General features: G+C 45.9%; 50 protein-coding genes and 1 other RNA gene (1 of these 51 cut by a window edge). 45 read left to right on the top strand and 6 right to left on the bottom strand.

The genetic code is table 11. The annotated features are described in order from the left end of the window. Positions 1 to 95: 95 nt before the first annotated feature. From glyQ to rnpB, 8 genes are all read left to right on the top strand, one after another. Entirely contained in the window at positions 96 to 983 is an 888-nt protein-coding gene (glyQ, locus tag MKY66_RS21020) for a glycine--tRNA ligase subunit alpha (protein ID WP_017687252.1), read from the top strand. Then, entirely contained in the window at positions 976 to 3051 is a 2076-nt protein-coding gene (gene glyS, locus MKY66_RS21015; protein WP_076211612.1) for a glycine--tRNA ligase subunit beta, read from the top strand. Before glyQ ends, glyS begins: the two co-directional genes overlap by 8 nt. Positions 3052 to 3259: 208 nt before the next feature. Next, the gene (locus MKY66_RS21010; protein WP_047843776.1) at positions 3260 to 3748 is read left to right on the top strand and encodes a YaiI/YqxD family protein; all 489 of its coding nucleotides are present in this window, start codon (positions 3260 to 3262) and stop codon (positions 3746 to 3748) included. Positions 3749 to 3795: 47 nt separating this feature from the next. Next, positions 3796 to 5616, top strand: coding sequence for a DNA primase (gene dnaG, locus MKY66_RS21005; protein ID WP_076211609.1), 1821 nt, complete (start codon positions 3796 to 3798; stop codon positions 5614 to 5616). A 43-nt stretch (positions 5617 to 5659) separates the two neighbouring features. After that, a complete protein-coding gene (rpoD, locus tag MKY66_RS21000; RefSeq protein WP_062835490.1) occupies positions 5660 to 6799 on the top strand; it encodes an RNA polymerase sigma factor RpoD in 1140 nt (379 codons plus the stop codon). Positions 6800 to 6983: 184 nt separating this feature from the next. Further along, complete coding sequence (locus MKY66_RS20995; RefSeq protein ID WP_076211607.1) at positions 6984 to 7742, top strand: tRNA (adenine(22)-N(1))-methyltransferase TrmK; 759 nt, start codon at positions 6984 to 6986, stop codon at positions 7740 to 7742. Next, positions 7718 to 8833: a Nif3-like dinuclear metal center hexameric protein gene (locus tag MKY66_RS20990; RefSeq protein WP_076211605.1), complete on the top strand. Its 1116-nt coding sequence runs from the start codon at positions 7718 to 7720 to the stop codon at positions 8831 to 8833. Before MKY66_RS20995 ends, MKY66_RS20990 begins: the two co-directional genes overlap by 25 nt. Positions 8834 to 8915: 82 nt before the next feature. After that, positions 8916 to 9325: RNase P RNA component class A (rnpB, locus tag MKY66_RS20985), an RNA gene on the top strand. A 255-nt stretch (positions 9326 to 9580) separates the two neighbouring features. Here rnpB and MKY66_RS20980 read toward each other — a convergent pair. After that, positions 9581 to 10810 (bottom strand): PLP-dependent aminotransferase family protein, encoded by a 1230-nt coding sequence (locus tag MKY66_RS20980; protein ID WP_036615022.1) that lies wholly within the window; start codon positions 10808 to 10810, stop codon positions 9581 to 9583. Between the two features lie 107 nt (positions 10811 to 10917). Between MKY66_RS20980 and MKY66_RS20975 the strand changes: the two genes are divergently transcribed. After that, entirely contained in the window at positions 10918 to 12438 is a 1521-nt protein-coding gene (locus MKY66_RS20975; protein WP_076211603.1) for a PLP-dependent aminotransferase family protein, read from the top strand. An 86-nt stretch (positions 12439 to 12524) separates the two neighbouring features. Next, a complete protein-coding gene (locus MKY66_RS20970; RefSeq protein ID WP_076211601.1) occupies positions 12525 to 12782 on the top strand; it encodes a hypothetical protein in 258 nt (85 codons plus the stop codon). Positions 12783 to 12882: 100 nt separating this feature from the next. Here MKY66_RS20970 and MKY66_RS20965 read toward each other — a convergent pair whose 3' ends face one another. Beyond that, on the bottom strand, positions 12883 to 14757 hold the full coding sequence (locus MKY66_RS20965) for a S8 family peptidase (protein ID WP_076211599.1): 1875 nt from the start codon (positions 14755 to 14757) through the stop codon (positions 12883 to 12885). A 283-nt stretch (positions 14758 to 15040) separates the two neighbouring features. On the opposite strand from MKY66_RS20965, the gene MKY66_RS20960 reads away from it, so the two are divergent. From MKY66_RS20960 to thiI, 6 genes are all read left to right on the top strand, one after another. Continuing rightward, positions 15041 to 15547, top strand: coding sequence for a YpuI family protein (locus MKY66_RS20960; protein ID WP_062835484.1), 507 nt, complete (start codon positions 15041 to 15043; stop codon positions 15545 to 15547). A gap of 166 nt (positions 15548 to 15713) precedes the next feature. After that, positions 15714 to 15932 (top strand): DUF1540 domain-containing protein, encoded by a 219-nt coding sequence (locus MKY66_RS20955; RefSeq protein WP_076211597.1) that lies wholly within the window; start codon positions 15714 to 15716, stop codon positions 15930 to 15932. 108 nt (positions 15933 to 16040) lie between these two features. After that, positions 16041 to 16382, top strand: a complete 342-nt coding sequence (locus MKY66_RS20950) for a hypothetical protein (protein ID WP_237175704.1) — start codon at positions 16041 to 16043, stop codon at positions 16380 to 16382. A gap of 189 nt (positions 16383 to 16571) precedes the next feature. Continuing rightward, positions 16572 to 17324: a lytic transglycosylase domain-containing protein gene (locus tag MKY66_RS20945; protein WP_076211593.1), complete on the top strand. Its 753-nt coding sequence runs from the start codon at positions 16572 to 16574 to the stop codon at positions 17322 to 17324. A gap of 172 nt (positions 17325 to 17496) precedes the next feature. Continuing rightward, a complete protein-coding gene (locus MKY66_RS20940) occupies positions 17497 to 18645 on the top strand; it encodes a cysteine desulfurase family protein (protein ID WP_076211591.1) in 1149 nt (382 codons plus the stop codon). Between the two features lie 5 nt (positions 18646 to 18650). Beyond that, positions 18651 to 19892, top strand: a complete 1242-nt coding sequence (thiI, locus tag MKY66_RS20935; protein WP_076211725.1) for a tRNA uracil 4-sulfurtransferase ThiI — start codon at positions 18651 to 18653, stop codon at positions 19890 to 19892. Between the two features lie 123 nt (positions 19893 to 20015). Here the strand turns inward: thiI and MKY66_RS20930 are convergent, their stop codons facing one another. After that, on the bottom strand, positions 20016 to 20726 hold the full coding sequence (locus MKY66_RS20930) for a TerC family protein (RefSeq protein WP_076211589.1): 711 nt from the start codon (positions 20724 to 20726) through the stop codon (positions 20016 to 20018). Between the two features lie 87 nt (positions 20727 to 20813). Between MKY66_RS20930 and MKY66_RS20925 the strand changes: the two genes are divergently transcribed. The 6 genes from MKY66_RS20925 (at position 20814) to MKY66_RS20900 (ending at position 26589) form a co-directional block, all read left to right on the top strand. Next, a complete protein-coding gene (locus tag MKY66_RS20925) occupies positions 20814 to 21473 on the top strand; it encodes a TerC family protein (RefSeq protein WP_076211587.1) in 660 nt (219 codons plus the stop codon). 295 nt (positions 21474 to 21768) lie between these two features. Beyond that, complete coding sequence (locus MKY66_RS20920; protein ID WP_076211585.1) at positions 21769 to 22263, top strand: hypothetical protein; 495 nt, start codon at positions 21769 to 21771, stop codon at positions 22261 to 22263. Positions 22264 to 22440: 177 nt separating this feature from the next. Then, a complete protein-coding gene (gene typA / locus MKY66_RS20915) occupies positions 22441 to 24285 on the top strand; it encodes a translational GTPase TypA (protein WP_036614992.1) in 1845 nt (614 codons plus the stop codon). 304 nt (positions 24286 to 24589) lie between these two features. Further along, positions 24590 to 24886 carry a YlaH-like family protein gene (locus MKY66_RS20910; protein ID WP_036614990.1) on the top strand — a complete coding sequence of 99 codons (297 nt, stop codon included), beginning with the start codon at positions 24590 to 24592 and terminating at the stop codon, positions 24884 to 24886. Positions 24887 to 24976: 90 nt separating this feature from the next. Further along, entirely contained in the window at positions 24977 to 26038 is a 1062-nt protein-coding gene (locus tag MKY66_RS20905; RefSeq protein WP_036614987.1) for an LCP family protein, read from the top strand. Between the two features lie 98 nt (positions 26039 to 26136). Then, positions 26137 to 26589: a pyridoxamine 5'-phosphate oxidase family protein gene (locus tag MKY66_RS20900; protein ID WP_076211583.1), complete on the top strand. Its 453-nt coding sequence runs from the start codon at positions 26137 to 26139 to the stop codon at positions 26587 to 26589. 7 nt (positions 26590 to 26596) lie between these two features. On the opposite strand, the gene MKY66_RS20895 is transcribed toward MKY66_RS20900, so the two are convergent. Further along, on the bottom strand, positions 26597 to 27295 hold the full coding sequence (locus MKY66_RS20895; RefSeq protein ID WP_076211581.1) for a YhcN/YlaJ family sporulation lipoprotein: 699 nt from the start codon (positions 27293 to 27295) through the stop codon (positions 26597 to 26599). 152 nt (positions 27296 to 27447) lie between these two features. Here MKY66_RS20895 and MKY66_RS20890 point away from each other — a divergent pair, with 152 nt between their 5' ends. Then, complete coding sequence (locus MKY66_RS20890) at positions 27448 to 28782, top strand: PhoH family protein (protein ID WP_024628438.1); 1335 nt, start codon at positions 27448 to 27450, stop codon at positions 28780 to 28782. Between the two features lie 220 nt (positions 28783 to 29002). Beyond that, positions 29003 to 30274, top strand: coding sequence for an extracellular solute-binding protein (locus MKY66_RS20885; RefSeq protein WP_076211580.1), 1272 nt, complete (start codon positions 29003 to 29005; stop codon positions 30272 to 30274). Positions 30275 to 30297: 23 nt separating this feature from the next. On the opposite strand, the gene MKY66_RS20880 is transcribed toward MKY66_RS20885, so the two are convergent. Beyond that, positions 30298 to 31377: a hypothetical protein gene (locus MKY66_RS20880; RefSeq protein WP_076211577.1), complete on the bottom strand. Its 1080-nt coding sequence runs from the start codon at positions 31375 to 31377 to the stop codon at positions 30298 to 30300. Between the two features lie 184 nt (positions 31378 to 31561). After that, a complete protein-coding gene (locus MKY66_RS20875; RefSeq protein WP_017687281.1) occupies positions 31562 to 31798 on the bottom strand; it encodes a DUF2626 domain-containing protein in 237 nt (78 codons plus the stop codon). Between the two features lie 315 nt (positions 31799 to 32113). On the opposite strand from MKY66_RS20875, the gene MKY66_RS20870 reads away from it, so the two are divergent. From MKY66_RS20870 to murB, 21 genes are all read left to right on the top strand, one after another. After that, a complete protein-coding gene (locus MKY66_RS20870) occupies positions 32114 to 32764 on the top strand; it encodes an RsfA family transcriptional regulator (protein ID WP_076211575.1) in 651 nt (216 codons plus the stop codon). A gap of 150 nt (positions 32765 to 32914) precedes the next feature. Then, entirely contained in the window at positions 32915 to 33874 is a 960-nt protein-coding gene (locus tag MKY66_RS20865; protein WP_076211572.1) for a 2-dehydropantoate 2-reductase, read from the top strand. Continuing rightward, positions 33874 to 34248, top strand: coding sequence for a DUF3397 domain-containing protein (locus tag MKY66_RS20860; RefSeq protein ID WP_036614898.1), 375 nt, complete (start codon positions 33874 to 33876; stop codon positions 34246 to 34248). Before MKY66_RS20865 ends, MKY66_RS20860 begins: the two co-directional genes overlap by 1 nt. A 153-nt stretch (positions 34249 to 34401) precedes the next feature. Continuing rightward, a complete protein-coding gene (locus tag MKY66_RS20855) occupies positions 34402 to 36099 on the top strand; it encodes a peptide ABC transporter substrate-binding protein (protein ID WP_076211569.1) in 1698 nt (565 codons plus the stop codon). A 189-nt stretch (positions 36100 to 36288) separates the two neighbouring features. Then, the gene (locus MKY66_RS20850) at positions 36289 to 37221 is read left to right on the top strand and encodes an ABC transporter permease (RefSeq protein WP_076211567.1); all 933 of its coding nucleotides are present in this window, start codon (positions 36289 to 36291) and stop codon (positions 37219 to 37221) included. Positions 37222 to 37223: 2 nt separating this feature from the next. Continuing rightward, the gene (locus MKY66_RS20845; RefSeq protein WP_083657091.1) at positions 37224 to 38150 is read left to right on the top strand and encodes an ABC transporter permease; all 927 of its coding nucleotides are present in this window, start codon (positions 37224 to 37226) and stop codon (positions 38148 to 38150) included. Between the two features lie 17 nt (positions 38151 to 38167). Next, positions 38168 to 39937: an ABC transporter ATP-binding protein gene (locus MKY66_RS20840; protein ID WP_076211563.1), complete on the top strand. Its 1770-nt coding sequence runs from the start codon at positions 38168 to 38170 to the stop codon at positions 39935 to 39937. 157 nt (positions 39938 to 40094) lie between these two features. After that, on the top strand, positions 40095 to 41726 hold the full coding sequence (bshC, locus tag MKY66_RS20835; RefSeq protein WP_076211562.1) for a bacillithiol biosynthesis cysteine-adding enzyme BshC: 1632 nt from the start codon (positions 40095 to 40097) through the stop codon (positions 41724 to 41726). A 44-nt stretch (positions 41727 to 41770) separates the two neighbouring features. Continuing rightward, on the top strand, positions 41771 to 43036 hold the full coding sequence (locus MKY66_RS20830) for an adenosylhomocysteinase (RefSeq protein ID WP_047843755.1): 1266 nt from the start codon (positions 41771 to 41773) through the stop codon (positions 43034 to 43036). Positions 43037 to 43309: 273 nt separating this feature from the next. After that, entirely contained in the window at positions 43310 to 43747 is a 438-nt protein-coding gene (mraZ, locus tag MKY66_RS20825; RefSeq protein ID WP_017687291.1) for a division/cell wall cluster transcriptional repressor MraZ, read from the top strand. 18 nt (positions 43748 to 43765) lie between these two features. After that, positions 43766 to 44716, top strand: coding sequence for a 16S rRNA (cytosine(1402)-N(4))-methyltransferase RsmH (rsmH, locus tag MKY66_RS20820; protein WP_076211551.1), 951 nt, complete (start codon positions 43766 to 43768; stop codon positions 44714 to 44716). A 27-nt stretch (positions 44717 to 44743) separates the two neighbouring features. Next, positions 44744 to 45172 (top strand): hypothetical protein, encoded by a 429-nt coding sequence (locus MKY66_RS20815; protein WP_076211549.1) that lies wholly within the window; start codon positions 44744 to 44746, stop codon positions 45170 to 45172. A gap of 12 nt (positions 45173 to 45184) precedes the next feature. Further along, entirely contained in the window at positions 45185 to 47527 is a 2343-nt protein-coding gene (locus MKY66_RS20810) for a penicillin-binding transpeptidase domain-containing protein (RefSeq protein ID WP_076211547.1), read from the top strand. A gap of 94 nt (positions 47528 to 47621) precedes the next feature. Continuing rightward, on the top strand, positions 47622 to 49574 hold the full coding sequence (locus tag MKY66_RS20805; protein WP_076211545.1) for a stage V sporulation protein D: 1953 nt from the start codon (positions 47622 to 47624) through the stop codon (positions 49572 to 49574). Between the two features lie 140 nt (positions 49575 to 49714). Then, positions 49715 to 51202 (top strand): UDP-N-acetylmuramoyl-L-alanyl-D-glutamate--2,6-diaminopimelate ligase, encoded by a 1488-nt coding sequence (locus tag MKY66_RS20800; protein ID WP_076211722.1) that lies wholly within the window; start codon positions 49715 to 49717, stop codon positions 51200 to 51202. After that, positions 51202 to 52614, top strand: coding sequence for a UDP-N-acetylmuramoyl-tripeptide--D-alanyl-D-alanine ligase (gene murF / locus MKY66_RS20795; protein ID WP_076211723.1), 1413 nt, complete (start codon positions 51202 to 51204; stop codon positions 52612 to 52614). The genes MKY66_RS20800 and murF overlap by 1 nt, the downstream gene beginning before the upstream one ends. A gap of 12 nt (positions 52615 to 52626) precedes the next feature. Further along, entirely contained in the window at positions 52627 to 53595 is a 969-nt protein-coding gene (mraY, locus tag MKY66_RS20790) for a phospho-N-acetylmuramoyl-pentapeptide-transferase (protein WP_076211543.1), read from the top strand. Between the two features lie 3 nt (positions 53596 to 53598). After that, positions 53599 to 55020: a UDP-N-acetylmuramoyl-L-alanine--D-glutamate ligase gene (murD, locus tag MKY66_RS20785; protein ID WP_076211541.1), complete on the top strand. Its 1422-nt coding sequence runs from the start codon at positions 53599 to 53601 to the stop codon at positions 55018 to 55020. A gap of 48 nt (positions 55021 to 55068) precedes the next feature. Then, entirely contained in the window at positions 55069 to 56166 is a 1098-nt protein-coding gene (gene spoVE, locus MKY66_RS20780) for a stage V sporulation protein E (protein ID WP_017687300.1), read from the top strand. Positions 56167 to 56173: 7 nt separating this feature from the next. Beyond that, positions 56174 to 57283 (top strand): undecaprenyldiphospho-muramoylpentapeptide beta-N-acetylglucosaminyltransferase, encoded by a 1110-nt coding sequence (gene murG / locus MKY66_RS20775; RefSeq protein WP_076211539.1) that lies wholly within the window; start codon positions 56174 to 56176, stop codon positions 57281 to 57283. Positions 57284 to 57432: 149 nt separating this feature from the next. Next, positions 57433 to 57671: the 5' portion of a UDP-N-acetylmuramate dehydrogenase gene (murB, locus tag MKY66_RS20770; protein WP_076211537.1), read on the top strand. It continues 667 nt past the right edge of the window; the window shows 239 of its 906 coding nt (coding positions 1-239); the start codon lies at positions 57433 to 57435; its stop codon lies off the right edge, out of view.

The raw sequence follows: 57671 nt of genomic DNA, 5'->3' as shown, positions 1-57671 counted from the left end.
CCCTACGTCTGTACAACAGGCGTAGGACGGGGGCTATTTATTGTTGTCTTCACCGTCCTAAGCTTGCTAACAAACCATTGAAAAGGAGCATGATTATGAATTTTCAGCAGATGATTCTAACGCTGCAACAATTCTGGGCCGAGCATAACTGTATTATTGTCCAGCCATACGATACGGAAAAAGGGGCAGGTACGATGAACCCGATGACCTTTTTGCGTTCGCTTGGACCCGAACCTTGGAAAGTGGCCTATGTGGAGCCTTCCCGTCGTCCTTCGGACGGACGTTATGGTGAGAACCCTAACCGGCTGTACCAGCATCATCAGTTCCAGGTAATCATCAAGCCTTCACCGGACAATATTCAGGAAATTTATCTGGAAAGTCTGAAACGTCTGGGCATTGATCCGCTCAAACATGATATTCGGTTTGTTGAAGATAACTGGGAGAATCCTTCCCTTGGTTGTGCAGGTCTTGGTTGGGAAGTATGGTTGGACGGAATGGAAATTACACAATTTACGTATTTCCAACAGGTTGGTGGAATCGAGACAAATCCGGTAGCTGTTGAAATTACGTATGGTATGGAGCGTTTGGCTTCTTACATTCAGGATAAAGAGAATGTGTTTGATCTGGAATGGGTGGAAGGTATCACTTATGGTGATGTATTCCGTCAGCCAGAATTCGAACACTCCAAATATACGTTTGAAGTATCTGATGTCAAAATGCTGTTTACACTCTTCAACATGCATGAAGAAGAAGCAAACAAAGCCATGGCGCAGCATCTGGTATTCCCGGCATATGACTATGTGCTGAAATGTTCCCACACGTTCAACCTGTTGGATGCACGTGGGGCCATCAGTGTAACGGAACGTACGGGTTACATCACACGTGTCCGTAATCTGGCTCGCCAAGTCGCTGCAACATATATGGAAGAGCGTGAGAAGCTAGGCTTCCCGCTGATCAAGAAAGGGGGAGCCGAGCATGTCTAAGGATCTGTTGTTTGAAATCGGGCTGGAAGAAGTACCTGCACGCTTTATGCGCGCAGCAATCGCACAGCTGCAAGAGCGTGTCGTGAAATGGCTTGACGCATCCCGCATTGCTTATGGTGAAGTGAATGCGTATGCCACACCGCGCCGTCTGGCTGTTTTGATTCAAAATGTGGCTGAAAAACAGGAAGATATCGAGGAAGAAGTGAAAGGTCCTTCACGCAAAATTGCCCTGGACGACAGTGGCAATTGGAGCAAGGCTGCACTCGGATTCGCCCGCAGTCAAGGTGTTGAACCGGACCAGTTCACGTTCAAGGAACTGAACGGTGTTGAATATATCTATGCAACAAAGAGCAGCAAAGGTGTGGAGACAGCTTCCGTGGTTGGCGAAGGATTACTTTCTGTATTACATGCCATGACGTTCCCGAAATTCATGCGTTGGGCTTCCTATGATTTCAAATTTGTACGTCCAATCCGCTGGATTGTAGCTTTGTTTGGCAGTGAAGTTATCGAGCTTGAAGTGACAGGTGTTAAATCGGGTAATGTAACTCGCGGACATCGTTTCCTCGGTAAGGAGGCCGTGATCTCCACTCCGTCTTCATACGTGGAAGTGTTGCGTGCAGAACATGTCATTGTTGATATCCAGGAACGTGAACAGATGATTGTATCCCAGATTCAGGCACTGGCTGCTGAGAAAAAATGGGATATCGCGATTAAGGAAGACTTGCTGGAGGAAGTCCTGTTCCTGGTGGAAACACCTACCGTATTGTTCGGGACATTTGACTCCTCATTCTTGAATATTCCACAAGAAGTATTGATTACTTCCATGCGTGAGCATCAGCGTTATTTCCCTGTGCTGGACAATGAAGGACAATTGTTGCCATTCTTCGTGACGGTACGTAACGGTGGAAGTGATTCACTGGACGTTATTGCCAAAGGGAATGAAAAAGTTTTGCGTGCACGTCTGTCTGATGCCAAGTTCTTCTATGAGGAAGATCAGAAGCTACAGATTAAGGATGCATTGTCGAAGCTGGAAAGTATCGTCTTCCAGGAAGAGCTGGGAACGGTTGGAGATAAAGTACGCCGTATTCGCAAGATTGCCGATGGACTTGCTGCCAAACTGCAAGTATCCGGTGATGTTGCTGAATCCGTTAGCCGCTCAGCAGATATCTGCAAATTCGATCTGGTGACACTGATGGTGGGTGAATTCCCGGAACTGCAAGGTGTGATGGGTGAGGATTACGCTCGTAAAGCTGGCGAAAAAGAAGAAGTGGCCAAAGCGGTATTCGAACACTATCAGCCACGTTTCGCTGGAGATCAATCTCCTGCTTCTCTTGTTGGTGCCATTGTGAGTGCTGCGGACAAAATGGATACAATCGTGGGTTGTTTCTCCATCAACATTATTCCAACGGGTTCCCAAGATCCGTACGCGCTGCGCCGTCAGGCTGCAGGGATTGTACAGATTTTGCTGGATCACAAGCTTCCGCTGACATTGTCAGACGTGTTCGGAGTAGCACTTCAAGTGCATGCACAGATGAACCTGTTGAAACGTGCAGATGAAGAGGTTCGTAAAGATCTGCAAGACTTCTTTGGTCTTCGTGTGAAAAAATTGTTGTCCGAAACTGTTCGCTACGACGTAGTGGATGCCGTAATTTCTTCGGGATTCGATGATATCAGCGCTGTGGTACCAAAAGGTGAAGCGTTGATGGCGGCTGTTCTGACAGGAGACGCATTCAAAACAACGGTTGAATCGTTCAACCGTGTAGGTAATCTGGCTGCCAAAGCATCCAATGCTTCCGTACATCCAGAACTGTTCACAGAAGATGGAGAACGTCAGCTACATGAGGCATGGAGCAAAACGAATGCAGAATATCGTCAGGCGTTGACTCAGCATGATGCTGCTGAAGCGCTGGCTATTGCATCTGCCTGGAAGGATGGTATTACCTCATTCTTCGATTCGGTCATGGTTATGGCCGAAGATGAAGCTGTTCGGGCAAATCGACTTGCCTTGCTCGCGGCTATTGATCGTGACTTGAAAGGATTTGCTGATTTTTCCAAGTTGGTTTGGTAATTGGGTGTATTTCATGAGTCCTTTTCCACGAACTTGGCGCAAAGCTAAAATTCAGTATTAAAGAAGGATATATGAGGGTATAAATATACGGAACGGGTTGTGAAATGTATTTTTTACAACCGCTCCGTATTTTAGCCTTTGATTTCCCTTGTTGTGCCAGAAGGATTTTGCCTGGCCGGGGTCGTATATAACAATATGCAGCTATTTTATGAAACCGGGTGGTCTGGGTTTGAGTGAGTTAAATATACGTCACATTGTTGTGGATGGTGATGCTTGCCCGGTCAAAACTGAGATTGCGCAAACCGCTCGCCTTTTCAACATCCCCGTATTGTTAGTCTCTTCATTTGATCATTTGCTTCAAGGAGGAGAAGGGGTACGAACCGTGCAAGTGGATCGCAGTGATCAGAGCGCAGACCTGTATATTGCTAATCATATTAAGCCATATGATGTGGTTATCACTCAGGACTATGGACTTGCGGCACTTGCGCTCGGCAAACGTTGTTATGTTTTGTCCTTTCGTGGTCGTGAATTCAACGATCGTGACATTGATTTCATGTTGGATTCTCGTCATACTGCGGCCAAAGCACGAAAAAGAGGCCATTACGGAAAAGGTCCAAAGCCTTTCACAGAGCAGGATCGAGAAATGTTTCAACATAAACTGACAAAACTTTTAAAAGATTTGCAGGAGAATGTGTAAGTTTATCGAATTATATTTACGTGTTGAAGAGATGAAGGTGGCCAGAGATGAGTACCGGACAAGGCGGTATACCCGAAAGTATTATTGAATCGGTGTTACAGCAGAATGATATTGTCGATACGGTGAGCCGATTTGTGCATCTGACCAAACAGGGGAAGTATATGAAAGGCCTCTGTCCTTTTCATTCCGAGAAGACGCCTTCGTTCACCGTTACACCTGAGAAACAAATTTTCTACTGCTACGGTTGCGGCACGGGTGGAAATGCCATCAAATTCAGGATGGAAATCGAAGGGTTATCCTTTCCCGAGGCTGTCAAGACGATGGCGGAAGAAAGTCACATCTCTATGGGGGACTGGCAAGGGCGTGAATCTGCTCATGTGAATCCGGAGACTGAACGTCTATTGGAGGCTTATGAGCTTACCGCGAAGCTGTATCATTTTTTGTTGAAAAATACAGAGCATGGCAAGTCAGCCATGGAGTATTTACGCTCAAGAGGTTTTGGCGACAAATTGATCGACCAGTTCCAGATTGGTTTCGCACCAAATCGTTGGGACACACTGGTACAATTTCTTGAGAAACGTAACTATCCGCTCGAAGAGATGGAAAAGGGTGGGCTTCTGTCACCGCGAAATGAAGGTCAGGGATATGTGGATCGATTCCGAGACCGGATTATGTTCCCGATTAATGGCAGGAGCGGTAAGCCAATTGCATTTGCAGGACGCATATTGGGAGATGGGCAACCGAAGTATCTAAATTCACCGGAAACCCGGTTATTTAACAAAAGCCGTGTTCTCTATAATCTGCATCATGCCAAAAATGCAATTCGCAAACAAAGACAAGCCATTTTGTTTGAGGGATATGGTGATGTCATCTCCGCATGGGATCAGGATATCCAGAATGGTGTAGCGGCAATGGGTACTGCGTTAACCGAGAATCAGGCCCTGATGCTCAAAGGCATGTGCGACGAAGTCATCATATGTTATGACGGCGACAGAGCAGGACAGGCTGCTGCACTCAAAAATTCCCCCATTCTTGAGGAAGCTGGATTGCAGGTCAAAGTGGCTCTCATACCCGAGGGACTTGACCCGGATGATTTTATCCGGAAGCATGGTGGTGAACGGTTCCGAAACCAGATTGTGGATGGTGCCGTGACAACTACAAAATTTAAACTTATAAACTTAAAAAAAAGCCATATACTGCTAGAGGGTGGCGGACAAATCGCCTATTCGAAAGAAGCAGTAAAATTGATTGCACCCTTACCTTCTCCAACAGAGAGGGAAGTGTATCTTCGTGAACTGGCTGCAGAAGTGGACGTATCCTTCGAAACATTGAAGCAGGAGTGTAATGAAGAACGGGAGGCAATGAAAAATAACCTCCAGTACGGGGATAATAACCCGAAAAGGTGGAATAATGGTAGGCAACAAAATAGGCAGGTGCCTACACCGAATCTGTTGCCGGCTTATCACGCTGCCGAACGCAAACTGATTGCCTGGATGTTGCAGGATGATGAGGCTGCCCAGTACGTGAATGAGCATCTTGGTGAAGCTTTTAACTTGGATGATCATGCAGCTATTGCTGCTTATCTATATGCCTACTATGCGCAAGGCAAACCGTCGGATACAAGCCGTTTTATGTCTTCACTGCATGACGATCGCTTGGAAAAAACGGTCAGTTCAATCTCGATGATGGATGGTCCAGGTGAATGGAGTATTCAAATGCTCGATGATTGCATCAGGGAAGTGCTGAAGTATCCGCGTAAAAAAGAGTACGATTTGAAAAAAGAAGAAATGATTGCTGCAGAGCGGGCAGGTGATTCTGTACGCGCGGCACAGATTGCAATTGAAATGATTGCCCTAGAGAGACAGTGAACGTCTGATGATTAGATGTTTCTAGGGAGGAGGGAGTCGAGTTATGGCGAATGATCAGCATACTGAACTAGAAACAGAATTGACACTGGATCAGGTTAAAGATCAATTGATTGAATCAGGTAAAAAAAGAGCTTCGCTGAATTACAAGGAAATTATAGAGAAACTCTCTCCTTTTGAGCAGGATGCAGAGCAAATGGATGAGTTCTATGAGCAACTGAGCGATCTGGGTATCGATGTAGTGAATGAAAATGATGAAGAGGTTACACTTCGTCCTAGTGAAGATTCCGAGAACAACACCAGAGAGGGAGAGGACGAATTCCACTTTGATGATGATCTGAGCTTGCCGCCAGGTATCAAAATCAATGACCCTGTCCGTATGTACCTCAAGGAAATTGGTCGTGTGCCACTGTTGTCGGCAGATGATGAAGTACAACTGGCTAAACGGATTGAGAACGGGGATGAAGAAGCCAAGCGTCGTCTGGCTGAAGCGAACCTTCGACTTGTAGTCAGTATCGCCAAGCGTTACGTTGGACGTGGAATGTTGTTCCTTGATTTGATTCAGGAAGGTAATATGGGTCTGATCAAAGCGGTTGAGAAGTTCGACCACAAAAAAGGATACAAGTTCAGTACGTATGCTACATGGTGGATTCGCCAAGCGATCACTCGTGCTATTGCTGACCAGGCGCGTACAATTCGTATCCCTGTGCACATGGTGGAGACGATTAATAAGCTGATCCGGGTATCCCGTCAGCTGTTGCAGGAACTTGGGCGTGAACCGACACCAGAAGAAATCGCTGCTGAGATGGATCTGAGTGTAGAGAAAGTTCGTGAAATTACGAAGATTGCCCAGGAACCGGTTTCTCTGGAAACCCCGATTGGTGAGGAAGATGATTCCCATCTGGGTGACTTCATTGAGGATCAGGAAGCACTTGCTCCGGCGGATGCTGCTGCGTATGAGTTGCTGAAAGAACAGCTCGAAGATGTATTGGATACACTGACTGAACGTGAAGAGAACGTGCTTCGTCTACGTTTTGGTCTGGACGATGGACGGACGAGAACGCTGGAGGAAGTCGGCAAGGTATTTGGTGTTACGCGTGAGCGTATTCGTCAGATCGAAGCCAAGGCTCTTCGTAAATTGCGTCACCCGAGTCGTAGTAAACGACTCAAGGATTTCCTCGAATAATCGAACTATGGGAGACTTTCCGCAAGACGCTTTAGCGGCGGCGGGGTCTCCTTTATTTTTAATTTAAACGTCTTGATTTCTTGGTTTTGGAAATTCATCCTTGAAATGTTTTATTGGATTTTATTTTATCGCTTTTCCTTGTTCAATGCAAATCAATAAATTAAATGAATGGTGTAGGTGCTTCATGAAACTTTCGAATCGATTACAGCGAATACATGATCAAATTCCCGATGGCAGCCGCATGGCTGATATCGGTTCAGACCACGCGTTGCTGCCAGTAGCCGCAATCCGCAGTGGGAAAGCTGCAAGTGCAGTAGCCGGGGAAGTCAATCCTGGCCCTTATGATGCTGCATGCAAACAAGTCAGCGATGCTGGCCTAAAAGAAAAAATAACGGTACGCCGTGGAGACGGATTGGATGTAATCTCTGCAGGAGAAGTGGATGTCATCACCATTGCAGGCATGGGTGGTGCCCTGATTGCCTCTATTTTGGACCGAGGTTTATCCAAACTGGAAGGAGTCCAGTTACTTATTTTGCAACCAAATGTGGGAGAAGATATACTCAGACGCTGGCTGCTGGAGCATCAGTGGGTGGTTGTAGCAGAACAGTTGCTCGAAGAAGATGGCAAGATCTATGAGATTATAACGGCGATGCCACAATCCGTAAGCCCGATTGCCAATGTAGAGGTGTATCGTGCACGTCCGCTTCAAGGCGGGGCAGAATTAACGAAAGATTTGTTGCTGCGGATGGGACCTTATTTGGTGGATCGTCCATCGGATGTATTTTTTTCCAAATGGGAAAGTGAGATCATCAAGCTGCAAGGGGTTGTAAACTCGATCTCCAAATCCGATCAGGATTCTTCCCGGGACAAGGCGGCTGAGGTAGAGCGTCTTATCGCAAACTTGAAGGAGGTTTTGGCATGTTTGCCAAAGGTCAAACTGTAATTCAACTGATGGAGCAACTCGCTCCCAAACATCTGGCTGTACCGGATGACCGCATTGGTCTGCAGCTCGGCAGTTTGCAAAAAGAAATCAGTCACGTATTAGTAGCTTTGGATGTGACGGATGAAGTGGTGGACGAAGCGATTCGTATTGGTGCCAACCTGATTATCGCTCATCACGCGATCATTTTCCGTCCGGTTAAGTCACTGAGTACAGATACACCTATGGGTAAATTGTATGAAAAGCTGATTAAGCATGATATTGCTGTTTATATCAGTCATACGAACCTGGATGTGGCCGAGGGTGGTATGAATGACTGGATGGCCGAGGCACTTGGCATCGAGAGTAAAGAATCGCTGGAAGATGTCCACACAGATCATCTGTACAAGCTGGCTGTGTTTGTGCCTCGTACCCATCATGAACAGGTTCTTCAGGCCATTCTGGAAGCCGGAGCGGGGAGTATCGGTCAATATAACAAGTGCAGCTTCAACACGGAAGGTACAGGAACGTTTGTACCTGGTGAAGGGACTCAACCGTTTATCGGTACTCAAGGGCAGATGGAACGTGTGGAAGAAATGCGGATTGAGACCATCGTACCCCAAAGTCTGCGCAGTAAGGTCGTTCAGGCGATGCTAAAGGCTCATCCGTATGAGGAAGTGGCCTACGACCTCTATGCAATGGATTTAAAGGGCCGTACGCTTGGTCTGGGACGCTTGGGACCCCTTAGGGAGCCTAAGACATTAGGTGAGCTCGTGGAGGTCGTGAAGACCCAATTCAATGTGCCTCATGTGCGTGTAGTAGGAGATCTGAACAAGCAGATCAAAAAAGCAGCGGTTCTTGGCGGCTCTGGCAGCCGTTACACGCTGACTGCCCGCTTCAAAGGTGCGGATGTTATTGTGACCGGAGATATTGATTATCACACGGCTCATGATGCGTTAATGGCAGGTATGTGTATCATCGACCCGGGACATAATTCCGAGAAGATTATGAAACCAAAAACAGCAGATTGGCTTCGTTCCCGTTTGGAAGAAAAACGATATGATACGCAAGTTACAGCTTCAGAGGTAAATACGGAAGTATTCCAATTTATCTAAAAAGACCTTTGCTATGTGGTTTCCAGTAATATTAAGCTTGTCTGGGAACCTAAATGCCTGTATACTATGTAATGTTGTTCGGAAAGCTTGACAGACAATCGCTGGTGGCCTTTGTTGCCACGAGAGGAAAGTCCGGGCTCCACAGGGCAGGATGCTGGATAACGTCCAGTCAGCGCGAGTTGAAGGATAGTGCCACAGAAATGGACCGCCGATGGCCGGATTTTCCGGCACAGGCAAGGATGGAACCGAGGTGTAAGAGACCCCGAGGAACGCTGGTGACTTCGTTCCTGGTAAACCCCATCTGGAGCAAGACCTAATGGGACACAGCCGCCTTTTCGGAGGAGGCAACCTTAGCCCGAGGTGTGTCTAGGTTGGTCGCTTGAGCTGTGCAGCAATGTATGGCCTAGATAGATGATTGTCGCTTCTGGTGGGAGGGTAGTTCCCGTATGAACCACGAAGAGCACAGAACCCGGCTTACGGTAAGCTTTCCTAACTACAACAACACTATTGCAACACAATGTAGTCCACCTATCAGTCAAGGACAAACTCGTATGAATCATCCGATGGCCTGACTGATCAGAAGGACCCATGAACATCTGAAAAAACATAACTCCTGTTTATAACAGGTTCTATAAAAATAAGGCGGCAGTTCCGAGATTCTCGGGTCTGCCGCCTTATTTTTATTTCTCATATCAAATTATTAACCTTCATACGTTAATGGAATAGCGAAGCGTTTATGACAGTTCATTACAGTGTAACAACACTGTCCGATGTTAAGGAAGCATGCCAACGTTGGATGGCGCGATCCATTCTTTCCACGGCTTCCGGAAGAAGCTCAGGGTCCGTATGAGTAAAGTTGATTCGCATGCGGTTTAACTCTGGTGTACCTGCATAAAAGGAATCACCCGGGACAATGCACACTTTCTCCTGGATACCATAAGTGAACAGATTGCTTGCCAGCATGCCTTCAGGTAGTTGCAGCCACAAGAACATGCCACCTTGTGGTGAATTCCACGAGATACCTTCCCAGGCTTTGGCTGCCATGAGAGTCGTCAGTGTTTTCATGCGTTGTTCGTAATCCTCTGAAATATGGCGGATATGCGCATCCAGATCGAAAGATTCAAGCAGTGCATGAAGCGCTCTTTGGTCAATACTGCTGGAGTGCAAGTCGGCACCTTGTTTGGCTCGTGCTGCCATTTTGACAATATCGGGAGCAGCCAGTATCCAGCCCGTACGAAGGCCAGGTGCTACCGTTTTGGAGAATGTACTGGTGTAGATAACGTTGGAAGGGCCGTCATAGGATACTGCATCCAGTTCTGCGAGTGCAGGGACATCCAATTGCTCCGGATTGAACCGAATTTCACCATAGGGATCATCTTCCAGAATGAGTACACCATACTTGCGGCACAGATCCACAGCCTGCTGTCTTCTTTCTCGCGACCACACTTTTCCCGTAGGATTGGAGAATGTTGGATTAATATAGACAAGTTTTGGACGATGCAACTGGAGCTGTTCCTCCAGAGATTCAGGTAACATACCGTGATCATCACAGGCTACGCCGTGAGATTCAGCCTGATAGGAATGAATGACTTGCAGAGCAGCGAGGTAGGTTGGTGATTCAACCAATACACGGTCACCCGGGTCAAGAAGGATGCGGCAAACCAAGTCAATGGATTGCTGTGAACCCGTAGTGAGAAGCATGTGATCGGGTGAAGCGGGAATGCCCTTGGATTCAAGACGTTCGGCAATTTTGGCGCGAAGAGGACGGTAACCCTCAGTCTCCGCATATTGAAGAGCGGCTGCTCCGCTCATAAATACTTTTTCATATGCAACGCGGATGGCTTCCAGCGGGAATGAAGTCTGGGCTGGTAATCCACCGGCTAGTGAGATCATTCCAGGTGCCTGAGCGGCCTGGAGCATGTCGCGAACGACAGAGGACGGGGTGTTTTGTGCCATTTTGGACCAAGGGATACTCATGTTATTCTCATCTCCTGTTATTCACTGTTATACTGATATTATAAACTATAATAGACGGACTACACTATAACAGTAAAATGAAGATCATAACAGTTGGGGGAGCACATATGCATATTGAATTAAAGCGGGGAAGCAGTACCAAATTGTACGTGCAGATTGCGCTAACGATTGCCGATCGCATTAGATCAGGACTCATTGAACCCGGAACCCGGCTTCCTTCTGTTCGTAAAATGACTGCGGATTTGGGTGTCAGCCTGGTCACTGTATCCAAAGCGTATGCTGAACTTGAAGCGATTCAATTGATCACCTGCTCCCAGGGGAAAGGTTGTTATGTGAGAGGTGCATTGAAGGTGGATCAGATGGAGGATGTGGACCGAACGCAGCGAAACCATGCCAACAGTGAATCCAGTACGTCATGGAATTGGCAGATGGCACTGGTGGATTATTTACCGCGAGCCCAGCTCTGGAGACATTTTGATACGTCACCTCAAGTACGGTATGAACTTCATATGTCAGCGATTCAGCCTGAACTGTTGCCTACACGCGAGATTATCGATAGCGCCTACCGACTCTCCTCTGATCATACAGAGCGTATGGCAGCTTACGGATCTTTTCAGGGAGATCGAGAGCTTAGACAGATCTTTGCCGAACATTTTGCCGAGCGTGGACTACAGGCTACACCTGAACGCATGTTAATTACAAGTGGTGCTCAGCAGGGGATCGATCTTGTGGCACGGACTTTTGTCGGACCTGGGGATGTAGTATACATGGAGGCACCAAGCTATACCGGAGCCATTGATGTATTTACGAGTAGAGGCGCGAAGATCATTACGGTCCCGATGGATGACGAAGGCATGCGTATTGATCTGTTGACCCGATTATGTGATACCTATCCACCCAAGCTGATCTATACGATCCCGACCTATCACAATCCAACAGGGATCACGATGAGTGCAAGAAGACGGGCACAGCTTCTTAATCTCGCGCAAAGCTACCACTGCCTCATTCTGGAGGATGATCCTTTTGCAGATCTTTATTTTCGTGAGCCTCCTCCGGCGTCCATTAAATCGATGGATGGGACAGGTCATGTCGTATATATCAAAAGCTTCAGCAAGGTGCTCTCTCCCGGTTGCCGTATAGCCTGCGCCATCGCAGACGGAAGTGTATTGACCCGGCTTGTGGCCGCGAAATCTACGGCGGATTTAGGGAGTCCGCTGCTTACACAAAAGGCGCTGCAATCTTTCATTCAGAATCAGTATGGTGCCTATGTATCCCGATTGAGGGATGAATTGTATTCTCGCTTGTGCGCAGCATCCGAAGTGCTGGAACAGCATGCTACTCCGGGTATGCAATGGCGATTGCCAGAGGGAGGACTCAATCTGTGGCTCCAACTTCCGAGTAACCTGGATATGCGTGAGTTGCATCATCAGTCACTTGCTGCAGGGGTTTCTTTCCTCCCCGGTTCCGCCTGTTATGTAGGGGAGATGGATACACCAAGTCTGCGTATCTGTTTCACGGTAACAAACGTTGAGCTTTTGTGTGAAGGACTTCGTGTACTGTGCCAAGTCATTGACAGAGTAACACCTGGGCAGGGTGGGACAGTGGCGGACAGGCTACCGCTCATATAATTTTTCGGACTATGGACATACATCCAATCCACTTTCGATCTGCTGCAATAGGTTATAGTATCACCAGAAAGGGAGTTGGTTTTGAAATGAACCATTACTGTCCACCGCTTTGCCCGATTGTCTGTGACCCGATCCAGGTTGTTGAGGATTATTACATCCCACAAATCGTGCCTGTAATCCACCCGATTGAAGTGATCAAAAAACATCACTGTGTTCCGATTCATCACCACATGTATCCTGTTGTTGTCAAAGAAGAAGACCCTTGTTATGTATCCAGCCATAATCCGAAGAAAAAATCCGTAAAAAAATCAAGTAAAGCCCGCACATCTTCTCGCAAGCGCTAAGCGCAGCGGGTGCCCCGGGGAATTGGATATAAACCAAAAGAGCAGCGTACGCCCCGGGGCGCAGCTGCTTTTGAATTTTTACGGAGTAGAGTTATTACGATTAATGAGTATACTTTTTCATCGTATTATCCATTTGTTGTCTGACATGTTGCGGCCAGAATTGCAAAGGAGCGCTGTTGCCTGATGCGGCTTGCAGTGCCTTATAGACATCGATTTGGCCATAGCCGAAATACTTGTCGTGACCCGGATCACCGAGGTCAATAACACTTTGGCGCATCAAATCCATCACTTCCGTGTTGGTCAAGTCCGGGTTCAACGAACGGATCAAACCTGCAAGTGCGGCTACATGGGGGCTAGCCATGGACGTTCCAGACAAGGCCGCATACTGATTGTTTGGATAGGTACTGGCGATACTGGACCCTGGAGCCATCACATCTACATAATCCCCATAGTTGGAATAGGAAGCTTTGCTCATATCCGGGTCCGTAGCAGATACGGCAAATACTTCCGGATAAGCAGCAGGGTATCCTGGACGCTCTGTATTATCGTTCCCCGTGGCTGCAATCAGGACGATATCCCGGTCAAAAGCGTATTTAATGGCATCATGAAGAAATTGCGCATCAGCATAATTGCCCAGACTCATGTTGATAACTTTGGCTCCATGATCCGCTGCCCAGATGATGCCTTCGGCAACGGCATACGTGGTACCAGAACCCGAGTTGTCGAGTACTTTAACCGGGAGTACCTTATTATACCAGCTCATGCCTGCAACGCCTTCGTTATTGTTGACAATAGCGCCGATAATGCCTGCGACGTGTGTCCCATGTCCCACATCATCCATCGGTTGGCTTCCCGGCTCGACCACATTATAACCCTCAAGGAGTTTGCCCTTCAGGTCAGGATGATTCATATCAACTCCCGTATCAACCACCGCAACGATGACATCTTTGTTTCCTTTGGTGATATTCCAACCTCTGTTTGTCTCAATCGCAGGCAGGTTCCACTGATAATCGGAGAACAAAATGTCATTGGGTATCGTTACATCTGTTTGTTCAGTTACGGCTTCATTGGTTAAATACATATAGTGGGGCTCCATATAGAGTGGATTCCATTTGCTTTCGAAATAACTATGCAATTGCTTGTAACTCATGTGTTCTGACCGAAAAACATATGTGTATCCCAGCTTGCGCGCAGATTGCGCTCTCAGATCAGATTTAATGATACGCATGTCCCGTTCACCGGGATCCTGGCGAAAACGGATGACGATTTCATTTTCATAAAAATGACTGGCATTGGCATTATCATGTCCGGTCTTCACTGTGATTTCGTTAAGCGTATCCGGGTGAACAGATTCAATTTTGAATTTGCCCTCACGCGGATAAGGGATCATGCGCAGATTTTTGCGCTGATGTTGTTCAACAGCATTTAATACGTTCTGGCTGAACAAAGCAATGACAGCTCTTTTCCCATCTTTGGAGGGTTGCCCCATAACAAAATATTTTTCTTTTCCCAAAGGAAAAGAAGAGGATTCAAAACTTTGACGTTTGTTTACCGCTTTTTTGGCAAGATTGAACGCATGTTGAAGCTTCTGTTGTTCCAACTTGCTTCCTTGTGTGGAGGCGTGATCAAAGGGCTTGTTAAAAGAGCCATTGGTATTCATGAGATGAATGGATCTGATATGTTCATGTGAACTTTGGAGATCATTCACATATCGGTTAACCTGCGCAGCATTCATTGTGGCGGTTTTCTCCAGCATGATACTGAGATGTTGCTTGGCATCCATACGGGTCAGAAGATCGGTTGCTTTAACATCCTGCACTTTCAGACGCTGCTTACTCGTGTGCTCCTCATGAGCAGAGTCAGACAGGGCACCTGGCTTAGGTTCGGGACGATTGGATGTTGGAAGCAGAAGTGTCAGGGCGAGTGCTCCTGCACCAGCTGCAAGGGCCCAGTTAATCCATTTCGGTCTGGACATGGTGGATGGAACCTCCTTCGTTCATTTTGGACAATCATTAACAGTGCTTCATCGTTGTCACTGGTTATATCTATCGTTAGAAAAAGCGGATATTTTTATGCAGGCGAGTTCGAGTCTGACTGCGTATAATAGGCATGTTTAACGGCAGAAGCGGAAAGCATGATTAAGGGATACCGCTCGTCATCTTTTTATGGTAGGATTATAGCTGAGAATTCAAAGGTCAGGGGAAAACCACCGTTGGCCGACCTATATGTAAGGACTTATTTAAGGGGGAGCTACCTTTATGTCAGCAGCCAATGTACAGAAAACATGTGAGTCAACTAGGGAAAAGTTAAAACCGGCTATCGATCGGATTGAAAAATTTTTGAATGAGAATGCTTTGCCTGAACTGGATCAGAATCAGACGGAAGAATCAACAGCCTTCTACAAAGGATTTCTTTCAGATCTCCGTCATTTGCTCGTTTTTTCTGAAGTTTCTTACGAAAAACTTGGCGTTGTGCTGCGTCGTGCCAACTTTGATGTCGATTTTGCCGAAAAGGCTCTTTATAATACGTATCACCAATGCGTAAACAGCTTTTTCTATCCCAAAAATGAATGTTATTCCGAAGACGGAAGATACGCTTACACAGGACAAGATGCCATTCGTTTCCGTGACAAGCCAATCCGTGCAGTACGGGATGTCATTCTTGAGGTTTCCAAAACGTACGAAGAATTGCGCGATGATCTGGCATATTATGAAAGTGATTACCTGACTCAGCGCCGTATGCAAAATCAACGAAATCACGCCTAATGAACGTTTAAACCTGAATATGAAATTGGACGAAACCGCCCTTGTGGCGGTTTTTTTTGTGTTTTCAGTGAGGATCAGACGAGGTTGATCATGTCATCATCTGGCATTTTGACGGGGGAATATCAGGTTTGAGGCGAGGAGACAATAGTAGTCGAGGTGATAAAAAATGAGCCAAGACAAACCTATAGTCAAATGCAGCGTCTCCAACTGCAACTTTTGGGGAGAGAACAACTTCTGCCAAGCTGATGCCATCATGATTGACATTGACCAACATGCCACCCGTCGTCTGCATGAGGAATTTGCCGGTGAGACATTTGACTCCGATCACCATGATCATGCACGCACATCCTCTGCAACATGCTGTCACACGTTCAAACCCAAGTGAGCAGTCATCCCTATTTCATAACGGAGGTGCTTCCAAATGGAAAATGACGATAATAAGTTTAATTTTAAAGATCGCCCTGAAACCAATGTTGAAGGTGAAAAAAAGCGTATGCGCGTCGATTATCCCAGAAAAACACATCGGGAAGAATACGGGGCAGAGGTCGCTCCTCCGACTGTCGTAAGAACTGGAGGTACCGAACGCTCAGAACCTGTACCAGAGAAACATGAGGCAGACCGTGTCATGGAGTCAACAGGCAAGGTCGCAGGTTATATGGGGCTGGCCTTTGGCATCGCGTCCTTGTTCATGTGGTCAATCGTACTTGGACCAGCGGCAGCCGTTCTGGGTTACTATGCATATGTCAATGGTCGGAAAACAGCGGGAGCTTGGTCCATTGGACTCGGTATTGTAGCCACGCTGAGTTATTTTTTCATGATTCCATTTGCTCGCTAGAGTGTAAAATGTTCATTCAACAGCCTTCTGTTCTCACCCAAATGCGGTGAATTACAGAAGGTTTTTTTCGTATATGTGCAGGTTAGGTGGGAAGATTCATATATTTTTTTGAAAACAATGGAACCTTGCTGTAAAACCATGTAGAATAAGGTCATAATACGCTTAATTATACGGGAGTGGGTATAACTCATGCAGATTGATCCAAGCGGATCGCGGCAGTTGTTGGAACTGCAATTGTCCAATGTGAATAACCAAACTAGTGGATCACAATCGGATGCTGGTTCAACAGCGGATTTCGCCAATGTGATGGACGGGCTGTTAGGTACGGGTGCCAATTCAACGAGTAATACGGATTCCACCGCTAAGGTCTCCAAAAGATCCAGTGATGGTTTGTTGTGGCTGCAACTCGGAAGCACGTACAATCCGGATATAAATACGGCAGGATCGTCCTCTGTCTCCAATAACATCGTTGGGTCTTTATTATCTTCATCCAATACAGGAATCGTGGATTCCGGTGCATCTGTACCTACGGATTATGAATCTTTGATTTCCGAGGCAAGTGCTAAATACGGTGTTCCTGAATCATTGATCAAGGCCGTCATTGACACAGAGTCCAATTTTAACCCAAATGTCGTTTCCTCCGCGGGTGCCAAAGGGCTTATGCAGTTAATGGATGGTACGGCTGCAGGGCTGGGTGTGAGTAATTCATTTGATCCTGCCCAGAACATTGATGCGGGTACGAAGTATCTTTCCCTTCAGCTCCAGCGTTTCGGTGGAGAAGTGAAGATGGCACTTGCTGCATATAATGCAGGACCGGGCCGTGTTTCACGTCTGGGCGTGTCTAGTGATAGCGAACTGATGAGTGTACTTAACCGTTTGCCTTCCGAAACACAGAATTATATCTCCAAGGTGGAGAAGGCACAGTCGAAATATGTGATCTAAACTCACAGATAGACATTTGTGAAAACACATGATAGGCAGGATGAGATCAAATGTGGGAGCAGTAGCGCTTGAAACGCCTGTTCCCGGTTGGTCTTTTTGTGTTGTATTGGTATCGTGTTACAATGCTCACTGTAGGTTCATGAACGAAGAGATAAGGGAGGTCTAACCTCATTTGAAATATTTTGATTATGCTGCAACCACACCTCCCCATCCTGATGTGATTCGTACGATGGCCGAAATTATGGAGACACAATTCGGTAATCCTTCCTCCATCCATGGGTATGGAGAGCGTGCCGATCAGTTGCTGCGTCGTGCTCGATCTGGATGTGCTGCGGCAATCGGCGTTAAGCCTGAGGAGATTGTATTTACTTCCGGTGCAACCGAGAGTAATAATCTTGCGATAAAAGGTGCGGCATTACGTTATCAGTCACGAGGCAGACATATCATCACTACGGCTACCGAGCATGCCTCGGTGTATGAAAGTGTTATGCAATTGCAGCAGTGGGGATGGGAAGTGACATTAGTTCCTGTGAATCCCGATGGAGTGATCAACGCTCAGCAGGTTGTAGACGCGATCAGGCCCGACACGGTGCTTGTGAGTCTGATGCATGTAAACAATGAAACGGGAGCCATCCATCCGATTGCAGAAATCGGCAAACAGCTCAAAAAGGAAGCACCACGGGTGCTTTTCCATGTGGATGGTGTTCAGGGTTTTGGGAAAATGAAGGCCACACCTGCCGCTTGGGGTGTAGATCTGTACAGTTTGTCTGCTCACAAGATTCGTGGACCGAAGGGAGCAGGTCTCCTGTATGTGCGAAGTGGAGTGGAGCTTACGCCACTAATGTCAGGAGGATCACAGGAGCAGGGCCTAAGAGCAGGCACAGAAAACGTGGCCTTGCTGGTAGGCATGGCAAAGGCCATGCGAATGGCAGCAGAAGATCAGGTTGATTTTGCCCGGCGTACAACGGTGCTCCGTGATCGATTGATGGAAACGATACGTGTTATTCCTGAATTTAAATTGAACAGTAGCCCAGAGGGTGCACCTCATATTGTGCACTTCTCCTATCCCGGGATGAAGGCAGAAGTAGCGCTGCACACCTTGGAGCAACTTGGCGTAACCATATCGACCCAATCTGCCTGTTCTTCGCGTTCGGCTGAACCGAGTCGGGCTCTACTTGCGATGGGCAGAGATGCAGCTTGTGCTATTGGCGGATTGCGTATTAGTCTTGGAGATGAACATACAGAAGAAGATGTAGCCTTGCTTGAACAGGCTTTACATCAGATGGTGGCGCAGTTGCGGCCCCTCGAAAGGCGGATGTAATGGATATGAAATATGATATGCTGCTTCTCCGTTTCGGAGAGTTTATGTTAAAAGGGAAAAATCGTGCCCGATTTGAGAAAACGATCATTACACAGGTGAAAGCTTTGCTTAAACCTTATCCAGGAGCGACCCTTCGCAAAGAATATGGCCGTGTCTATGTGGATCTTGGCGGTGAATCACATACTGAACTGATTAAGGTGCTGAAGCGGGTATTCGGTGTGATGTCGATTAGTCCGGTTAAAGTTACTCCATCCGAGCTTGATGAGATTGTGAAAACAGCAGTCGCGTTTATGGACGAAAGGGAAGATGAATTCAAAGAAGGCACCACATTTAAGGTAAATGTAAGGCGGGTATGGAAAGAGTTCCCGAACTCTTCCCATGAAATGAATCATCTGGTCGGTTCCCCGATCCTTCGGAAGTTTCAGCAATTAAGTGTTGATGTTCGTCAACCTGATATTGAACTTCGAGTGGAAATTCGGGATCAAGGTACCTATATTTTCAACGAAACCATTCCGGCAGTAGGTGGGTTTCCACTGGGCACGAATGGAAAAGCGATGGTACTGTTATCAGGTGGAATAGACAGCCCGGTGGCAGCCTGGTCTTCCATGCGCCGTGGACTTGAAGTGGAATGTGTACATTTTTACAGTTACCCGTTCACAAGCGAGCGCGCCAAAGAGAAAGTCATTGATTTGGCCCGTGCCCTTGCTGATCATGCAGGAACAATCAAGCTGCATCTGGTTCCATTTACGGAGATCCAAACGGCATTTACCCAGCTGGGTCAGGATAATCTGATTATTACGCTGATGCGACGTTCAATGCTGCGAATTGCATCCAAACTTGCCGAGCGTGAGCGGGCATTAGCACTGATCACCGGGGATAGCCTGGGCCAAGTAGCGAGTCAGACTCTTCCGAGTATGAATGTCATTGGTCGTGCGACGGATCTGCCACTGTTGCGACCACTGGTTATGATGGATAAACAGGAGATCATTACCCTGTCCAAACAGATTGGAACGTATGACATATCTATTTTGCCATATGAGGATTGCTGTACTCTCTTTGTGCCAAAGTCACCTTCAACCAATCCAAATCTTCGAATTGTGGATAAAATAGAATCAACAATGAGCCATTTGTCAGAATGGGTGGATCAGGCGGTGGAACAAACTGAAACGATCACCCTGCATGCCGGTGAAACTTCTGTGGTAACGAATCAGACAGAAGAAAATGGCATGAAGGATGACTGGTTCTAAACTCAATAAAAATTAGCATGGCTGACATAATAAGGGCTATGTTAACTGCAAAAAAAGGACTGTCCGATGAAATATCGTTCAGTCCTTTGCTGTATTCAGATGAAATTTTTAGTTTAATTTAGCCTATGAATAGGAGCGCTGCTGTTCCCCGCCAGATCCCTTGTGGCTGGAACTGCTGGAGCGTTTGCGATAACCTGCAAAGACTACGCCTGCAATAACCACAACGATGAAGAGAATTCGCAATGCCGGATGTTCAGTAAAGTAAGGCAAGAGTCGCTGTTCCTCCGTGATCATATTAGAAGCCGTATACCCGAGAACAATGGCTCCGACATAGATGATCCAAGGAAAATGATTAATTAGTTTGATAAACAGGGTACTGCCCCAGACGATAATAGGTACACTAATCAGGAGTCCAAGGATGACAAGCACGAGATGCTGCTGCGCTGCTCCAGCAACTGCAATCACGTTATCTAATCCCATGGCTGCATCCGCGATTACGATGGTACGAATAGCGGTCCACAAGGAAGTTCCCGCCTGGACCTCATTGTGTTCATCACCCTGATCCGCCAATAATTTATAGGCAATCCAGATCAGAAGTATGCCTCCCACAAGCAAGAGCCACGGAACTTTAAGCAACCATAAAACAACAACTGTTGCTAAAATTCGAATCAAAAGTGCGCCGCCAGTTCCATATAGAATCGCCTTTTTCTGCACGGAAGGGTGCAAATTTCGAGCTGCGAGACCAATGACGATGGCATTATCTCCAGCCAGAATTAGATCAATAAAGACAACGTTCAGCAAAGCCAGCCAGAATGTGGGACTAAATAGCTCCATGAGATATGTCACTCCTTATATACGCTTCAATCATTAAGAATAGCATGGACAACTCCGACATACAAGTTAATGTGGGGGGATGAGGACATGGATACACTATGGCTTTTAACTGAAATTTTAATGATCAATCTGGTATTGAGTGGAGATAATGCAGTTGTTATTGCGCTTGCCAGCAAGGATCTGCCACCAATACAACGCAAAAAAGCGGTATGGTGGGGAGCTTTTGGTGCGGTGCTGCTGCGTTGTGTATTAACCTTTGTAGCGGTATTGTTGCTGGGAATTCCTTTTATCCAAGCAGCAGGTGGGCTGTTGCTACTCTGGATTGCAGTAAAGCTGCTACTTCAAAATGATGATGAGGTACATATTCGAGAAGCTTCTACGACCAGGAAAGCCATTCAAACCATTCTGATTGCCGATTTTGTAATGAGCTTGGATAATGTTTTGGCCATAGCGGCTTTGGCGGATGGAGATTTGGCTTTGATCGTCATTGGTATTGCAATCAGTATCCCCATCGTCGTATGGGGGAGCGGGTTAATTGTTGGTTTGTTAAAGCGATTTCCGATTCTTGTATTCGTCGGATCAGGCATTCTGGCCTTCACAGCAGGTGAGATGGTGATGAAAGACCCCAAGTTAGGAGAATGGCTGGGAGGTATGGCATCAGAGGTGCATACGCTGCTTCCCGTAGCCATGGCTTGTCTTGTGGTTGCAATTGGAGGCGCACATAAATTTGTGCGTAAGAACGCATAGTATAATTTTGATTAAAAGCTTGAACATATGACCGTCTGAACCGTCCGGTTTAGGCGGTTTTGTGTTGAGAGAATACACTTTGAATACAACAACCAATGGACTGTCATAAGTTACACATTTTAGGGTAATACAGGTAAAGAACTCACGCAAAGTGCGACATAAAGTATAGTTTTTTGCCGAAACATCGGATACACTAGTAGCAGGATTACAGGTTTGGAAATCAACAGTCAACATGGAATGCGTATCGCTTATGAAGAAATAAAGTACATAGCCATAGTATAAGAGGTGATTGATGATGAGGATAGGAAATGAAAAAGCGATTGGACTATTTATTGTAGCTGCGGGAATTATTATTCTGCTTGGCAAGTTTGGCGTGTTTGGATTTATTGGTCGCAATTTCTGGCCTTTGCTGATCCTGCTGCCAGGCATCGCCCTTCATGCGTTATATTATGCGCGTATTTCACCATCATGGTCACTCGTTCCTGCCGGCATACTAACGGTGTATGGTGTTTTATTCAGTATAACGAATACATGGGGCGCTGGACTTATGAGCAGGCTGTGGCCAGCATTTTTGCTTGGGATCGCCATAGGTTTGCTCGAATATGGAATGGCTGAGCGGCGAAGACCGGAATATGTGTTACCTGCAGCTTTGATCCTTGGTGCGGTGTCCATCATATTCTTCGGATTTACCTTGCTGCAAACGGGAATAATCTATGTACTTGCTGTCCTTTTGATCTTGGGTGGAGTCTGGTTATTACTTGGACGAGGACGTCAAGGGAGAGGCTGGTAACATTCCCAGTGGTCTTCTCGTGCGAAATATCTTGATTTTTACCTATAATAAACTATAATATAAGGGATATAGACATGCGTCGGGATATCACCGACGCTTATTTTGTGAGTAACCTGCGAAATTGCGGGAAGTTTAAGTAGATATGATTTGAAATTGGAAAGGATATGGATACAAAACATGCATTCAAGAGAACACATTCGCAATATTGCGATTATTGCCCACGTCGACCACGGAAAAACAACACTCGTTGACAAGTTGCTCCAGCAATCCGGTACTTACCGAGATCACGAAACGGTACAGGAGCGCGTAATGGACTCCAACGATTTGGAGCGTGAACGCGGTATTACGATTTTGGCCAAAAACACGGCTATAACTTATAAAGATTACCTGATTAATATTGTGGATACACCAGGACACGCCGACTTCGGTGGTGAAGTTGAACGTATCATGAAAATGGTTGACGGTGTATTGCTCGTTGTTGATGCTTATGAAGGCTGTATGCCACAAACGAAGTTTGTACTTCGTAAAGCACTTGAGCATAACCTGACACCAATCGTTGTTGTAAACAAAATTGACCGTCCAGCGGCTCGTCCGACTGAGGTTATTGATGAAGTATTGGACCTGTTCATTGAACTGGGTGCCAACGATCAACAACTCGAATTCCCTGTTGTATATGCTTCCGCATTGAACGGAACATCCAGCATGGATAATGATCCTGCCAAACAAGATGACAACATGATGGCGATCTACAATACCATCGTTAGTCATATCCCACACCCTACCGAAAATGTTGAAGAGCCACTTCAATTCCTCGTTACTTTGATGGACTACAATGAATACCTTGGCCGTATTGCCATTGGTCGTGTTAACCGCGGTGTGATCCGTCAAGGACAATCGGTAACGGTTATTATGCGTGATGGTAAGAGCAAAACTGCACGTATCGAGAAACTGTTTGGTTTCCAAGGTCTCAAACGTATTGAGACGGAAGAAGCAGGAGCAGGCGACATCGTTGCCATTGCAGGGATCAAGGACATCAACATTGGTGAAACCATTGCCGACCCTAACAACCCGGAAGCTTTGCCAGTTCTGAAAATTGATGAGCCAACACTGCAAATGACGTTCCTCGTGAACAACAGTCCATTCGCAGGTCGTGAAGGTAAATGGGTAACTTCCCGTAAACTTCGTGAGCGTTTGTTGAAAGAGTTGGAAACAGATGTTTCCCTTCGTGTTGACGAAACGGATAGCCCTGATGCATTTATCGTTTCCGGACGTGGTGAGCTTCACTTGGGTATCCTGATTGAAAATATGCGTCGTGAAGGATATGAGCTTCAAGTATCCAAACCAGAAGTTATCGTAAGAGAAGTTGACGGTAAGAAAATGGAACCTGTTGAGCGCTTGTTGATTGATATCCCTGAAGAGAGCATGGGTTCCGTAATGGAGAGCCTGGGCGCACGTAAAGCAGAGATGGTTAACATGGTTAACACAGGTAGTGGTCAAGTTCGTCTGGAGTTCCTGATTCCAGCACGTGGTTTGATCGGATATAGCACAAACTTCCTGACATTGACTCGTGGTTACGGTGTAATGAACCATGCATTTGACAGCTACGCTCCAGTAGTATCCGGTCAAGTGGGTGGACGTCACCAAGGCGTGCTGATCTCAACTGAAACGGGTACATCTACGTTCTATGGCATGATGGGCGTTGAAGATCGCGGTACGCTCTTCTTGGAGCCGGGTACTGAAATCTACGAAGGTATGATTGTTGGCGAACATACACGTGACAATGATATCGTTGTTAACATCTGCAAAGAAAAACAACTGACTAACGTTCGTTCTTCCGGTAAAGATGATACGGTTAAAATTAAAACTCCAATTATCTTCTCGTTGGAACAAGCGCTTGAATATCTGAATGAAGATGAATATTGTGAGATTACACCAAAATCTATTCGTCTTCGTAAAAAGATCCTGAACAAATCCGAGCGTGAACGTGCAGAAAAACAACGCAAAATGGCTTCTAAAGCCTAATAACAATAAAATAATTTATATAAGTTAACGTTTGATGGAACACATATGCACCATCGGCGTTGATTACAACCCACTAAAGTAGTGGAGGATGCGGAATCGATTCTGTAGGAGCGAAGCGTTCGCCTTTATCTCCGGATTTTACCATTGAAAAATGGATCAAAAAAATCTGGGGATAACAGCGACCAAAAGAACGATCCGAATCCGGAACGGTCACATGCAGAGCTTTGTAATTAATGTTGTTGTTGGTGCTCCATCAACCAGTTAACTTATATCCTAGCATGAACACGAAAGGAGCTGGCTGTGCATGCAAGCATGGTTCGCATCACACCCGATCGTAGCCTACATCGTCATCTTTGTATTGATTACTTACGTATATAACAAGGTGTTTCGGGTACGTCAGAAATTGCCACTTGGTAAGGAAATCGTTCTCTATATTTTGATGGCGATGGGCACATTCATGCTTCTTATTTTTCAAATCGACAAGTTGCCCATCATTCAATGTTTGCTGGTGGCGGTTGGTTTGATGTTATTAGTGAGAGTGCGTTATTTTATTGAAGGTCGTCAAAAGAAAAAAGCGGAAGCTGCCGCTCGAAACTCATAAATCCTGTCTTGTACAGACCATCCGTTTTCCTTAGGGAAAGCGGTTGTCTTTTATTTAGACAAAAACAGATGTGATAAAGGTGTTGAAGATATGAACTCAAATTCGAACGGACTGCCTCCACGGAGACAGGCACCAACGCAATCCGGTGCTTCTGGATCGAAGAATGGCAAGGGCAAGCAGCCTAAGAAGAAAAAGAGAATGAATGCTTTTGGCAGAATCCTTTTAAGTCTATTGGTTATTGCCATTGTGGTAGGCGGTGGATATGCGTACTGGGTATACAATCAAGTCGTGGATACAGGTATCGATAAACCGGTACCTCCCGGGATGTCAGCCACAACCAAACCGATCACGATGCTGTTATTAGGCACAGATAACCGTCCTGAAACTGGCACATATCTCTCGGATGTTGTTATGGTGGCTTCGTTGAATCCGGAGACCAAGACGGCAACCATTGTATCTTTGCCTCGAGACACGCGTATTCAATTGGATGGGTACAAATCCAACAAGCTGAATTCCTATTATCCAAGATTCAAAGCACAGGAAAAAACCACTGGCAAAAATGCAGAGGATCAGATGAAAGAAATGATGGGCAAGTATTTGGATGTAGATATTAATTATACAACCGTCCTGAATTTCCAGGCATTCCGTGATGCTGTCAATGCCGTGGGTGGCGTGGATGTGACTGTGGATAAAAATATGTGTTATAGAGATACAGCCGATGGTACAGATATCAATCTGGTCGCAGGCGCACAACATCTCGATGGTAAAGCAGCACTAGATTTTGTTCGTTACCGCAAATCCAATTGTAATCCGAAGACTGATGAATCCAATGACTTTGATCGTAACAAACGTCAAAACCAAGTGCTAAACTCCATGCTGGATCAGATGAAATCTCTTGGTGGCATTACAAAGATCAGCAAAGTGATTGGTGCAGTTGACAAGAATATGACGACAGATGTGGAATCGGAACAAATGAAAAACTTTATCTCGACGTATTGGAACATTTCCACTTCGGATGTGCACTATACTCCGGTTACCGGAGAGTGGAGAAGTCCATATGTGTATATTAATGAGACGGAACTCGCCAATGCAAAGCAGGCCTTACAAGATACACTTTCAGGTAAAGTAACGGCTTCACCTTCAGGCGAATAACCTTCATTCTTTTGGGATTGGAAGCACGTTAATCGGTATGCTATAATAACATAAACCAAGTACAAGAATTGCATAAAGAAGGTTAGGGGGCTGGTTGAATGTCCGAAGCCGTCACACAATTAACTGAATCTCTTTTACAGCAATTCAAGAATGAGACCTTTGTGCTTCTTAGCACAGTGGATGTAGAATCCGGAGGTCCGACTTCAACAGCCATCTCCTGGATTTATGCGGAGAATGCTTCTACTTTTCGTTTAGCGATCGATCATCGTTCACGTTTGGTGAATAACATGATTACTAATCCGCTCATTACGGTGACTGTCTTTGGAGAAGAGACGGTGTACGCAGTGAACGGGCGTGCTGCGGTACGACAAGATCCGCTGCAGGACGTTCCATTTAATATGTGCTGTTTCGACATTACAATTGAAGCGGTGAGGAATGCTCTGTTTTACGGCGCTCAATTGTCTTCTGTGCCTCAATATGTCAAAATATATGATCAGCGTGCTGCTGAGAAATTAGATGAGCAGGTTTTTGCTGCCATGAAAAAAGCCTAGTGAGAGATCACTGGGCTTTTTGTTGTCTTTTGTCAGATGAATGCAGCTGCTGCATTTGTTGTTTTTGATTCACGTGTTCATCCGGATTCTGACGGACTTTGACGTCTTTCGGGAGTTGAGGGATAATTCGTCCCACCATGTCAGCAAGTTCTGAAGCAAAACCGGAGATTGGGTGCCCTTGACGAATATGTTCACCGATTTCTTTAATTCGTTCAGTGACATCTGCATCTGCAGTAACGATGGAATCTACACCTTCGGGGTCTTTGCGAAGTGCTTCGGCAACAGCGTACTTAATGGTACCCACCCGAGCACGTTCCAGTTCACCATCAACATCGATGCCAACTACGGCTGTATTACCGAGTATGACGCAGTTCGCATCTTCAACACCTTCCACTTGCTTGGCAAGGGCTTTAAGGTGATTGATTCGTTTTTCATTGGGCATCCGGCCACTATTTGCATCATCCGCAATGTTGGTATCATGGACTTCACCTGTATCCTCATTGAGGCGGTCCAAACGTGAAGGATTCATCCGATCTTCCTGTGCATTGAGCATGTGAGATCCTTTCCTTTGATCTTGCTGAGTTGTTATATTTCCTCCGTAACTTCTTGGATGCGATGTATGTGGCTCCTGTGAAGCACTGCGTGTGGAACTGTTGCAACCTGTAAGTATAAAGATCAGAAGCAGCGTGCAAACCCATTTTTTCATAAATGTTCATCCTTTCTTGGAGTTTTTCAGAATGGTTGACAATTATTTTGCCCTAGTCGAATACATTTATGTATGGGATCATGATTGTCCATGCCGCTGCTGAAAGATCACACTATCCATGCCTTTAACGACGCCGCTTTGGAGGGGATTGAATGAAAAAGATTTTTGTATTGGATACCAACGTGCTTCTGCATGACCCCAATGCCATATTTGCCTTTGAGGAACATGAGGTAATCATTCCCGCGGTTGTACTGGAGGAGATCGACTCCAAAAAAAGAAATGCCGATGAAATTGGGCGTAATGCCCGTAATGTGTCCAGACTGTTGGATGGATTACGTGAGCTGGGTCACCTGCACAGTGGGGTACCTTTAGCTAATGGAGGTAACCTGAAAGTAGAGCTGAATCATCGGAGTTTCGTGAAAGTTCAGGAAATGTTCGGTGAAGTGTCCAACGATAATCGCATTTTGGCTGTCGCACTGAATTATCAGATTGAGGAGAATGAAAAGGAAGTAGTCGAACGTCAGGTCGTGCTTGTCAGTAAAGATGTACTTGTGCGTATCAAAGCGGATGTACTTGGTCTGTTTACACAGGATTACTTATCAGATCGGACGGCAGGACTCAGTGAGTTATATCCAGGTTATACGGCCCTAAAAGTTCATCCGTCAGTGATTGATGAGTTTTACACATATCGTTTTTTACCAATCAAACCGTTACAGTTGTCTTATTCGTTGTACCCGAATGAATTTGTCATTCTCAAGGATGAGATGGGAACCAATAAATCGGCTTTGCTTAAAGTGAACACAGAGGGAACAAAGCTGGAGCCGCTTTTCCTCAGTAATGATAATGTCTGGGGTATTAGCGCGCGTAACGCACAACAACGCATGGCACTGGAACTGCTTTTGAATGATGACATCCCGCTTGTTACGATCACCGGTAAAGCTGGAACAGGGAAAACCTTGCTGGCACTTGCAGCAGGTCTGCTTAAGGTAGAGGATGATCACAAATACAAAAAACTGTTGATCGCTCGCCCTGTCGTTCCGATGGGGAAAGATATCGGTTACTTGCCTGGTGAGAAGGAAGAAAAACTTCGTCCGTGGATGCAGCCGATTTATGATAATCTGGAGTTTTTGTTTGACACCAAAAAAGCCGGAGATATAGATAAAATTCTAATGGGGCTTGGCAGTATTCAGGTGGAGGCCTTAACATACATTCGTGGAAGATCGATACCTGGACAGTTTATCATTATTGATGAAGCCCAGAATCTGTCACGCCACGAAGTGAAGACCATTGTATCAAGGGTTGGTGAAGGCAGTAAAATTATTTTGATGGGAGACCCCGAACAGATAGACCATCCGTATCTTGATTCTGCCAGTAACGGCCTGACCTATATCGTGGAACGGTTCAAACAAGAGGGAATCAGCGGACACATCATGCTCGAAAAAGGAGAACGGTCCAAGCTGGCACAACTTGCAGCTGATTTATTGTAATATTTAGGGGATTTATTTCCCGGAAAATGTTGTTATTGAAGTCGGCTCCAGGAGCCGGCTTTTTGCTGAAAAAATAAGTAAGCGTTATTACACAGAACTCGATATGCTCGTATTATGCAAAAATCCGAAAAAGTGTTTTTCGGCAGGGTAGGACAAGAGTACTATTTATTTGTTACAATAATTGTTGCAGAAAAAACTAGGTGAGCAGGGAGGGAAGTTAATGAAGCGTAGACATCAGGTTGTTTTGTTCGCGGTATTGCTGCTTTCGTTAACGATCTTGTCACCGAGTTTTGACTTTAGAGGTTCGCAGCTCAATCAGGAACGCGATCAGGAGAAGGATGCTTTTCCTGGGTCTTCGTCCCGTAATGAAGATGCTCAAGCTCCGTTGGAGATTGTAGTGGCCATGTCGGATGAAGAGTTCCAAGCCTTTCAAAAAATAGCCAAAGAAGTTGCTGCTTCCCAGCTGGTAGAAATTAATCTTCGGAATGAGAAGCCGGATACATATAAACATGTTTTGGATCTTGAATTTTCACTAGGAGAGAACGGTGATGTTGTTCTGCTTGATAGTGAGGAAGTGCAATACTATGCCCAAAAAGGGTACCTGTATCCGTTAAACGGAACCACATTATCAAAGTCACTAGGAGATACGATAGTGGGGTTACGGGGAATGACAGAGTGGAATGGTTATCAGTGGGGAATGCCTTTTGATTTTGATCCGTACATTCTGGCTGCACAATCTTCATTTCTGAAGAGAGCTGGTCTGGAGTCATTACCTCGCAATAAAGATCAGTGGGTCAAACTTACTCAACAAGCCATTGCGGAAGGCATCCCTTTGATTAAAATGAACATCAATGATATGTACGGGACGAATGCTTGGCTGAATCATTTGGAACCGAGGATGGCACCAGATCAAGTTAAACGAACGAAAATAGATTCGCAAACGGGGGATCTTCAGCAGGGGATTCAGTTGATGAATCAGATTCAGCCCCTTATTAGGCTGGAGTCTACCAATTCAGAGTTCTCTCCAACTGCTGACCAGAACAGCACACCAATGGTTGTATCATTGTTATCTCAATTATTGAATGCAGATCAAGCGAGTACAGTGGATAAAGATTCTTTGGAGCGGATTTCTTTCGAAACCTTGGATACTGTAAAATCCAGAAGCCTTGTCATTACTGCGGGTTCCGTTGAGGCAGAGGAGGCCAGTAGATGGATTGAAGGAATGACGTCCGCTACGGCACAGTTGAAATGGTACCAACAGGTTAACCGGTTGCCCGCAAAGCAGCAGGAACTGGATATGGAGTCTGAGAAACTCGCTGGACGTTATGACATGACAAAGGGACAATCCTGGTTCTCAACCACCCAAGATGTCCCCGCTGCAACGATCAAAAGTCATGCTCTAATAACTCGTTTTCATCAAAAAGTACAACAATTCTTAAAGGGAGAAATTACAGCGAATCAATACGTAGACAGTATTAGAACGACGAATTAACTTTAAGTTCGTGTTCAACCTCTTTAAAATGATATAGCTAGTTTTACTTCCAGTACGCCTTCACTTGTTGAAACATCGGTTGCTTTGACAAACGACAGGATTTTCTGCGGATAGAACCCAAGGTCAAATTCTCTTTCCAGCATTCGACGAGTCGTATCTGGTAATTCAAGCTGGTTGAATACAAGTTTGTCCACATGAAAACGAATGGAGTTTTGCGGTTCATTTTCTACCGTATAATGTCCTTCAATGCTTAATTGCAATTGATCTCGCTGACCGGAAGCTATAATCTTATCCTGGTTAAACTGAAAGGCAAAGTCTTCAAAGATTGAATTTTGGGAACGCAGAAATGCATTAAGCTCATCCTGCCCAATTCGAATCGTATAGGTTGTTCCAGTCGTGGATATGCCTCCGTTTTGTTTTTGGATAAAGTCAGGCAGGTTCTGCATGGCAGATGCCAAAGCTTTGAAATATCGTTTCACCTCATAGATGCCGATATTCTCCCAATAAAGGGTCAGTTCATCCATCAGTTTCTGAATCGCTGCCGCATCTCCGCTGGTGGCTATTTGGGCATCCATTTCTTTTTGCAAGGTGACTACACGTTCCCGCTGGTTCTGAAGATTAGTCTTCATTTCGGTTAATTCTGTTGTAGTCTGACGAATCTGAGTGGAAGTCTGTTGCAGATTGCGATAACGGTCCTGATACTTGTCCAGCACAGCCTGATCCCGTCCGATAATAATCTGGTAATAATCATACAGTACAAACAGGTCTTTGAATGACCTGGCTCCCAGGACCGTCATGAGGAGGCTGTCGCGTTCTCCTGTGTAGTAGGACCTTACTACAGCTCCGGCCCGATCTTGCTGAATATGTATCTGTTCTTCCTGTTCCTGAAGATGGACGGATAATGTCTCGTATTGTTGAGCCAACTGCTTCTGCCTTTCGGCGATGCGTTCGATTTCGTGATCGATTTCAACAATAGATAGACTTTTTTGCAATATCTCACGTGTATCCTCAGGTGAAGACTCTCCATAGGCATGGGCTAAAGGTAGCTGGAGGAATAAAATGATGCATAATATAAAGGCGGCAATGCCGTATTGACGTTTCACCGATCCATTCTCCTTTCCACTTCTTAAATGACTATCGTACAGGCTGGTTGCCTTCCAGACAATATATGAAACAAATACGTGAAATATCCTTAGTGGTTACATAACACCACGAACATTCATTTAATCTGAACACAACAAAAAAGCAACCCGACAGATATCGGATCACTTTGATGCTGCAGGTGGATTAGAGCGGCAACCCCATTTCGAATACGGTCCAGTAGCTGAACCCCGTGAATGTTACGATCATATAACCCCAGAAGAGCAATATGTACGTTCGCTCGGTAAATTTCAAGTATCCCAAAATGACAAAAAACGCAGTCTGCAGGAAAAAAAGCAAAGCCATTTCGACCAGATCTCCCGCAAAAGCCATCAGGCCAATTGCAAGCGTGAAGAACCCGAGTACCCGAAACATGCGTGCCACGGTAAATCCTCCTCTCCTAAGTACGTTCATAGATTGTCTACACAACATTATACCGGGAAAGGAAAAACGTGTAAACAAATTTGGATATGAAAGCGAATTCTTTTTTTTGCTAAAAGTAAGTATAGAGGGATATGTTTTGCATATGTCACGTATGAGCAAGCCTGAATGTGGAAATACATTTTAGTATGAAATCAATTCTATGAACTCTATGAGAGGCATAAGAATGAATGAAGCAGCTTTTATACCTAATTCACATACCGGGCTTCCGGTAATGCGGACGGTTATTTTAGGATGTTGTTAGGAGGGTATTATAGCATGACTGCAGTGAGACAGGATGCTTGGAGTACAGAGGACGATTTGATATTGGCTGAGGTTACTTTGCGTCATATTCGGGAAGGCAGTACACAATTGGCCGCTTTTGAAGAGGTGGGCGAAAAAATAGGCAGAACATCTGCCGCATGCGGTTTTCGCTGGAATAGTTGTGTACGTAAAAAGTATGATTCTGCCATTAGTAACGCCAAGGCACAACGACAAAAACGAAGTTATCTCAGAAAGCAGCCAGCTATGCTCGGACCGCAGGTTGCAGCGTTGTCTACCCTGGACACGGAAGAACATCTGTACAAATCAGATGGGATCTCAGACGATTCATTATCGATGGATGCAGTAATCCGCTTCCTGCGACAATGGAAGGGAACGGTGCAGGAGAGTAATCGTCAACTCAAGATGCTGGAGAAGGAGCTTCGGGAGAAAGAAGATGAATTGCTTGAACTACGTCTTGAGAATGACCGTCTCTCCAAGGAAGTGAATGAAGTACAGACGGATTACCGTGTGGTGAATGACGACTACAAAGCTTTGATTCAGATTATGGATCGGGCTCGCAGACTCGCATTTTTGTCCGAAGAAGAAGAGGAACTTAAGACACGTTTCAAGATGGATGCCAACGGGAATCTGGAACGAATTGAATAACAAGTTCAGACGTTTGATTGGTGAAAGTCAGGTATGAACCCGCCACACCTCCGTTACACAACGGCAGGTATGACGGGTTTTTAGTTTGGTGTTTTTGTTCTATTATAGATAAAAGAAGAGAAACTATCGAAGCGGAGAGGAGTTCATCATATGATCATTGACATCGTAGGAGCGGGAGCACTGGGTCTTTTGTATGGCGGGAAACTGCTGGCGTCAGGTAACCAGGTCAGGTTTTGGACGAGAACAACTGTTCAGGCAGACCTCCTCAGCCATGATGGAGTAACCATTGTGGAACAAGACGAGGAGATACATATTCTACCGGATCAAATACAGGCGAAACCAATAAGTGAGCTGACTGACACATGGAAGAACACACCGGGTGAATGGTTACTGCTCATGGTTAAGCAGACAAGCATGGATGATTTCATTCATGAGATTAGTCCATTACAAGATCATGTGCTGAATATCGCTTGTTTTCAGAATGGGATGGGCCATCTGGCAAAACTTCAAGCAGCTTTGCCAAAGTCGCTTCTGTGTAGTGCGGTTACAACAGAAGGTGCGAAGCGTACACAAAGTAAGGTGATTCGTGCAGGTACAGGTGAAACCAGGCTGGGGAGGTACAACATACATATAGTAGCTTCTACCTCTATAGAGGAGAAGAGAACATTTACTCTGTCGGGATCGTTGCAGCAGGCAGGATTTGACTGTACAGTGTCGAATGAAATCGATAAGCTGATATACAGGAAACTACTGATTAATGCGGTCATTAACCCGCTTACAGCACTATGGCGAATCCCTAATGGAGAATTGATCGTCATGGAAGAACGAAAGAGGCTAATGCGCCAGTTATTTGATGAAGTATTGTTAATCTACTCTGCAAGTGGAATATGTTTGGATAAGGATATGTGGGATCAACTAATATCGGTCTGTCGTTCTACTGCCACGAATACTTCCTCCATGCTTGCAGATGTTCTCGCTGGACGTGGTACAGAAGTGAGGTCAATTAACGGTCATATTGTAAGAATGGCACAGAAGTTGGACCTTGTTGCACCTACACATGAAATACTGCTTCATCTGATTGAAGGAATGCAACCGGAAGGAGTGAATTAATGGGACTTTTTATTGTGTTGAGCATATTGCCCTTTTTTCCGTTCTTTCTTGTCTATTGGGGCATGTACGTATGGAAAAAAGACAAACGTAAAGCATTGCGAATGGCAATGGATGTAACCACTTTTTTTCTTGTATTTTCAGTTTCAGCGTTATTCAACTTAACATTTGATTCGAATTTTGGTTTTTATCTGACATTAATACTCATACTAGTAGCACTTGGATTCATCGGGGGTGCGCAAAATCGACTAAAAGGGAAGGTTGATAGGGGTAGAATGTTCCGGGCCGTATGGCGCATGTCTTTCGTCATCATGAGTTTCGGGTATGTTTTGTTTACTTTATTTGGATTATTTAGATACTTCATGCAACAGATGTGAGGTTACATAACGCAAAAGAGGCAAAAAATGTGTCGATTTTGTCGAAAACTGAAAAAAACATTACTTTCTGAAAAAGTAATGTAGATTTTTTTGACCGGTGGTTGTATAATCTATAAACATATAAACCATATCAATTTAGGGGGAACGTGTTAGATGAAAAGGAAAAGTCTATTAGTCCTTTTGACGCTGATTTTGGCGTTCGGTACCGTACTTGCAGCGTGCGGATCGAAAAACGAAGGCACAGGTAACACCGATACTGGTTCTGCAAACGAAGGAAATGGTCTTGCTAAAGATCAAATTCTGAAAATCAACCTGTCAGCTGAACCTCCTACGTTGGACCCGGCTCAAGCAAAAGACAGCCAAACCAACACAGTTCTGAAATTCTTGTATGAAGGTCTTGTACGCATCGATGCTGATGGTAAAGAACAAGCGGGCGTAGCTAAAGACTGGACAATCTCCGAAGATGGTTTGAAATATGTTTTCAACCTGAACCCGGATGCTAAATGGAGCAACGGTGATGCAATCACTGCCGAAGACTTTGTTCGTTCTTGGGAACGTGCTTTGAAACCGGAAACAGCTTCTCCATATGCATACCAATTGTACTATATTAAAGGCGCTGAAGGTTACAACCTCAGCAAAGATGAAACATACAAAGGTACTAAAGTCACAGATTTCTCACAAGTAGGCGTTAAAGCTACTGATGAGCACACATTGGAAGTAACGTTGGAAAACCCAACACCTTACTTCTTGGGTCTGACAGCATTCTACACGTACTACCCAGTACATGCATCTGCTGACACCAATGACAAATTCTTCACAGACTACAAAAACATGATCGTTAACGGACCATTTGTAATGGATCAATACTCTAAAGGTCAAAAAATTGTTGTGAAGAAAAACGATGGTTACCATGCAGCTGCCGATATTAAATTGGCTCAAATCGATATGTCTCTGACAAACAGCAGTGCTTCCGAACTGCAAGCTTACAAATCAGGACAATTGGACTACACTGGTGCACCTAACGGTGAAATTCCATCCGACCAAATTCCTTCTGTAAAAGCGGAATTGCCGGACGAGTTCAAAGCTACTGGTATTGCAAGTACGTACTACTATCAGTTCAACGTAAACGAAGCACCATTTAACAACGTTAAAATCCGTAAAGCATTTGCAATGGCAATTCAGCGTCAGCTGATTGTTGACAAAGTTACACAAGGTGGACAAATTCCAGCATTCGGCTTTGTACCTCCAGGTATCCGTGGTGAAAACGGCGAATTCCGTGATGAGCACAAAGACGATTACTTCACAGAAAATGTGGAAGAAGCTAAAGCATTGCTTGCTGAAGGTATGAAAGAAGAAGGTTACACAACATTGCCAGCTGTTACGTTGATCTACAACACTAGTGATGGTCACGCGAAAATCGCTTTGGCGGTTGCTGACATGTGGAAACAAAATCTTGGTGTTGATGTGAAAACAGAAAACCAAGAGTGGGGCGTATTCCTTGAGAACCGTCAAAACCAAAACTTCCAAGTAGCTCGTGCAGGTTGGTCTGCTGACTACAACGATCCATACAACTTCTTGGAAATGTGGACTACTGGAAACACAAACAATGATTCCAAATTCAGCAACGAACAGTATGACAAAGACGTTAAAGAAACTGTAAAATCTGCTGATCCAGCTGCACGTATGGCTGCATTTGCTGACGCTGAGAAAATCCTGATTCAAGATGAAATGGGCGTTATGCCAATCTATTATTACACTAACGTATCTTTGACTAAGCCTTACCTGAAAGGCGTACAACTTGATTTCAGTGGAGCTATTGACTTCACGCGTGCATATCTGGAAGAGAAATAAGTTGTTCTGAAGTCTAATATGAATACTTCGGGATATATATGTGGAATTCCATATATATCCCGATTTTTTGTATGTGCACCGATTTTCCTTATAATTCTTGAAATTTCCGATAAATGGATTGGACTTTATTTCTGTCTAATTCTACAATCGATTTGTATACAAAATATTGTTTGTGGAGGTGTGCAAGGGTTGGTTAAGTATGTGTTGAAAAAACTATTATTTATGCTGCTATCGCTTTTCATACTCGCATCTGCAACCTTCTTCCTGATGAAGGCTATTCCGGGTGACCCTTTTACATCCGAGAAAAAAGTATCGCCTGAAATTCGGGTCTTGCTGGAACAGAAGTATGGATTGGACAAACCGATGTATGAACAATACCTGAAGTATATGGGTGGAATCCTTAAGGGAGATTTCGGAGTCTCAATGAAATATCTCAATCGAGATGTAGCCGGAATGATCGGCGAAACATTCACCGCTTCGTTGAAGCTTGGAGTGTTTGCAATTGTTATCTCCATTATCGTGGGTGTTTTGCTGGGGCTTATTGCTGCAGTTTACCATCGTAAACTCATTGATGATATCACGATGATCCTTGCTGTCATAGGTATAGCTGTTCCGAGCTTCTTGCTGGCGTCACTATTGCAGTATCTCTTTGCTACTAAATTAGGCTGGTTTAACGTTATGGGCTTTGATGGTCCATTGGATTACGTTCTTCCGGTTGCAGCGCTATCTGCATCTCCGATTGCTTTTATCGCTCGTTTGACGCGTTCGAGCATGCTTGAAGTCTTACATGCAGATTATATCAAAACAGCTAAAGCCAAAGGTCTGAAATGGCCTGCAATTATGTTCAAACACGTTGTAAGAAACGGTATTCTACCGGTAGTAACTTATGTTGGTCCAATGACAGCGAATATCATCACAGGTTCCGTTGTAATTGAGCAGATCTTTAACATCGGGGGAATTGGTAAAGTATTCGTAGAGAGTATCACAAACCGTGATTACACTATGATCATGGGGATTACAATTTTCTATGGTATCCTCCTGATGTTGGCTCGTTTCTTTACGGATATCGCTTACGTGCTGATTGATCCTAGAATTAAGCTGGAAAGCCGGAAGGGGGCATAACGTTGTCTGGCACGAATAATAAAAAGAATGAAACGGCGAACACGAACCTGACTAGTCAGGCAGCGGTTAAACCGCAAGAAAGTGTATCCCTTTTTAAAGATGCCATGTACAGACTTGCAACCAATAAGGCTGCTATGATAAGTCTGGGTGTATTGGTTCTTGTCGTGATTTTCTCTTTGATTGGTCCAACTTCTTTGTTTACAAGTTATAATTATTATTCCAATGATTTGTTGAATGCCAATGCAGCGCCGAGTGCGGAGCACTGGTTCGGTACGGACGAGCTTGGTCGTGACGTGTGGGTAAGAACTTGGGTAGGAGCACGTGTATCCCTTACTGTAGGTTTGGCCGCAGCCTTGATTGACCTTGTTATCGGGGTTATTTATGGAGCGATCATGGGTTTCTACGGTGGACGTGTAGATGGAATTATGAACAAGTTTTCCGAAATCCTCTACTCCTTGCCGTACATGCTTGTTGTAATTTTGTTGCTGGTTGTACTGGAACCAAGTCTGACAACGATTATCATTGCCCTCACCATCACAGGCTGGATCAGCATGTCATGGATTGTGCGTGGTGAAATCATGCAACTCAAAAACAGAGACTTTATTCTTGCTGCAAGGTCCATGGGAGCAAGCACAGGGCGTCAATTGTTCCGTCATTTGCTGCCCAATGCAATAGGGCCGATTCTTGTAACATTGACGTTGTCTATTCCAAATGCAATCTTTGCTGAAGCGTTCCTGAGCTTCCTTGGATTGGGTGTATCAGCACCAAGATCTTCACTTGGTTCTATGATCAATGATGCACTTACAGGCTGGACGCTATTCCCGTGGCGGATGTGGTTCCCAGCAGGTCTGATGGTTCTTACAATGCTTGCATTTAACTTGCTCGGAGACGGCCTGCGTGACGCACTCGATCCGAAATTACGTAAATAGAAACAGGAGGTGGGATTATGGAACCGATTTTAACTGTCAAAGACCTGAGTGTGTCGTTCTCAACACGTTCTGGTGAATTTGATGCCGTTAAACATGTGAGTTTTGAACTTGGCAAAGGAGAGACGCTGGGGATCGTAGGTGAATCGGGTAGTGGTAAGAGTGTTACCGCCCAAACCATCATGAAATTGATTCCCTCCCCGCCTTCGAAGGTCAAAAGCGGAGAAATTACTTTTCACGGGCAAGACCTGCTGAATAAGACAGACAAACAAATGGAAGCGATTCGTGGTAAAGATATCGGTATGATCTTCCAAGATCCAATGACTTCATTGAATCCTACCATTAAAATTGGTAAACAAATTACCGAAGTATTGCGCAAGCATCAGAACATGTCCAAACAAGCGGCGAATAAAGCAGCTTTGGAGATGCTTGAACTTGTAGGTATCAAAAATGCGGCTATTCGCATGAATCATTATCCTCACCAATTCTCTGGTGGTATGCGTCAGCGTGCCATGATTGCGATCGCACTTGCATGTCGTCCATCCCTTCTGATTGCGGATGAACCGACAACTGCACTTGACGTTACAATTCAGGCTCAAATTCTGGATGTCATGAAAGACATGCAGCAAAAGCTGGGAACATCGATCATGCTGATTACGCATGACCTTGGTGTTGTAGCAGGTATGTGTGACCGTGTTGTTGTTATGAAGGAAGGCGAAGTTGTTGAAACAGGAACAACTGCTGAAATCTTTAGTAACCCTCAACATCCATACACCATTAAATTGCTGAATGCTTTGCCTCGTCTGGACGAGCCCAAAAAGGAAAAACCAGCTCCGGCTGGTATTATCAAAGGCAGCAATAAGCCTCTGGTACAAGTGAAAAACTTGAAACAGCACTTTAATTTGGGTAAAGGTAACATTCTCAAAGCGGTCAATGACGTAAGCTTTGATATCTTTGAAGGTGAAACACTTGGCGTTGTAGGTGAGTCTGGCTGTGGTAAATCCACAACAGGTCGTACCATTCTGCGTCTTTATGAGCCAACTGGCGGAAATGTTAACTTCAACGGAACGGATATCTACAAGTTGTCCCCGCGCAAAATGAAAGAAATGCGTAAAGATATGCAAATGATTTTCCAAGATCCATATGCATCTCTTAACCCGCGTTTTAATGTTATGGATATTATCGGGGAGTCCCTCGATATTCATGGTCTGGCTTCCAGTTCTAAAGAGCGCAAGAGACGAGTGGAAGAGCTGCTTGATCTGGTAGGTTTGAACCCAAGTCATGCACTCCGTTATCCACATGAATTCTCTGGTGGTCAAAGACAACGGATTGGAATTGCGCGTGCACTTGCTGTAGACCCTAAATTCATCATCTGTGATGAGCCATTGTCTGCACTGGATGTATCCATTCAGGCGCAGGTCGTGAAATTGCTTGAAGAACTTCAACAACGTCTCGGCTTGACATACCTGTTTATTGCGCATGATTTGTCGATGGTTAAACATATCAGTGACCGTGTCGCTGTAATGTACATGGGTAAAGTGGTTGAGCTCGCAGAAAGTGAAGAACTGTATGCGAACCCTGTCCACCCTTATACCAAAACGTTGCTTTCAGCAATCCCTGTACCTGATCCGGAAGTGGAAGCGAACAAACGTCGCATCTTGCTGCCGGAAGAGCATATGAGCCCGATTCAGAATGGATCTGGTGGTCCTGCAAATGACCCGTACAATCTGGAAAATGCTCAATTGATTGAGGTTTCCAAAGGTCACTGGGTTGCAGAACCTTACGTATAACAGGAATTTTAAAGCGATATGCTATTATTGATGTATTAAGAGCCGCCGACTCGTTCGGCGGTTTTTTTCGTATTTTAATCACTTTCTTTTGACGAAGCGGCCTTGAATTCGGTACAATCAAGAAAGGCTCTTTGAAGCAGAATAGGAGGCAGACCTCATGAACGGTATTACCGAGGCACTCCGCAGCGGATCAAGACTTGCAGAAGATTATATCTGTTCAAGAGATGCTGCGCGTGGCCTTTACGAGTATGACATTCGCTGGGAATCAGGACTTCAGGCGCGTGCCGAGTGGCTGGACCAATCGGAGAACACACGTATTGATCGTTGTGATCTGGCAGAGTATTTACGTATATATAATAAGCGGGTGAACGACCATGGAGAGGTTCATGCGTCCATCACACGTCTTGCAGAAGAAGATGCACTAGTGGTTACAGGAGGACAGCAGAGCGGTCTGCTCACCGGACCACTGTTCGTCATATACAAAGCCGCCAGCGTAGTGGCAGCTGCGCGTGAAGCGGAAGAAAGACTTCAACGCCCGGTAGTCCCAGTATTTTGGATTGCAGGTGAAGACCATGACTGGGATGAGGTTAACCACACGTATCTGCCTGATCATCAGGGAGACATCAAGAAGGTCAAGTTACAAGGACGATTCGCAGGAAGGGATTCTGTCAGTAATGTTCATGTGGATACACAGCAGTGGATGAATGTACTCGAACAGGTGGAACATCTTTTACCTGATACGATACATAAACCAGGACTGATGAAATGTATCACAGAGATCCATCATTCCAGTTCGAATCTGAGTGATGCATTTGCCCGCATGATATCTGCCTTGTTTGCCAGCAGTGGCCTTGTTCTAATGGATGCATCGGATCCAGATTTACGCAGGTTGGAACAGCCTGTGTTTGAGCGGTTGATACGAAAAAATGAAATGCTGCGCAACGCATACACACAAGGTGCTTCGCTGGTACAACAAGCTGGTTATGCTATGCCTGCCGAAGTAGCAGAGGATGGAGCCAATCTGTTCTACATTCATGAAGGTGCGCGTCTACTCTTGTTGTTGAAAGACGGGTTATATAGTGATCGCAAAGGTTTGGTTTCTTTCACAGAGGAACGTTTGCTTCAGGAACTGGGAGAACATCCGGAGCGCTTCAGTAACAACGTACTGACACGTCCATTAATGCAAGATTCTGTGCTGCCTGTAGCCGCTGTTATTTTGGGGCAAGGTGAAATTGCATATTGGGGTTTGACTCGGGAGGCATTCCGTCAGTTCGGACTGCAAATGCCCATTTTGTTGCCACGGTTGTCTTTCACCATTATGGAAGATACTCATCACAAACACATGAAACAATATGGACTTTCTTTTCAGGATGTTCAATATCATATGGAAGAAAAGAAGGAGCAGTGGCTCGCACAGCAGGAGACGTTCCAGGTAGATGAACAGTTCGACAAGGTTCAGGAAGCGTTTCTTGATCTGTATGGACCGTTGCTTGATGAGATCGCGGAGATTCATCCGGGGCTGGAACGAATTGGCGATACCAATTTGAGTAAAATCAACGAGCAGATGCAGTATCTGAAACAGCAGACTCACAAAGCTATCGAAGATAAACACAATGTGAGTTTAAGGCACTGGAATGGCATTCAGAACTCCTTATTCCCAACGGGCAAACCACAGGAACGAGTACATAATGCACTCTTTTACCTGAATCGTTATGGCACCGAGTGGATCGATGAACTGATTAAGGCCTCAAGCGAATTCCTTGGAGAGCATAAGGTTATTGCACTATAGAGCCCTTTATAATAGAAGAAACACCAAAACGAGGAGGATATGATATGACTACACCTGCATTGCAAAACAGTATTGTTAAAGATATGGGACTCGCTTCAGAGGGTCACCTGAAAATTGACTGGGTAGAAGCGCATATGCCGGTACTGAACCGCATTCGTCGCCAGTTCGAACAGGATCTGCCCTTCAAAGGTTTGAAGGTTGCCATTTGTCTTCATCTGGAAGCGAAAACAGCTTACTTGGCAAAAGTGATCCAAGCGGGTGGTGCAGAAGTAACCATTACGCATAGCAATCCATTGTCTACACAAGATGATGTTTGCGCAGCATTGGTGGAAGACGGGGTTACGGTGTATGCGAAGTACAATCCGGAGCCTGCGGAATTCAAATCACTGCAACTGCGTGCGCTTGAGGTGAAGCCTGATCTCATTATTGATGATGGTGGAGACTTTGCAACCATTATTGCATCCGAGCGCCCGGACCTCGCAGCAACCATTCGCGGAGGAGCAGAAGAAACGACAACGGGTATTATTCGTTTGAAAGCATTGGCGAAAGAAGGCCAATTGAAGTTTCCGATGGTTGCGGTTAATGACGCATACTGCAAGTATCTGTTTGACAATCGCTACGGTACTGGACAATCTGCATTCGACGGGATTATTCGTACAACTAACCTGGTTATCGCTGGTAAAAACGTAGTGGTAGCAGGTTATGGCTGGTGTGGTAAAGGTGTAGCGATGCGCGCCAAAGGTCTTGGAGCGAATGTGATCGTAACCGAAATCGATCCAATCAAAGCGGTAGAAGCACACATGGATGGGTTCCGGGTCATGACAATGGTAGAAGCCGCCAAATTGGGCGATTTCTTCATTGCAGTTACAGGCAATAAGGATGTTATCACAGGTGAGCATTACGATGTGATGAAGGATGGAGCGATCTTGAGTAATGCGGGTCACTTTGATGTTGAAGTGAATAAACCTGAACTGGCTAAACGTTCGGAATCGATTCGCACAGTTCGCCGAAACATTGAGGAATATCGTTTCAAAGATGGTCGTAAAATGTATCTTCTTGCAGAAGGTCGTCTTGTAAACCTAGGTGCAGCAGATGGTCACCCTGCCGAAATCATGGATACGACGTTTGCCCTGCAGGCACTTGGTCTGCGTTATGTGAGTGAGAATTATGAAAACTTGGGTAAAAACGTTGTTAATGTACCTTATGATATTGATCAGCAGGTTGCCAGCTATAAACTTGAGAGCCTGAATATTGGCATCGACTCCTTGTCAGCTGAGCAAGAGAAATACCTGGATAGCTGGAAATTTTAAGCTTTATCCAATAATTACAAGCTGATGAAATGATTCAATAGGTATAGAATGGTTTATTGATGATATGGCTCATGTGCGGGTAGACATACGATTGCCCGTTTACGGGAAGCGTCTTTGATCCTGAGTGACAGGATCAAGGACGTTTTTTTATGCTGAAAAATTAAAAAATCAAGTAATGCAAGAAGGGTTTTGATTTTTTTGTGCGAATCTATTATGCTTAGGTGGTGGAAAGTGGGGCAAAGTGGGAGAAACGGGTGAGGAGTGAGTGGGCCAATGTTTATGGGGGAGTTCCAACATAGCATTGATGATAAGGGTCGGGTTATCATTCCGGCTAAATTCCGCGAATCTCTGGGACCGTCTTTCGTTGTCACACGGGGTTTGGACCAGTGTCTTTTCGTGTACCCCATGGAGGAGTGGGGGGTCATGGAACAGAAGCTCAAAGCACTGCCATTGATGAAATCTGATGCACGTGCGTTTACCCGGTTTTTTTTCTCGGGTGCAACCGAATGTGAACTGGACAAACAGGGCAGGGTAAATCTGCCGGGCAATTTAAGAGAGTATGCCAAGCTTGACAAGGATTGTGTTGTTCTTGGCGTGTCAAACCGGGTGGAGATTTGGAGCAAAGGCATATGGGAGAGTTATTTCAATCAATCCGAAGAAGCATTCAACGACATTGCCGAAAAGCTGGTCGATTTTAATTTTGATTTATAAAGTCAGGAGGGGTGCAGGTTGTTTCACCACATAACCGTACTCAAAGAAGAGGCAACAGAGGGATTAAACATCAAGCAGGACGGTATATACGTGGACTGCACTTTAGGCGGTGGCGGACATAGCTCCGTGATTGCTTCCAAGCTCGGTCCAGGGGGACGTCTGATCGCACTTGATCAGGATGACTGGGCTTTGGATAATGCTCGCGAGAAGCTCGCTGCTTATGGAGAACGTGTAACATTGGTGAAAACCAATTTTCGAGATCTGGAACAGGTACTCAAGGATCTGGATGTACCAATGAAGGATGGTGTACCACAGGTCGATGGTATTTTGTACGACTTGGGTGTGTCATCTCCGCAATTTGATGAAGGAGAACGTGGATTCAGCTACAATCACGATGCTCCGCTCGATATGCGGATGGACCAGGATGCAATGCTGACGGCCAAAGAGATTGTGAATGAGTGGCCAGAAGAAGAGATTGCTCGAATTTTGTATCGCTATGGTGAAGAGAAATTTTCGAGGAGAATTGCCCGTGTTATCGTCGGAAAACGAGCGCAGTCTACCATTGAGACGACAGGTGAACTCGTGGAACTGATCAAGGAAGGCATCCCGGCGGCAGCTCGCCGTACTGGTGGACATCCTGCCAAACGTAGCTTCCAGGCATTACGCATTGCCGTCAACGATGAGTTGGGCGCGTTTGAAGAAGGCTTGCATCAGGCTGTTCGTTGTCTGGCACCAGGAGGACGTGTATCTGTTATTACCTTCCACTCCCTTGAGGATCGGATATGTAAACAGATTTTCAGCAGTTATCTGGAAAAATGTACATGTCCACCCGATTTTCCGTTGTGTGTATGCGGCGGCAAGGGGGCCCTGCGTTTAGTTAACAGAAAACCGTTGATTCCAACGGAAACGGAATTGACCGAAAATTCACGTGCTCGTTCAGCCAAGCTGCGCGTAGCCGAGAAATTGTAGATCAAGAGTGGAGGAGAGAATCGGAGTATGGCATATACACGTGGTAATCTCGCTGTAAAAGAAAAAGCGTCCCAGGAACGTGTGACCCAGCAACGATACAAAGAAACCACCAAAGTGGTGACCCGTCGTACGGGTCTTCCGGCACGCGAGAAAATTTTGTATCTGATTACCGTGGTTGCAGTTATCCTTGTTGGAGGAGCCTTGATGTCTCGTTATGCTCATATCTATGATCTGAACAAACAGGCTCAGTCCACTATTTCGGATATCAAGGGGTATGAAAAGACGATTGCAGACCTGCAGGTGGAAAAAGAAACATTGAACAACCAGGTCATCGAAAATGCAAAACAACTTGGTTACGTTGAAGCTTCCGGTAAAGATGTCATTTATGTACCTCGCTCAACAAGTACGAAATCAACTGGTACTGAGTCGTCCTCAAATACAGCAAGCAGTAAGTAAAGAGGTGTTCCGATGATAAAAAGAATAAAGATGCGCACGTTGCTTATAGGGGGATGTATTACCCTCTTTTTTCTTGTACTCGTAACCCGAATCTTTTTCATTCAAGTTGTGAATGGCGGTGTATGGCAGGAACGAGCGGCCGGATTGGTAGAGCGGGAACAGACGATTAAGGCTGCACGTGGAACGATTACGGATCGAAACGGTAACATTTTGGCTACCGATGCCCCTGCCTATACGGTCTCCGTTAATCCGTTATTAATTAATGAACTCGGAATTCAGGATGTTGTTACGGAGAAGCTCTCTTCCCTTCTTGGAAAAAATGAGAGTGAAATGCGTGCTCTGGTCACAGCCAAAAAGGAAGATGGCAAGTTCTATCAGCAACGTGAAGTACGCAGTGAAGGTTATAAAATAAGTCCTGAACTTGCGGCACAAGTCAACGAGTTGCGTGAAGAACTGCAAGATGAATATAAGGCACGTAATGCAATTGTGATGGCTCAGGAGTCGAAGCGTTTTTACCCTGAAGAAACACTTGCTTCTCACCTCTTGGGATATATGAGCCGTGATGGGAAAGCTGTCAATGGACTTGAAGTCTCATATGATGAAGCACTGACAGGCACAGACGGATATTTGAATTATCAGAAGGATGCCAAAGGCATTAAACTTCCGGATTCACAGGATAACTATCTGCCACCTCAGAACGGTAAGAACCTTACGCTGACCATCGATGATACGATCCAGTTCTACATTGAGGATGCAATGAAAGAAGCCGTTGCCAAGTATAATCCACTGAGCATGACGGTCATTGCTGCAGACCCAAACACGATGGAGATTCTGGGGATGGCGAACTGGCCAACCTTTAACCCGAATACCTATGGGAGTACACCTGATCAAAAGAATTTTATCAACCATGCTACGCAATCCATCTATGAGCCAGGTAGTACATTCAAAATAGTTACGCTAGCAGGGGCTGTTGAAGAAAAACTCTTTGATCCCAATGCAAGTTTTGAATCCAAACGCATGTATATCGGTGGTTTCCCGATTAGTGATAATGGTCATTCCTATGGTTGGATCTCGTATCTCGAAGGTGTCAAACGGTCAAGTAACATCGCTTTTGTTAACTTGGGTTACAACATGCTTGGCGGCGAACGTCTGCGTCATTACATAGACGAATTCGGCTTCGGCAAAAAGACGGGTATTGATCTGCCAAATGAGGCAGCGTCCCCGATCAAGCCACTGGTTTACAAATCTGAGATTGCCACGGCAGCCTATGGTCATGGTCTTGTACAGGTAACACCAATTCAACAGGTCGCAGCCATCTCTGCGATTGCCAACGGTGGCAAATTGATGGAGCCACATCTGGTAAAGGAGATCAAGAACCCAAATGATGGAACAACGGAAGTCATCAAACCCAAAGTTGTTCGTCAGGTGATTTCCAAGGAATCTTCCAAACTGGTGAGTGGTTATCTGGAACAAGTCGTTGCAGACCAAACGATTGGTACCGGTCGTAACGCCTATATTGAAGGTTACCGTGTAGCTGGTAAGACAGGTACGGCAAGAAAGGTTGTTAACGGAGCATACAGCAAGTCAAAAGACGTTGTATCGTTTATTGGATTCGCGCCCGTGAATAATCCAAAGATTGCTATACTTGTTGTCATTGACCAACCGGATGGAACCAACATTGGGGGAGGAACTGCAGCTGCCCCGGTGTTCAAAAAGATTGTCAGCCAGACTCTTCAATACATGGGAATACCCAAAGATACAGCCAAAACTCCTGACAAAAAGTCAAAAGAAGTCTCTGTCGTGCAAGCCAAGGCGCCTGACTTGAGTGGCAAGACAGCCAAACAAGCCAGAAGCCAGCTTCTAAGCGCAGGTATTGCTTATGTTACTCTTGGTCAAGGTGATAATGTAATTCGGCAGTATCCGGTTGCTGGCGCCTCTATGAATCCAGGCCAACGAATCTATCTGCTAACGGAAGAAAGCAGCAAGATGAAGATTCCCGATCTAACAGGTGAATCTCTCCGTGATGCCCTTGAAGTACTTTCTCTCATGAAGGTGGGGGTTACGGTCAAGGGTGAGGGCTATGTCGTGAAGCAAACCGAGCAGGTCGCAGGTGAGCAGAGAACTGTACAGTTGAAATTGCAAACTGCCAAAGCTGCAGTGACAGGTATAGCCGATGAGGCTCCAATCTCTTCTGATCCGTCGTCAGAAGCTGAAGTGAAGGAACAAGAGGCTTCGGCCGGAGAAGCTAAAACCGACGAAACAGACGGAACAGAAGAAACAGATAACAACAAAGCTCCTGCCAATGAATCCGAATCCTCTGACGATCCAGCAACAAACGGAGCTTCGCTTCCTTAGGGAGCTCTGACAGCTTGTTCTAACCCCCGGTTGTCCTGAATATTCATGAATGGAACGAATGTCATGATTTTGGGACGAGTGGGGGGATCTTTTCGTGAAGGGATCAAGCGTAAATCTGCGACGCAGGTTGCTATGGAGTTTAATGATTTTAGTTTTGTTATTTTCGGCCCTGATGATCAGGCTTGCTTATGTACAGCTCGGGGAAGGCCCTGAATTGTCAGCAAAAGCAGAAGAATCCTGGCGGCGTAATATTCCTTACTCAGCCAAGCGAGGGGAGATCCTGGATCGAAATGGAACCTCTCTGGCCTATAATGTGACAACACCAACCATTATGGCCATTCCGGCTCAGGTGAAAGAAGCTGAAACGACGGCTAAAGCGCTGGCTCCATTGCTTGGGATGACGGAAGAAAAAGTGCTGGCAACCATCAAGAAACGAGAACTCATTGTACGACTACAACCCGGCGGCCGCAAAATTACGATGGAGAAAGCTCAGCGCATCCGTGATTTGAAGCTTCCGGGTATCGTTGTTGCTGAGGACAATAAACGTTTTTATCCTTATGACGATTTGGCTGCCCATATTCTTGGTTTTACGGGCATTGATAATCAGGGCTTAACGGGTGTTGAGAAGAAATATGATGATAAGCTGAATGGTTTGAATGGCAGTGTGTCCTACTTGTCCGATGCGGCCGGAAGGCTAATGCCGGGCTCATCCGAGAAGTATGTGGAACCGAAGGACGGCCTTAACCTCAAGCTGACCATTGATAAATCCATTCAGTCCATCATGGAGAGAGAACTGGATCAGGCCATGGTGAAGTTCCAGGCGAACTCAGCATTGGCCATAGCGATGAATCCCAAAACAGGTGAAATCTTGGGGATGTCCAGTAGGCCGGGATACGAACCTGCCGATTATCAGCAATATCCCGCAGAGATATACAATCGCAATTTACCGATCTGGATGACCTACGAGCCGGGCTCCACATTTAAAATTATTACTTTGGCAGCAGCGCTTGAAGAGAAAAAGGTCAATCTGCAACAGGATCAATTTTTTGATCCCGGATACGTTGAGGTGGGTGGAGCCCGTCTGCGTTGCTGGAAAAAGGGCGGCCATGGAAGTCAGACCTTCTTACAAGTTGTGGAGAACTCATGTAACCCGGGCTTTGTGGCTTTGGGGCAGAGGCTGGGCAAAGAATCGTTGTTCTCCTACATTAAAGACTTCGGCTTTGGTACCAAGACAGGGATCGACCTCAGCGGAGAAGCCAGTGGAATTCTGTTCAAACTGTCCAGAGTGGGACCAGTCGAGCTTGCAACAACGGCTTTTGGTCAAGGTGTATCGGTAACGCCCATTCAGCAAGTAGCTGCTGTGTCAGCGGCCATCAATGGGGGTAAACTTTACAAGCCTTATGTTACAAAAGCGTGGGTCCATCCGGTCACGGGAGAAGTCATGGAAGAAGCCAAGCCGGAACTGGTTCGTCAGGTGATCTCGGAGAATACATCCAAACAAGTACGTGAAGCACTCGAGAGTGTTGTCGCAAAAGGTACCGGGCGTCCGGCATTCATTGATGGATACCGGGTCGGTGGCAAAACAGGTACAGCCCAGAAGGTTATCAACGGACGTTATTCCTCGACCGAGCATATTGTATCCTTTATCGGGTTTGCACCGGCAGATGACCCACAGATTGTGGTCTATACGGCAGTTGATAATCCCAAAGGAATTCAGTTCGGAGGTGTGGTTGCCGCCCCGATTGTGCAGAACATCCTTGAAGATGCTTTGCATTATATGAATGTCCCTGTTCGGAAGGATCAGGTCGCCAAAGAATACAAGTATGGTGAAACCAAAATCGTGACAGTCCCAGACCTGACAGGAGCTACTGTTGAAGATCTGTACGAAGACCTGAACATGAATTTTATGCTGGCGAAGTCTGGCAGTGGTAAATACGTGATTAATCAGGCACCTAAACCTGGGGCGAGGGTAGATCAGGGATCAACCATCCGCATTTATATGGGGGATGTACTGAACGATGCACATGATCACACAAAGGATGAATAACGGGGCTTAGGGGTAGTTTGAAGCTTCTAGCGCAACAAAATTCATCTAGGTGCGTTTCATTATTGGGTTGTATTGACGATATTAATAAATACAGACATATGTTAAAACAGAAGTATAATTGGAAAAGTGAGGTTATTCATGTGCTTTTAAAACAATTTGCATCGATGCTGACCACCGCCCGCCTTGTGGGCGAATCAAATACAGAATGCCAAAACCTTCAGACAGATTCCCGGCAGGTAAAACCGGGTGATCTGTTTATCTGTCTTCCGGGACATACGGTAGATGGTCATGATTATGCAGAAAAAGCTGTAAATGCTGGTGCAGTCGCATTGGTGGTTGAACGGCAGCTGGATCTGCCTGTACCACAATTGTTGGTGAAGGACAGCCGGTTTGCGATGGCTGTTCTGGCAGATTTCTTTTTTGACTCGCCAAGCCAAAAAATGAATATGATTGGTGTAACGGGAACGAACGGAAAAACAACGACCACCTATTTGATTGAAAAAATCATGAGTGATTACGGACGCAAGACGGGATTGATCGGTACTATTCAAATGCGGTATGACGGTCGCACCTACCCGATGTCCGGAACAACACCAGAGGCGCTTGATCTGCAGCGTAGTCTGCATGATATGGTTCAGAAGGGCACGGACTGTTGTGTTATGGAAGTTTCTTCTCACGCATTGGAACAAGGGCGAGTAAAGGGAACGAATTTCCGTACTGCGGTATTCACTAACCTGACGCAGGATCATTTGGACTACCACCATTCCATGGAAGAATATCGCGGGGCCAAAGGATTGTTCTTTGCACGTCTGGGTAACGGTTATACAGAAGATGTTACACAGCGCAAATTCGCTGTCATCAATGCAGATGATCCGGCTGCGGCTTATTTCATCTCTGTGACTGCGGCTGAAGTGATTACATATGGCATGGGTGAAAAGGCGGATGTACGCGCATCCCAAATCTCAATTACATCTCAGGGAACTTCTTTCCATGTGGATACATTTGCAGGCAACACGAATATTCGCTTGCGCATGGTAGGCAAATTCAATGTGTACAATGCAATGGCAGCCATCTCTGCAGCGCTGGTGGAAGGTATTCCGCTGGAAGAGATCAAGCGCAGTCTGGAGACAGTTCCGGGCGTGGATGGACGTGTTGAAGGAGTGGACGAAGGACAGCCATTTGCTGTTATTGTCGATTATGCCCATACACCGGATGGACTGGAGAATGTGCTGCGGACGGTGAAGGAATTTGCCGAAGGACGTGTGATCTGTGTGTTTGGCTGTGGTGGTGACAGGGACCGTACCAAACGCCCTCTCATGGGGAAAATTGCTGCAAATTATAGTGATTTTGTACTGGTTACTTCCGATAACCCAAGGACAGAAGATCCGGATCTGATTCTTAAAGACATTGAACAGGGCCTGATTGAAGAATCCGTTCCTGCTGAACGTTATACGATGATTGTTGATCGGCGCCAAGCGATTCATGAAGCTATTGAAATGGCAAGCCCAGCCGATGTAGTATTGATTGCGGGCAAGGGTCACGAGACCTATCAGATTATCGGCACAACCAAAACCGATTTTGATGACCGAATCATAGCCAAAGAAGCGATAAGGGGCAAATCCAATTGATAAAAAGAACATTGGCACAATTGGCCGAGATGTGTGGAGGAACATTAAGTGACGTTGCTGCTCATGGCAATGTAATGGTCGAAGGGGTGTTTACCGATTCGCGTAAACCTCTGGAAGGCAGTTTGTTTATCCCGCTAGTGGGTGAAAGGTTTGACGGACACGAATTTGTGCAAGCCTGTCTGGAGAAGGGGGCTGCAGGCGCGATCTGGCAAAAGGATCATGGTATTCCGCCACAAGGAGCTGTCATTGTTGTTGACGACACACTGGTCGCGCTGCAAGCACTCGCATCTGCTTATCTCACGGAGAATAAAGCGGCTGTAGTCGGCATTACAGGCAGCAACGGCAAGACAACAACAAAGGACATCGTGGATGCCATTCTCTCAACGACGTTCAAAGTGCATAAGACGCAAGGCAACTTCAATAATCACATTGGTTTACCACTGACTGTACTAAGCATGGACCCGGATACCGAGATTATCATTTTGGAGATGGGTATGAGTGGTCGCGGGGAAATTAACGATCTGTCGGTTATTGCGCAGCCTGATGTAGCGGTCATTACCAATATTGGTGAATCACATCTGCTTCAGCTGGGGTCCAGATTGGAGATTGCCAGAGCCAAAGCCGAGATTGCCGCGGGATTGAAGCCTGGCGGGTTACTGATCTACAACGGAGACGAGCCTTTAATTGCACAAGTTCTTGAAGAGCCCGCAACGAAACAACCCGATGGATTGCAGCGGTTTACATTTGGTCTGCAAACCGATAATGATGACTATCCTACCGGACTTATGAATGCGCAGAACGGCGTAGTTTTCACGACCAAACAGTCTGGAGAACATGCATTTACGCTACCTCTGCTAGGAACGCATAATGTCGTTAACTGTCTGGCTGCTTTAGCTGTAGCTCGTCATTTCAAAGTGACGACGGAGCAGATTGCCGCGGGATTGTCTCGCTTGAAACTGACAGGCATGCGTATTGAGGTTAAGCAAGGCGTTAGCGGTCTAACCCTGCTGAATGATGCATACAATGCAAGTCCAACCTCCATGAAGGCCGCAATCGATGTACTAGAAGGTCTGAAAGGATACCGCATGAAAGTGGCTGTGCTTGGTGATATGCTTGAACTCGGTCCTCAGGAGCAGGGTCTGCATCTTGGAATTGGTGAGTATATTACATCTGCCAAAATGGACATGGTGCTTGTATATGGCCCGCTATCAGCACATATTGCTGAAGGAGCAAGAAAGCATATGCCGGCAGAGGCTGTGCATGCTTTTATAGATAAAGAAGAAATGACCCGTTATCTACTGGAGAAACTACATCCCAGAGACGTTGTCTTATTCAAAGCCTCAAGAGGCATGAAGCTGGAGGACGTGGTCGAAGCACTACAAATAGCACCATTACAGAATCGAGTAGACTAGAGGGGTGAACCCATGGATTTTCAGGTATTACTGTTAACAATCGGTGTTTCATTTATTCTGGCGGTGATTGCCGCACCGCTCCTGATTCCGCTGTTACGTCGAATGAAATTCGGACAGCAAGTTAGGGAAGATGGGCCTCAGAGCCATTTGAAAAAAAGCGGAACACCTACAATGGGTGGAGTCGTCATTTTAGTTGCGTTCACATTGGCCTTTTTGAAATTTTCGGCAGTCAAGAATACAGACTTTTATGTCTTGCTTGTGGCTACCCTGGGATTCGGGCTGATTGGCTTCCTGGATGATTACATCAAAATTGTGTTCAAACGTTCGCTGGGACTGACGGCCAGACAAAAAATGCTGGGCCAATTGTTCTTCAGTGCAGTGATGTGTTTCTTGCTGATCCAGAATGGACATAGCACAGCCATCTCTATTCCGGGTACGTCATTCTCGTTTGACTGGACCGGATGGTTCTATTATCCGTTTGTTGTATTCATGATGCTTGCCATTACCAATGCGGTTAACTTTACCGACGGTCTCGATGGTTTGCTGTCAGGGGTGAGTGCGATTGCCTTTGGCGCGTTTGCCATTGTGGCGATGCAAGCCACGTCGATGCCAGCAGCAGTGTGTGCAGCAGCGATGATCGGAGCTGTACTCGGTTTTCTGGTATACAATGCACATCCGGCCAAAGTGTTTATGGGAGACACCGGTTCTCTGGGGATTGGCGGTGCGATTGGTGCGGTAGCCATTGTAACCAAGACAGAGCTTCTATTTGTCATCATTGGTGGTATTTTTGTCATCGAGATCCTGTCTGTCATCATTCAAGTGGTATCATTCAAGACTCGTGGCAAGCGTGTATTCAAAATGAGCCCCATTCACCATCACTTTGAATTAAGTGGTTGGTCAGAATGGCGGGTTGTTATTATCTTTTGGGCGGTAGGCGCAATTTTGGCCGCTCTTGGACTTTATCTCAACAAGGGGTTGTAGATCATGAACCATCCTGAATCATATCGCGGACAACAAGTAGTTGTGCTCGGATTGGCCAAAAGCGGCGTACAGGTCGCCAAAGTGCTGGATCGCGCCGGAGCGAAGGTTACAGTAAATGATAAAAAAGAGAGAGATCAATGTCCCGAAGCTTCCGAATTGGAGGCTTTGGGAATTTCTGTTGTATGCGGAGGGCATCCGGATGATCTGATTCACAGTGGTGTGAAGCTGGTTGTCAAAAACCCGGGTATCCCATACCATGCAACTCCTGTGCAGCAAGCTATGGCATTGGGCATTGAAGTGGTGACCGAAGTAGAGGTAGCTTATCATCTATGTGCTGCACCCATGATCGGGATTACGGGTTCGAACGGCAAAACAACAACCACCACTTGGGTTGGTAAAATGTTGGAGCATGCCGGCCTCAAGCCGATCGTTGCCGGTAATATCGGAACACCTCTCTGTGAAGCGGCAGAGCAAGCTTCTCCAGATAACTGGATGGTTGTTGAGCTTAGCAGTTTCCAGCTCAAAGGAACGGTTGATTTCCGTCCTCGGATTGCCAGCTTGCTTAACGTTGCAGAGACGCATCTGGATTATCACGGGAACATGGATGATTATGTGGCTTCCAAAGCCAAACTATTCGCCAATCAGCAGCCTGACGACGTAGCCATCCTGAATTGGGATGATGCGGTATGTCGTGGTCTGGTTCCTTACATCAAAGGCAGATTGATCCCCTTCTCCGTGACAGAGAAATTGGATACAGGTGTGTATGCAGATCCTCCTTATGTGGATGGAGAAGAGGATGATGTGGAGCGTCAGGTAATCTACGCGGATGAAAACGGAGATCACCACATCATTATCGACGTTGAGGACATTGGCCTTCCTGGGCGATTTAATGTGGAAAATGCACTGGCTGCTGTGGCTATCGCCGTAGCGGCAGGAGCTGATCCTGCGGTGCTGGCTGCTCCGCTTGCAGACTTCAAGGGAGTTGAACACCGACTTGAATATGTTCTAGAGCATAATGGCTCTGCGTACTACAACAACTCCAAAGCGACCAATTCAAAGGCTACGGTCATGGCCCTGAATTCGTTCAAGGAACCGGTCGTATTGATTGCAGGAGGGCTGGATCGTGGATCAGACATGATGGAGTTGTTGCCCTTGTTCCAGGAACGGGTAAAAGCTGTCGTTGCAATTGGTGAGACACGGACAAAAATTGCCAAGGTCGCGGAACTTGCCGGATTAAAGCAAATTAAGGTCGTCGATAATGAGGAGGACGCTGCCCGGACGTTAACCGTTGCTGTGCAGGAAGCATCGAAGCTTGCCAGTGCCGGTGATGTCGTTTTGTTATCCCCGGCATGTGCAAGTTGGGACATGTTTGCTTCCTATGAAGAGCGGGGACGCATTTTTAAAGAGGCGGCGCATAACTTGTAAGTAGGGGGGTGGAAAAGCCCCTACTTCCATGCAAGGGGTGGCCTCCTGATGAAACAGACGCGACCGGCACCAGATATTTGGTTGCTGATTTGTATTTTGGCATTGCTTGCCATCGGCATTATTATGGTATATAGTGCGGGCTCGGTGCTTGCCTTTCATGACTATGGCGATTCATTTTATTTTGTAAAAAGACAGGCCCTGTTTGCGGTGCTTGGGCTTGTGGCCATGTTCGTAACTGCTAATGTAGACTACCGGGTGTGGAGGAAATATGCCAAGCCTATATTGATTGCCTGTTTTATAATGCTCATTGCGGTGCTCATTCCTGGAATCGGTGTGGTACGCGGCGGTGCACGAAGTTGGCTGGGCATTGGTTCGTTCGGTATCCAGCCCTCAGAATTCATGAAGCTGGGCATGATTCTGTTTCTCGCTCACTGGCTGAGCAAGGAACCGGGTAAAATCAAAACCTTCACAACGGGGCTTCTGCCACCGCTGGGATTGATTGGTTTGGCTTTTGGGATTATTATGCTGCAACCTGATTTGGGGACTGGCACCGTGATGATGGGCGCATCGATGCTTATTATTTTCACAGCCGGAGCGCGAATGAAACATCTGAGCTTGCTTGCTCTTGGCGGCATAGCGGGGTTTGCAGCTTTGATTGCAGCAGCACCCTATCGGTTGCAGCGTATCACAGCATTTTTGGACCCGTGGTCCGATCCGCTGGGTGCCGGATATCAGATCATTCAATCCTTATACGCGATTGGTCCTGGTGGACTGGCGGGATTGGGACTGGGTATGAGCCGACAGAAGTACAGTTATGTACCTGAACCGCAAACGGACTTTATTTTTAGTATTTTGGCCGAAGAACTCGGCTTTATAGGTGGAATGATTGTATTATTGTTGTTTCTGGTGTTGGTGTGGAGAGGAATGCGTGTAGCCATGACCGTTCCGGATGCCTTCGGCAGTTTGCTTGGTGTTGGTATCGTTGGTATGGTCGCTGTACAAGTCATTATTAACATTGGTGTTGTCATTGGCATGATGCCTGTTACGGGCATTACATTGCCTCTGATCAGCTACGGCGGATCATCATTGACCCTCATGCTCACAGCACTGGGCATTTTAGTGAATTTATCCCGTTATGCGAGGTGACTATGCGATGCGAGTCGTTCTAAGCGGTGGCGGTACGGGTGGACATATCTATCCGGCCGTTGCCATAGCAAGACAATGCGAGGCGGAGAACCCGGACTCGACATTTCTATACATCGGAGGAACCAGAGGGCTGGAAAGCAAGCTGGTTCCCCAAGAAAATATTCCTTTTAAATCGATTGATATTACGGGCTTTCGACGGAAATTGTCCATCGACAACCTGAAAACGGTCATGCGTTTCATTCAAGGTGTACGCAAGTCCAAAAAAATGCTGAAGGAATTCAAACCGGATGTTGTGATTGGTACAGGTGGATATGTATGTGGACCTGTGGTATACGCAGCAACAAAACTGGGAATTCCGAGTATAATTCATGAACAGAACGCCATTCCTGGTCTGACGAACAAATTTTTGATGCGTTATGTGGACACGGTTGCCGTTAGCTTTGAAGGTTCTGAAAAATCGTTTTCCGGCGCAAAAAAGGTGATCTACACTGGTAATCCGCGAGCGACTACGGTAGCCCAGGCTAGCCGTGATCGTGGTTTTGCCACTTTAGGTGTACCGATGAACAGCCGTGTTGTTCTTGTGGTTGGTGGCAGTCGCGGGGCAAAAGCAATCAATCAGGCCATGGTGGACATGGCTCCAATGCTGGATCAACTGGACGATGTACATGTCGTTTACGTGACAGGGGATACCTATTTTGATGAAACGCGTGAAGCCATTCGCAGCTCATTGGGTACGATGCCAAACCACCTGCATGTCCTGCCTTACGTGCATAATATGCCTGAGGTGCTTGCCTGCACATCCTTGATTGTAAACCGAGCAGGGGCATCATTCCTTGCGGAGATTACATCACTGGGTATTCCTTCGATCCTGATTCCGTCACCTAACGTGACTAATAATCATCAGGAAGCCAATGCACGTACGCTTGAAGGTGGAGGCGCATCACTCACGATGCTGGAGAAGGAGCTTACAGGCAAAGTCCTGTATGAAGCCATCGCCAAGATTATGAATGATGAATCGGGACGCAAACGAATGGCTGAAGCCTCCCGGAAACTGGGGAAACCCGATGCAGCTGAAGTGCTTGTTCATGAAATTCAGCGTCTTGCTGCACGCCGATAAAGTGCGTTTGTGGGCGATTGTCACACACAAGACGGGGCTGACATAAGATACCGTATAAATCGTGACCATCGTTCCATGGCGCCAGAGCACGGTCTGTAACAACAGAATATACCGTGTTCATCGGTTTTGAAGCAAAGGAGGAAGCAAACATGCATCAGTGGATATCGTTACTATCCCAGAATAATGTTGGCAGAGTTCTTGAAAACGAATCGCTAGCCAAATACACCACATGGAAGATTGGCGGTCCTGCGGATGCACTGGTCATTCCCGAGAATAAAGAGCAGATGATGAATCTCGTTCAAGTGCTTCACACGTATCAGATTCCGTGGATGCAACTTGGACGGGGCTCAAACATGCTGGTGTCAGACAAAGGAATACGCGGTGTTGT

Origin of the sequence: Paenibacillus sp. FSL R5-0766, assembly GCF_037971845.1 — a bacterium.
Classification (GTDB): domain Bacteria; phylum Bacillota; class Bacilli; order Paenibacillales; family Paenibacillaceae; genus Paenibacillus.
This window is presented reverse-complemented; position numbering and strand designations above follow the sequence as displayed.

What these genes read in the sequence shown, in the direction of transcription:
- glyQ (WP_017687252.1), top strand. Translation starts at nt 96, where the DNA reads ATGAATTTTCAGCAGATGATTCTAACGCTGCAACAATTCTGGGCCGAG.
- glyS (WP_076211612.1), top strand. Translation starts at nt 976, where the DNA reads ATGTCTAAGGATCTGTTGTTTGAAATCGGGCTGGAAGAAGTACCTGCA.
- MKY66_RS21010 (WP_047843776.1), top strand. Translation starts at nt 3,260, where the DNA reads ATGAAACCGGGTGGTCTGGGTTTGAGTGAGTTAAATATACGTCACATT.
- dnaG (WP_076211609.1), top strand. Translation starts at nt 3,796, where the DNA reads ATGAGTACCGGACAAGGCGGTATACCCGAAAGTATTATTGAATCGGTG.
- rpoD (WP_062835490.1), top strand. Translation starts at nt 5,660, where the DNA reads ATGGCGAATGATCAGCATACTGAACTAGAAACAGAATTGACACTGGAT.
- MKY66_RS20995 (WP_076211607.1), top strand. Translation starts at nt 6,984, where the DNA reads ATGAAACTTTCGAATCGATTACAGCGAATACATGATCAAATTCCCGAT.
- MKY66_RS20990 (WP_076211605.1), top strand. Translation starts at nt 7,718, where the DNA reads ATGTTTGCCAAAGGTCAAACTGTAATTCAACTGATGGAGCAACTCGCT.
- MKY66_RS20980 (WP_036615022.1), bottom strand. Translation starts at nt 10,810, where the DNA reads ATGAGTATCCCTTGGTCCAAAATGGCACAAAACACCCCGTCCTCTGTC.
- MKY66_RS20975 (WP_076211603.1), top strand. Translation starts at nt 10,918, where the DNA reads ATGCATATTGAATTAAAGCGGGGAAGCAGTACCAAATTGTACGTGCAG.
- MKY66_RS20970 (WP_076211601.1), top strand. Translation starts at nt 12,525, where the DNA reads ATGAACCATTACTGTCCACCGCTTTGCCCGATTGTCTGTGACCCGATC.
- MKY66_RS20965 (WP_076211599.1), bottom strand. Translation starts at nt 14,757, where the DNA reads ATGTCCAGACCGAAATGGATTAACTGGGCCCTTGCAGCTGGTGCAGGA.
- MKY66_RS20960 (WP_062835484.1), top strand. Translation starts at nt 15,041, where the DNA reads ATGTCAGCAGCCAATGTACAGAAAACATGTGAGTCAACTAGGGAAAAG.
- MKY66_RS20955 (WP_076211597.1), top strand. Translation starts at nt 15,714, where the DNA reads ATGAGCCAAGACAAACCTATAGTCAAATGCAGCGTCTCCAACTGCAAC.
- MKY66_RS20950 (WP_237175704.1), top strand. Translation starts at nt 16,041, where the DNA reads ATGCGCGTCGATTATCCCAGAAAAACACATCGGGAAGAATACGGGGCA.
- MKY66_RS20945 (WP_076211593.1), top strand. Translation starts at nt 16,572, where the DNA reads ATGCAGATTGATCCAAGCGGATCGCGGCAGTTGTTGGAACTGCAATTG.
- thiI (WP_076211725.1), top strand. Translation starts at nt 18,651, where the DNA reads ATGAAATATGATATGCTGCTTCTCCGTTTCGGAGAGTTTATGTTAAAA.
- MKY66_RS20930 (WP_076211589.1), bottom strand. Translation starts at nt 20,726, where the DNA reads ATGGAGCTATTTAGTCCCACATTCTGGCTGGCTTTGCTGAACGTTGTC.
- MKY66_RS20925 (WP_076211587.1), top strand. Translation starts at nt 20,814, where the DNA reads ATGGATACACTATGGCTTTTAACTGAAATTTTAATGATCAATCTGGTA.
- MKY66_RS20920 (WP_076211585.1), top strand. Translation starts at nt 21,769, where the DNA reads ATGAGGATAGGAAATGAAAAAGCGATTGGACTATTTATTGTAGCTGCG.
- typA (WP_036614992.1), top strand. Translation starts at nt 22,441, where the DNA reads ATGCATTCAAGAGAACACATTCGCAATATTGCGATTATTGCCCACGTC.
- MKY66_RS20910 (WP_036614990.1), top strand. Translation starts at nt 24,590, where the DNA reads ATGCAAGCATGGTTCGCATCACACCCGATCGTAGCCTACATCGTCATC.
- MKY66_RS20905 (WP_036614987.1), top strand. Translation starts at nt 24,977, where the DNA reads ATGAACTCAAATTCGAACGGACTGCCTCCACGGAGACAGGCACCAACG.
- MKY66_RS20900 (WP_076211583.1), top strand. Translation starts at nt 26,137, where the DNA reads ATGTCCGAAGCCGTCACACAATTAACTGAATCTCTTTTACAGCAATTC.
- MKY66_RS20895 (WP_076211581.1), bottom strand. Translation starts at nt 27,295, where the DNA reads ATGAAAAAATGGGTTTGCACGCTGCTTCTGATCTTTATACTTACAGGT.
- MKY66_RS20890 (WP_024628438.1), top strand. Translation starts at nt 27,448, where the DNA reads ATGAAAAAGATTTTTGTATTGGATACCAACGTGCTTCTGCATGACCCC.
- MKY66_RS20885 (WP_076211580.1), top strand. Translation starts at nt 29,003, where the DNA reads ATGAAGCGTAGACATCAGGTTGTTTTGTTCGCGGTATTGCTGCTTTCG.
- MKY66_RS20870 (WP_076211575.1), top strand. Translation starts at nt 32,114, where the DNA reads ATGACTGCAGTGAGACAGGATGCTTGGAGTACAGAGGACGATTTGATA.
- MKY66_RS20865 (WP_076211572.1), top strand. Translation starts at nt 32,915, where the DNA reads ATGATCATTGACATCGTAGGAGCGGGAGCACTGGGTCTTTTGTATGGC.
- MKY66_RS20860 (WP_036614898.1), top strand. Translation starts at nt 33,874, where the DNA reads ATGGGACTTTTTATTGTGTTGAGCATATTGCCCTTTTTTCCGTTCTTT.
- MKY66_RS20855 (WP_076211569.1), top strand. Translation starts at nt 34,402, where the DNA reads ATGAAAAGGAAAAGTCTATTAGTCCTTTTGACGCTGATTTTGGCGTTC.
- MKY66_RS20840 (WP_076211563.1), top strand. Translation starts at nt 38,168, where the DNA reads ATGGAACCGATTTTAACTGTCAAAGACCTGAGTGTGTCGTTCTCAACA.
- bshC (WP_076211562.1), top strand. Translation starts at nt 40,095, where the DNA reads ATGAACGGTATTACCGAGGCACTCCGCAGCGGATCAAGACTTGCAGAA.
- MKY66_RS20830 (WP_047843755.1), top strand. Translation starts at nt 41,771, where the DNA reads ATGACTACACCTGCATTGCAAAACAGTATTGTTAAAGATATGGGACTC.
- mraZ (WP_017687291.1), top strand. Translation starts at nt 43,310, where the DNA reads ATGTTTATGGGGGAGTTCCAACATAGCATTGATGATAAGGGTCGGGTT.
- MKY66_RS20815 (WP_076211549.1), top strand. Translation starts at nt 44,744, where the DNA reads ATGGCATATACACGTGGTAATCTCGCTGTAAAAGAAAAAGCGTCCCAG.
- MKY66_RS20810 (WP_076211547.1), top strand. Translation starts at nt 45,185, where the DNA reads ATGATAAAAAGAATAAAGATGCGCACGTTGCTTATAGGGGGATGTATT.
- mraY (WP_076211543.1), top strand. Translation starts at nt 52,627, where the DNA reads ATGGATTTTCAGGTATTACTGTTAACAATCGGTGTTTCATTTATTCTG.
- murD (WP_076211541.1), top strand. Translation starts at nt 53,599, where the DNA reads ATGAACCATCCTGAATCATATCGCGGACAACAAGTAGTTGTGCTCGGA.
- spoVE (WP_017687300.1), top strand. Translation starts at nt 55,069, where the DNA reads ATGAAACAGACGCGACCGGCACCAGATATTTGGTTGCTGATTTGTATT.
- murG (WP_076211539.1), top strand. Translation starts at nt 56,174, where the DNA reads ATGCGAGTCGTTCTAAGCGGTGGCGGTACGGGTGGACATATCTATCCG.